This is a genomic window from Tabrizicola sp. (genome assembly GCF_016792905.1).
Classification (GTDB): Bacteria; Pseudomonadota; Alphaproteobacteria; order Rhodobacterales; family Rhodobacteraceae; genus Tabrizicola.
Genome location: NZ_JAEULP010000057.1, coordinates 1 through 56,312 on the forward strand (window position 1 = coordinate 1; position 56,312 = coordinate 56,312).

Annotated in this window: 53 protein-coding genes and 1 tRNA gene (1 of these 54 running past the window's edge); 30 read left to right on the forward strand and 24 right to left on the reverse strand. The window is 67.2% G+C overall.

The features are described from left to right. Positions 1-62 precede the first annotated feature (62 nt). The 7 genes from sufC (at position 63) to JNL31_RS12005 (ending at position 5,634) form a co-directional block, all read left to right on the forward strand. Positions 63-818, forward strand: coding sequence for a Fe-S cluster assembly ATPase SufC (gene sufC, locus JNL31_RS11975; protein WP_294973527.1), 756 nt, complete (start codon positions 63-65; stop codon positions 816-818). Continuing rightward, positions 818-2,119, forward strand: coding sequence for a Fe-S cluster assembly protein SufD (sufD, locus tag JNL31_RS11980; protein WP_294973528.1), 1,302 nt, complete (start codon positions 818-820; stop codon positions 2,117-2,119). Before sufC ends, sufD begins: the two co-directional genes overlap by 1 nt. Beyond that, positions 2,116-2,595: a YIP1 family protein gene (locus JNL31_RS11985; RefSeq protein WP_294973530.1), complete on the forward strand. Its 480-nt coding sequence runs from the start codon at positions 2,116-2,118 to the stop codon at positions 2,593-2,595. Before sufD ends, JNL31_RS11985 begins: the two co-directional genes overlap by 4 nt. Further along, positions 2,592-3,197: a YIP1 family protein gene (locus JNL31_RS11990; protein WP_294973532.1), complete on the forward strand. Its 606-nt coding sequence runs from the start codon at positions 2,592-2,594 to the stop codon at positions 3,195-3,197. Before JNL31_RS11985 ends, JNL31_RS11990 begins: the two co-directional genes overlap by 4 nt. Further along, complete coding sequence (locus tag JNL31_RS11995) at positions 3,190-4,410, forward strand: cysteine desulfurase (protein ID WP_294973533.1); 1,221 nt, start codon at positions 3,190-3,192, stop codon at positions 4,408-4,410. Before JNL31_RS11990 ends, JNL31_RS11995 begins: the two co-directional genes overlap by 8 nt. 51 nt (positions 4,411-4,461) lie before the next feature. Beyond that, a tRNA-Arg gene (locus tag JNL31_RS12000) sits at positions 4,462-4,538 on the forward strand. Positions 4,539-4,605: 67 nt separating this feature from the next. Continuing rightward, positions 4,606-5,634 carry an AbrB family transcriptional regulator gene (locus tag JNL31_RS12005; protein WP_294973535.1) on the forward strand — a complete coding sequence of 343 codons (1,029 nt, stop codon included), beginning with the start codon at positions 4,606-4,608 and terminating at the stop codon, positions 5,632-5,634. Positions 5,635-5,636: 2 nt separating this feature from the next. Here the strand turns inward: JNL31_RS12005 and JNL31_RS12010 are convergent, their stop codons facing one another. After that, a complete protein-coding gene (locus tag JNL31_RS12010) occupies positions 5,637-6,290 on the reverse strand; it encodes a DUF1629 domain-containing protein (protein WP_294973536.1) in 654 nt (217 codons plus the stop codon). A 136-nt stretch (positions 6,291-6,426) separates the two neighbouring features. On the opposite strand from JNL31_RS12010, the gene JNL31_RS12015 reads away from it, so the two are divergent. The 7 genes from JNL31_RS12015 (at position 6,427) to JNL31_RS12045 (ending at position 13,266) form a co-directional block, all read left to right on the forward strand. Beyond that, the gene (locus JNL31_RS12015; RefSeq protein WP_294973538.1) at positions 6,427-7,320 is read left to right on the forward strand and encodes a metal ABC transporter substrate-binding protein; all 894 of its coding nucleotides are present in this window, start codon (positions 6,427-6,429) and stop codon (positions 7,318-7,320) included. A 7-nt stretch (positions 7,321-7,327) separates the two neighbouring features. Continuing rightward, the gene (locus JNL31_RS12020; protein WP_294973539.1) at positions 7,328-8,191 is read left to right on the forward strand and encodes a manganese/iron ABC transporter ATP-binding protein; all 864 of its coding nucleotides are present in this window, start codon (positions 7,328-7,330) and stop codon (positions 8,189-8,191) included. A 144-nt stretch (positions 8,192-8,335) separates the two neighbouring features. After that, positions 8,336-9,169 (forward strand): metal ABC transporter permease, encoded by an 834-nt coding sequence (locus JNL31_RS12025; RefSeq protein WP_294973540.1) that lies wholly within the window; start codon positions 8,336-8,338, stop codon positions 9,167-9,169. Then, positions 9,166-9,987 carry a metal ABC transporter permease gene (locus tag JNL31_RS12030; protein WP_294973542.1) on the forward strand — a complete coding sequence of 274 codons (822 nt, stop codon included), beginning with the start codon at positions 9,166-9,168 and terminating at the stop codon, positions 9,985-9,987. The genes JNL31_RS12025 and JNL31_RS12030 overlap by 4 nt, the downstream gene beginning before the upstream one ends. 41 nt (positions 9,988-10,028) lie before the next feature. Further along, positions 10,029-10,835 carry a class I SAM-dependent methyltransferase gene (locus JNL31_RS12035; RefSeq protein ID WP_294973544.1) on the forward strand — a complete coding sequence of 269 codons (807 nt, stop codon included), beginning with the start codon at positions 10,029-10,031 and terminating at the stop codon, positions 10,833-10,835. Next, complete coding sequence (locus tag JNL31_RS12040) at positions 10,787-12,547, forward strand: glycosyltransferase family 4 protein (protein WP_294973545.1); 1,761 nt, start codon at positions 10,787-10,789, stop codon at positions 12,545-12,547. Before JNL31_RS12035 ends, JNL31_RS12040 begins: the two co-directional genes overlap by 49 nt. Then, positions 12,544-13,266 (forward strand): SDR family oxidoreductase, encoded by a 723-nt coding sequence (locus JNL31_RS12045; protein ID WP_294973546.1) that lies wholly within the window; start codon positions 12,544-12,546, stop codon positions 13,264-13,266. The genes JNL31_RS12040 and JNL31_RS12045 overlap by 4 nt, the downstream gene beginning before the upstream one ends. A 67-nt stretch (positions 13,267-13,333) precedes the next feature. On the opposite strand, the gene JNL31_RS12050 is transcribed toward JNL31_RS12045, so the two are convergent. After that, the gene (locus tag JNL31_RS12050) at positions 13,334-13,696 is read right to left on the reverse strand and encodes a metalloregulator ArsR/SmtB family transcription factor (protein ID WP_294973547.1); all 363 of its coding nucleotides are present in this window, start codon (positions 13,694-13,696) and stop codon (positions 13,334-13,336) included. Between the two features lie 164 nt (positions 13,697-13,860). Here JNL31_RS12050 and JNL31_RS12055 point away from each other — a divergent pair, with 164 nt between their 5' ends. Then, positions 13,861-14,808, forward strand: a complete 948-nt coding sequence (locus tag JNL31_RS12055; protein ID WP_294973548.1) for a PHP domain-containing protein — start codon at positions 13,861-13,863, stop codon at positions 14,806-14,808. Between the two features lie 124 nt (positions 14,809-14,932). Here the strand turns inward: JNL31_RS12055 and JNL31_RS12060 are convergent, their stop codons facing one another. Next, a complete protein-coding gene (locus JNL31_RS12060) occupies positions 14,933-15,088 on the reverse strand; it encodes a hypothetical protein (protein WP_294973549.1) in 156 nt (51 codons plus the stop codon). A 331-nt stretch (positions 15,089-15,419) separates the two neighbouring features. Here JNL31_RS12060 and JNL31_RS12065 point away from each other — a divergent pair, with 331 nt between their 5' ends. After that, complete coding sequence (locus tag JNL31_RS12065; RefSeq protein ID WP_294973550.1) at positions 15,420-16,055, forward strand: YdeI family protein; 636 nt, start codon at positions 15,420-15,422, stop codon at positions 16,053-16,055. A gap of 145 nt (positions 16,056-16,200) precedes the next feature. Here the strand turns inward: JNL31_RS12065 and hutU are convergent, their stop codons facing one another. The 3 genes from hutU to hutI form a co-directional block, all read right to left on the reverse strand. After that, positions 16,201-17,886, reverse strand: coding sequence for a urocanate hydratase (hutU, locus tag JNL31_RS12070; protein WP_294973551.1), 1,686 nt, complete (start codon positions 17,884-17,886; stop codon positions 16,201-16,203). An 80-nt stretch (positions 17,887-17,966) separates the two neighbouring features. Continuing rightward, positions 17,967-19,499: a histidine ammonia-lyase gene (hutH, locus tag JNL31_RS12075; protein WP_294973552.1), complete on the reverse strand. Its 1,533-nt coding sequence runs from the start codon at positions 19,497-19,499 to the stop codon at positions 17,967-17,969. Continuing rightward, the gene (hutI, locus tag JNL31_RS12080; RefSeq protein WP_294973553.1) at positions 19,489-20,682 is read right to left on the reverse strand and encodes an imidazolonepropionase; all 1,194 of its coding nucleotides are present in this window, start codon (positions 20,680-20,682) and stop codon (positions 19,489-19,491) included. Before hutI ends, hutH begins: the two co-directional genes overlap by 11 nt. A gap of 66 nt (positions 20,683-20,748) precedes the next feature. Here hutI and JNL31_RS12085 point away from each other — a divergent pair, with 66 nt between their 5' ends. Next, entirely contained in the window at positions 20,749-22,098 is a 1,350-nt protein-coding gene (locus JNL31_RS12085) for a formimidoylglutamate deiminase (RefSeq protein ID WP_294973554.1), read from the forward strand. After that, positions 22,095-22,781, forward strand: coding sequence for a GntR family transcriptional regulator (locus tag JNL31_RS12090; RefSeq protein WP_294973555.1), 687 nt, complete (start codon positions 22,095-22,097; stop codon positions 22,779-22,781). The genes JNL31_RS12085 and JNL31_RS12090 overlap by 4 nt, the downstream gene beginning before the upstream one ends. 8 nt (positions 22,782-22,789) lie before the next feature. Here JNL31_RS12090 and JNL31_RS12095 read toward each other — a convergent pair whose 3' ends face one another. Next, entirely contained in the window at positions 22,790-23,635 is an 846-nt protein-coding gene (locus JNL31_RS12095) for a LysR family transcriptional regulator (protein ID WP_294973557.1), read from the reverse strand. Positions 23,636-23,814: 179 nt separating this feature from the next. Here JNL31_RS12095 and JNL31_RS12100 point away from each other — a divergent pair, with 179 nt between their 5' ends. The 6 genes from JNL31_RS12100 (at position 23,815) to JNL31_RS12125 (ending at position 33,298) form a co-directional block, all read left to right on the forward strand. Then, complete coding sequence (locus JNL31_RS12100) at positions 23,815-26,241, forward strand: FAD-dependent oxidoreductase (protein WP_294973559.1); 2,427 nt, start codon at positions 23,815-23,817, stop codon at positions 26,239-26,241. Between the two features lie 68 nt (positions 26,242-26,309). After that, positions 26,310-28,751 (forward strand): FAD-dependent oxidoreductase, encoded by a 2,442-nt coding sequence (locus JNL31_RS12105; RefSeq protein ID WP_294973560.1) that lies wholly within the window; start codon positions 26,310-26,312, stop codon positions 28,749-28,751. Beyond that, entirely contained in the window at positions 28,748-29,578 is an 831-nt protein-coding gene (locus JNL31_RS12110) for an isocitrate lyase/phosphoenolpyruvate mutase family protein (protein ID WP_294973562.1), read from the forward strand. Before JNL31_RS12105 ends, JNL31_RS12110 begins: the two co-directional genes overlap by 4 nt. A gap of 5 nt (positions 29,579-29,583) precedes the next feature. Further along, the gene (locus JNL31_RS12115; RefSeq protein ID WP_294973608.1) at positions 29,584-31,137 is read left to right on the forward strand and encodes a trimethylamine methyltransferase family protein; all 1,554 of its coding nucleotides are present in this window, start codon (positions 29,584-29,586) and stop codon (positions 31,135-31,137) included. A gap of 41 nt (positions 31,138-31,178) precedes the next feature. Further along, the gene (locus tag JNL31_RS12120; RefSeq protein WP_294973563.1) at positions 31,179-32,078 is read left to right on the forward strand and encodes an NAD(P)-dependent oxidoreductase; all 900 of its coding nucleotides are present in this window, start codon (positions 31,179-31,181) and stop codon (positions 32,076-32,078) included. Positions 32,079-32,191: 113 nt separating this feature from the next. Then, a complete protein-coding gene (locus JNL31_RS12125; protein WP_294973565.1) occupies positions 32,192-33,298 on the forward strand; it encodes a cystathionine gamma-lyase in 1,107 nt (368 codons plus the stop codon). A 61-nt stretch (positions 33,299-33,359) separates the two neighbouring features. Here the strand turns inward: JNL31_RS12125 and JNL31_RS12130 are convergent, their stop codons facing one another. From JNL31_RS12130 to alr, 10 genes are all read right to left on the reverse strand, one after another. After that, positions 33,360-34,016 carry an SDR family oxidoreductase gene (locus tag JNL31_RS12130; protein WP_294973567.1) on the reverse strand — a complete coding sequence of 219 codons (657 nt, stop codon included), beginning with the start codon at positions 34,014-34,016 and terminating at the stop codon, positions 33,360-33,362. A gap of 78 nt (positions 34,017-34,094) precedes the next feature. Then, positions 34,095-34,463, reverse strand: coding sequence for a hypothetical protein (locus JNL31_RS12135; RefSeq protein WP_294973569.1), 369 nt, complete (start codon positions 34,461-34,463; stop codon positions 34,095-34,097). Continuing rightward, entirely contained in the window at positions 34,460-35,935 is a 1,476-nt protein-coding gene (gene purF / locus JNL31_RS12140; protein ID WP_294973570.1) for an amidophosphoribosyltransferase, read from the reverse strand. The genes JNL31_RS12135 and purF overlap by 4 nt, the downstream gene beginning before the upstream one ends. An 83-nt stretch (positions 35,936-36,018) precedes the next feature. Next, a complete protein-coding gene (locus JNL31_RS12145; protein WP_294973572.1) occupies positions 36,019-36,639 on the reverse strand; it encodes a CvpA family protein in 621 nt (206 codons plus the stop codon). Between the two features lie 34 nt (positions 36,640-36,673). After that, entirely contained in the window at positions 36,674-38,029 is a 1,356-nt protein-coding gene (radA, locus tag JNL31_RS12150; protein ID WP_294973573.1) for a DNA repair protein RadA, read from the reverse strand. A gap of 75 nt (positions 38,030-38,104) precedes the next feature. Beyond that, positions 38,105-39,109: an LLM class flavin-dependent oxidoreductase gene (locus tag JNL31_RS12155; protein WP_294973575.1), complete on the reverse strand. Its 1,005-nt coding sequence runs from the start codon at positions 39,107-39,109 to the stop codon at positions 38,105-38,107. 18 nt (positions 39,110-39,127) lie between these two features. Beyond that, entirely contained in the window at positions 39,128-39,577 is a 450-nt protein-coding gene (locus tag JNL31_RS12160; RefSeq protein ID WP_294973577.1) for a paraquat-inducible protein A, read from the reverse strand. Positions 39,578-39,667: 90 nt separating this feature from the next. Then, a complete protein-coding gene (locus JNL31_RS12165; protein WP_294973578.1) occupies positions 39,668-40,414 on the reverse strand; it encodes an ATP-binding cassette domain-containing protein in 747 nt (248 codons plus the stop codon). Next, a complete protein-coding gene (locus JNL31_RS12170; protein ID WP_294973580.1) occupies positions 40,411-41,190 on the reverse strand; it encodes an ABC transporter permease in 780 nt (259 codons plus the stop codon). The genes JNL31_RS12165 and JNL31_RS12170 overlap by 4 nt, the downstream gene beginning before the upstream one ends. After that, positions 41,187-42,236, reverse strand: coding sequence for an alanine racemase (gene alr, locus JNL31_RS12175; RefSeq protein ID WP_294973582.1), 1,050 nt, complete (start codon positions 42,234-42,236; stop codon positions 41,187-41,189). Before alr ends, JNL31_RS12170 begins: the two co-directional genes overlap by 4 nt. Before the next feature lie 120 nt (positions 42,237-42,356). Between alr and JNL31_RS12180 the strand changes: the two genes are divergently transcribed. After that, entirely contained in the window at positions 42,357-44,258 is a 1,902-nt protein-coding gene (locus tag JNL31_RS12180) for a cation-translocating P-type ATPase (protein ID WP_294973584.1), read from the forward strand. Positions 44,259-44,267: 9 nt separating this feature from the next. Here JNL31_RS12180 and JNL31_RS12185 read toward each other — a convergent pair whose 3' ends face one another. The 3 genes from JNL31_RS12185 to pyrC all read right to left on the reverse strand — a co-directional run bounded on the left by JNL31_RS12185 (position 44,268) and on the right by pyrC (position 47,761). After that, positions 44,268-45,770, reverse strand: a complete 1,503-nt coding sequence (locus tag JNL31_RS12185; protein WP_294973587.1) for a replicative DNA helicase — start codon at positions 45,768-45,770, stop codon at positions 44,268-44,270. A 217-nt stretch (positions 45,771-45,987) separates the two neighbouring features. Continuing rightward, positions 45,988-46,668 (reverse strand): orotate phosphoribosyltransferase, encoded by a 681-nt coding sequence (locus JNL31_RS12190; protein ID WP_294973589.1) that lies wholly within the window; start codon positions 46,666-46,668, stop codon positions 45,988-45,990. Positions 46,669-46,720: 52 nt separating this feature from the next. Next, on the reverse strand, positions 46,721-47,761 hold the full coding sequence (gene pyrC, locus JNL31_RS12195) for a dihydroorotase (RefSeq protein WP_294973590.1): 1,041 nt from the start codon (positions 47,759-47,761) through the stop codon (positions 46,721-46,723). Positions 47,762-47,850: 89 nt separating this feature from the next. Between pyrC and JNL31_RS12200 the strand changes: the two genes are divergently transcribed. Beyond that, positions 47,851-48,249 (forward strand): lysozyme inhibitor LprI family protein, encoded by a 399-nt coding sequence (locus JNL31_RS12200; RefSeq protein ID WP_294973592.1) that lies wholly within the window; start codon positions 47,851-47,853, stop codon positions 48,247-48,249. Here JNL31_RS12200 and JNL31_RS12205 read toward each other — a convergent pair. The 4 genes from JNL31_RS12205 to JNL31_RS12220 form a co-directional block, all read right to left on the reverse strand. Next, a complete protein-coding gene (locus JNL31_RS12205; protein WP_294973594.1) occupies positions 48,246-49,139 on the reverse strand; it encodes a phosphoadenosine phosphosulfate reductase in 894 nt (297 codons plus the stop codon). The two genes, JNL31_RS12200 and JNL31_RS12205, sit on opposite strands and share 4 nt — an antisense overlap. 184 nt (positions 49,140-49,323) lie before the next feature. Beyond that, on the reverse strand, positions 49,324-50,349 hold the full coding sequence (locus JNL31_RS12210; protein WP_294973596.1) for a glycosyltransferase family 2 protein: 1,026 nt from the start codon (positions 50,347-50,349) through the stop codon (positions 49,324-49,326). A gap of 119 nt (positions 50,350-50,468) precedes the next feature. After that, on the reverse strand, positions 50,469-51,473 hold the full coding sequence (locus JNL31_RS12215; RefSeq protein WP_294973597.1) for a sterol desaturase family protein: 1,005 nt from the start codon (positions 51,471-51,473) through the stop codon (positions 50,469-50,471). 113 nt (positions 51,474-51,586) lie between these two features. Continuing rightward, the gene (locus tag JNL31_RS12220) at positions 51,587-52,807 is read right to left on the reverse strand and encodes an acyl-CoA dehydrogenase (RefSeq protein ID WP_294973599.1); all 1,221 of its coding nucleotides are present in this window, start codon (positions 52,805-52,807) and stop codon (positions 51,587-51,589) included. 90 nt (positions 52,808-52,897) lie between these two features. On the opposite strand from JNL31_RS12220, the gene JNL31_RS12225 reads away from it, so the two are divergent. From JNL31_RS12225 to JNL31_RS12240, 4 genes are all read left to right on the forward strand, one after another. After that, the gene (locus JNL31_RS12225; RefSeq protein ID WP_366928942.1) at positions 52,898-53,848 is read left to right on the forward strand and encodes a LysR substrate-binding domain-containing protein; all 951 of its coding nucleotides are present in this window, start codon (positions 52,898-52,900) and stop codon (positions 53,846-53,848) included. Further along, a complete protein-coding gene (locus JNL31_RS12230; RefSeq protein WP_294973601.1) occupies positions 53,845-54,750 on the forward strand; it encodes a MoxR family ATPase in 906 nt (301 codons plus the stop codon). The genes JNL31_RS12225 and JNL31_RS12230 overlap by 4 nt, the downstream gene beginning before the upstream one ends. A gap of 64 nt (positions 54,751-54,814) precedes the next feature. After that, positions 54,815-56,065, forward strand: a complete 1,251-nt coding sequence (locus tag JNL31_RS12235) for a VWA domain-containing protein (protein WP_294973612.1) — start codon at positions 54,815-54,817, stop codon at positions 56,063-56,065. A 148-nt stretch (positions 56,066-56,213) separates the two neighbouring features. Continuing rightward, positions 56,214-56,312 carry the beginning of an OmpA family protein gene (locus JNL31_RS12240; protein ID WP_294973603.1) on the forward strand. 2,283 nt of this gene lie beyond the right edge of the window, so only the first 99 of its 2,382 coding nucleotides appear in the window; its start codon is at positions 56,214-56,216; its stop codon lies off the right edge, out of view.

Below are 56,312 nucleotides of genomic sequence, written 5' to 3' on the forward strand. Positions count from 1 at the left end.
ATGCTTACCCAGGTCATCGGCTGGTTCCACGACCCGCGCTGACCGACCAAAGGAAATGAAAGATGCTTGAAATCAACAACCTGCACGTCAAACTTGAAGATGAGGACAAGGTGATCCTCCGTGGTGTCGACCTGAAGGTCGGCGCGGGAGAGGTCCATGCGATCATGGGGCCGAACGGGTCGGGCAAGTCGACGCTCAGCTATGTGCTGTCGGGCCGCGAGGGCTATGAGGTGACGGAAGGCTCGGCCACGCTCGACGGGCAGGACCTTCTGGAGATGGAGCCCGAGGCGCGGGCGGCGGCGGGCCTGTTCCTTGCCTTCCAGTATCCGGTCGAGATCCCCGGCGTCGGCAACATGACCTTCCTGCGCACTGCGCTGAACGCACAGCGCAAGGCGCGCGGCGAACCAGAGGTCAGCGCGGGCGATTTCCTGAAGCTGGTGCGCGAGAAGGCCAAGACCCTGAAGATCGACGCCGAGATGCTGAAGCGCCCGGTCAACGTGGGCTTTTCCGGCGGCGAGAAGAAGCGCAACGAAATCCTGCAGATGGCGATCCTGGAGCCCCGGATGTGCATCCTCGACGAAACCGACTCGGGTCTGGACGTCGATGCGATGAAGCTTGTCTCCGACGGGGTCAACGCGCTGCGCAGCGCGGGGCGCTCGTTCCTGGTCATCACCCACTACCAGCGGCTTCTGGACCATATCCGCCCGGACGTGGTTCACATCATGGCGGCGGGGCGGATCGTCAAGACCGGCGGGCCGGACCTGGCGCTGGAGGTCGAGACCAACGGCTATGCCGACATCCTGAACGAGGTGGGCTGATGGCACTGCCCAAGGCGAAGGAAGACGCCCTGGCGGCGCGTCTTGCGGCCCTGTCGCTGCCCGCCGCAAAGGGCTGGCTTGCGGCCGCACGCAGCGATGCGCTGGCCCGGCTGACCGCGATGGGCCTGCCCGCGCGGCGCGACGAATACTGGCGTTACACCGATCCGGCCAGCCTGAACGCGACCGAGGTGCCCGTCGCCCACCGCTTCGATGCAAGCGACGAGGCCGCGCCCTTCGATGGCATGGACCGGCTGAAGATCGTCTTCGTCGACGGCATCTTCGATCCCGCGGCCTCGGACGACCTGAGCCTTGCGGGCGTGACCATCGAGCGGCTGGCGCAGGTCGGCGGCACGGACATCCACTGGGCGCAAGGCACCTATGGCGTCCTGGAAGCGCGCGGTCAGACCCCGGTCGCGCGGCCCTTTGCCGCGTTGAATTCGGCCTTTGCGACCGACGGCGTGCTGATCCATGTCACCGGCAAGGCGGCCAGGCCGGTTTCGCTGGTTTATGTCCACGAGTCAGAGACTTCCGATGCGATCCTGCATCATTGCGTGAAGCTGGAGGCGGGGGCGGAGCTGACGCTTCTGGAAAACGGTCCCGCCGCGGCGCGCTTTTCCAAGGTGCTGGAGGTCGAGATCGCCGATGGCGCGAGCTTCCATCACATCCGCCTGCAGGGCCGCGACCACGAACGCCGCGCGGTGACGCATGTCTTCGCCCGGCTCGGGGCGAAATCGCAGATGCGCTCCTTCACGCTGACTGCCAACGGCCGCCTGACCCGCAACGAGGCGGTGATCGAGCTGACCGGCGACGAGGGCCGCGCCCATGTGGCCGGGGCCACCGTCGGCGATGGCGAGTTCCACCACGACGACACCGTCTTCATCACCCATGCGGCCGTGGCCTGCGAAAGCCGCCAGGTGTTCAAGAAGGTGCTGATGAACGGGGCCACCGGGGTCTTCCAGGGCAAGATCCTCGTGAAGCCCGGTGCGCAGAAGACCGACGGCTACCAGATCAGCCAGAGCCTGCTTCTGGACGAGGACAGCCAGTTCCTGGCGAAGCCCGAGCTGGAAATCTATGCCGACGACGTGAAGTGCAGCCACGGCTCGACCTCGGGCGCCATCGACGAGACGGCGCTCTTCTACCTGCAATCGCGCGGGGTGCCGCGGCGGACGGCGCAGGCGCTTCTGGTGCTGGCCTTCCTCGCCGAAGCCATCCAGGAGATCGCCGACGAGGACATCGCCGAAGACATCCGCGCGCGGCTGGAAGGCTGGCTGGAACGGCACGGAAAGAAAGGCACGGCATGACGGTCACGACCGACCTCGTCGCCACCTGGCGGCGCCCGCGCGCCGTGCTGCGCCAGCACCTGGCGCGGGGCCGGTCCGAGGCCTTTGCCTTCACCTTCCTGCTGGTGTTCCTGATCCTCGCCTTCATCGCGCAATGGCCCGTCGCCGCGCGCGAGGCCTATCTGGCCGGTGAGCCTACGGCGCTGCCGCGCATCCTGCCGCGCGCCTATGCGGTACTGGCAACGATACCGCTCTGGTATGGGCTGGCCGCCCTTGGCCATCTGGTCGCGCGGGCGTTCGGCGGGCAGGGGTCCTGGTATGCCGCGCGGCTTGCGCTCTTCTGGGCGCTGGCGACGGTCGGCCCGCTGATGCTGCTCTATGGCCTCGTCGGGGGCATGATCGGCCCCGGCCCGGCGCTGACGCTGGTGACATTGGCGCTTGGCGCAGCCTTCCTGTGGCTCTGGGCCACGCTCCTGCACGAGGCGGAACGCGGATGACCGGCGAGTTGACCCTGTCGCACCGCATCGGTGCCCTGGCGCAACTGACGCTGCAGGACCCCCGGCAGGCGGCCCAGGTCCTGCTGGCCGAGCCGGTGCCGATGCGGGCGCGGTCGGCGGGGCTCCTGCTTGTCGCGGTCGTCTCGGCGGTGCTGGCCAACCTGCAGGCCGGGCTGAACCCGCAGCCGATGGACCCGCTCAGCGCCTTCATGCTGGCAAGCCCCTTCCGCACGGCGCTGTTCCAGTGGTTCTTCCTGGCCCTGTCGATCGTCCTGATCGACCGGGTCGGCCGGGCATTCGGCGGGCAGGGCAACTTTGCCGATGCGCTTCTGGTCGTCGTCTGGTTGCAGCTCCTGACGCTTGCGCTTCAGTTTCTGCAACTGGTCGCCACGCTGGTCGCGCCGCCCCTGGCCGGGATCATCGGGATCGGCGGCTTTGTCGTTTTCCTCTGGCTGATGACCGCCTTCATCGCCGAACTGCATGGGTTCCGCTCGCGCGGGCGCGTCTTCGTCGGCATGGTGCTGACCGCGCTTGGCACCGGGGTGATCCTTGGCACCCTGCTGATCCTGATCCTGGGGCCGGAGGCCTTCGCCGATGTATGACGTCCGGAAGATTCGCGCCGATTTCCCGATCCTTGGCCGCGAGGTGAACGGCAAGCCGCTCGTCTACCTTGACAACGGCGCCAGCGCGCAGAAGCCGCAGGTGGTGATCGACGCCATCACCCGGGGCTATGCCGAGGAATATGCCAACGTCCACCGCGGGTTGCATTTCCTGTCGAACCTCGCGACCGAGAAATACGAATCCACCCGCGGCAAGCTGGCCCGCTTCCTGAACGCCGGGTCGGAGGAGGAGATCGTCTTTACCACCGGCACGACCGAAGGCATCAACCTCGTCTCCTACGCCTGGGCCACCCCGCGCCTGCAAGCCGGGGACGAGATCGTCCTCTCGATCATGGAACACCACGCCAACATCGTGCCCTGGCACTTCCTGCGCGAACGCCAGGGGGTGGTGCTGAAATGGGTGGAGGTGGACGCCAACGGCGACCTTGACCCGCAGGCCGTGATCGACGCCATCGGGCCGAAGACGCGGCTTGTCGCCGTGACCCACATGTCGAACGTCCTTGGCACCGTGGTCGACGTGGCCGCCATCTGCCGGGGCGCGCGCGAGAAGGGCGTTCCGGTGCTGGTCGACGGCTCGCAGGCCGCCGTCCACATGCCGGTCGACGTCCAGGCCATCGGCTGCGATTTCTACGCCATCACCGGGCACAAGCTTTACGGGCCGTCAGGCTCGGGCGGTATCTACATCCGTCGCGAACGCCAGGCCGAGATGCGCCCCTTCCTGGGCGGCGGCGACATGATCCGCGAGGTCACGCGCGAGGCCATCACCTGGGCCGACCCGCCGATGAAGTTCGAGGCCGGGACGCCCGGCATCGTGCAGCAGATCGGCCTTGGCGTCGCGCTCGACTATCTGGTGCACCTCGGCATGGCCGATGTCGCCGCGCATGAGCGCAGCTTGCGCGACTATGCCCGCGACCGGCTGAACGGGCTCAACTGGCTGAACGTGCAGGGCAATTCGGCGGGGAAGGGGGCGATCTTCTCGTTCACCCTGCAGGGCGCGGCCCATGCCCACGATATCTCGACCATCCTCGACAAGCGCGGCATCGCCGTCCGCGCCGGCACCCATTGCGCCATGCCGCTGATGGAGCACTACGGCATCACCGCCTCGTGCCGCGCGTCCTTCGGGCTTTACAACACGGTCGAGGAGGTCGACGCGCTCGTCAGCGCGCTGGATCTGGCGCACGAGCTGTTCGCCTGACGCGCATCGGCCATTGAAACCCCCGCGGCCTTCCGCTAAGGACGGGCGCAGGCACCCATAGCTCAGCTGGATAGAGCGTTGCCCTCCGAAGGCAAAGGTCGCACGTTCGAATCGTGCTGGGTGCGCCAGCCCCATCCTCCCGCTCCGGCCCCGATGTCCGGCCCGTGACGGGCCCGCCCGACCTTGGACCGACCCTTGCCCATTCTGGCCCGTATTGCTGCCGGTCTTGCCCTGGGAACCCTGGGCGGCCTTGTGTTCTACACTCTGGCGCTGCCCTTGCCATGGATGCTCGGCGCGCTGTTCGTGACCATGGTGGCGGCGATTGCCGGGGTGCCGGTGCTGGGTCCGACGCGCCTGCGTCCGGCCATCGTCGCGGTGATCGGCGTGCTGCTCGGATCGCGCTTCACGCCTGCGGTGATCGGCCAGGCGGGCGAAGCGCTGGTGACGATCTCGATCCTGCTGGCCTACCTTGCCGCGGTCGCCGCCCTGGTCGTGCCCTGGTATCGCATCGTTGGGCGGCAGGACTGGACCACCGCCTATTTCGCCGGCATGCCCGGCGGGCTGTCCGAAATGGTCGAACTGGGCGAGGCGAAGGGGGCCGACGTTCCGGCCATCGTGCTGGCGCATTCGCTGCGGATCGTGCTGACCATCGGGCTGATGGCCGTGTTGTTCCGGTTGGTGCTGGGCTATGACGTTGGCAGCGCGGGCGGCGCCATTGCGGGCAGGACGCTGGACTGGCCGGACGCTGCCATCCTGACCGCCTGTGCCGTTCTGGGGGCGCTGCTCGGCCCGAGACTGCGACTTCCGGCCCCGACGTTCCTTGGCCCGCTGATCCTGTCTGCCGCCATCCACATGGCCGGGATCACTGAAAGCGCACCCCCGGGGCTGCTGATCAACGTGGCGCAGGTGGCGCTTGGCACCATCCTCGGCTGTCGCTTCCTTGGCATCGACACGCGCATGCTGTTCCGCGCCGGGCTCCTCAGCCTCGGGGCGACGGTGCTGACCCTTCTGCTCGCGGTGGCGGCGGCCTTCGCGATGCGGGCGGGCGCGGGGGTCGCGCTGGACCAGGCCATGCTGGCGCTTGCCCCCGGCGGGCTGACCGAGATGGGGCTGATCGCGCTCGCCATCCACGCCGACGTGGCCTTTGTCGCGCTGCACCATGTGGTGCGCATCCTTGTGGTCATCGTCCTGGCGCCGGTGCTGGTCCGGCTGGTGCAGCGCTAGGTTCAGAGGTCGGTCGCATCCTGCAAGCGCACCCCCTTCAGCCCGGCCCGCACCACGGCATCCCGCATCACCCGGTCGCAGAACACATCCATCGAATAAGGCGAGGCGAAGACATGCGCCCCGCCCACCGCTTCGGGCCGGAACATCAGCGCGGCCCCGCCCGCCCGATGATAGTATTTGCCGTTCACATACTCTCCTGTCTTGATCTTCACCCGGGACGCGCCCTCGTCCAGCGCGTCCAGTTCCCGCAGGACAGAGCAGAGGTGCAACTGCGGCCCCGGGCGCCCATCCCACAGGGTGAAATCGCAGGCCGCAAAGGCGAAGGCCGTGGGGTCCACCGCCAGGAACACCTGTTTCAGCGGCTCCGACACGATCCATTTCGACGCCAGCATCTCGAAATCGCGCGGCAGGCCGTTGGTCTTGCCCCCCTTCGGCGCATGGAGCAGATGCGGGCGCTCGGGATACTGGTCGGGGTCGCCGTTCGGCGGTTCGATCGTGAAGCTGCCGGGACGGCGAAGGCGGTCTTCGTTGGCAAAGTCGATCTTCGGAAAGCCACCGGCAGGCCAGAAGCTCGGCTCGATCAGGAAGTAGCGGCCCTTGGCGCGGCGCTCGGCCTCGGTCAGGGGCGGGGTGAAGGGGTGGCGGTCATCGGTCACGGCGTGGTTTCCTCCGGGTTGCAGGTCTGGCGCGGTCAGGGCAGGGCGACAAGGCAGGAATTCCCGCCACCGCATCTTGCCTACTTGCAAATGCTTCTCATTTACATTCTATTCGCCACAACCCGAGGTCCGCCCCATGCATCTGTCCCGCCGTGCCCTGCTTGTCGCCAGTCTTCTCGCCCTGCCGCTGTCGGCACAGGCGCAGGACCGGCTGAAGATCGTGACCACCTTCACGGTGATCGCCGACATGGCGCGCAACGTGGCGGGTGAGGCGGCGGATGTCGTCTCCGTCACCAAGCCCGGGGCGGAAATCCACGGCTATGAACCCACCCCGCAGGACATTGTCGCCGCGTCGGATGCCGACCTGATCCTCTGGAACGGACTTGGCCTCGAACGCTGGTTCGAGCAGTTCCTGTCGAACCTGGGCGAGGTGCCCTCGGCCACCCTGACCGACGGCATCCAGCCGATTTCGATCACTGGCGGCGATTATGACGGCAAGCCGAACCCCCACGCCTGGATGAGCCTGTCGAACGCGGGCATCTACGTCGACAACATCGCAGGTGCGCTCTCCGCCGCCGATCCGGCCAATGCCGCGACCTATGCGGCCAATGCCGAAGCCTACAAGGCCACCCTCGCCGCCGCGCTCGACCCGCTGAAAGCAGAGATCGCCGCCTTGCCCGAAGGCCATCGTTGGCTGGCGACCTGCGAAGGAGCGTTCAGCTATCTCGCCCGCGACCTTGACCTGCACGAGCTTTACCTCTGGCCGATCAACGCCGACCAGCAGGGCAGCCCGCGCCAGGTGCAGGCGGTGATCGACGGGGTGCGCGAACACGCGATTCCGGCGGTCTTCTGCGAAAGCACGGTCTCCTCCGACCCTGCCGAACAGGTCGCCCGCGAGACCGGGGCTGCCTTCGGCGGCATCCTCTACGTCGACAGCCTGTCCGAACCCGATGGCCCGGTGCCGACCTATCTCGACCTTCTGAAGGTCACCACCGAGACCATCGCCAAGGGCCTTGCGCCGACGAACTGAGGGCTTCATGCGCGACGCGACCGCAGACACCGGCAGCACCGAAGGCATCTTCGCCGAAGGCGTGACCGTCACCTACCGTAACGGCCTGACCGCGCTGACCGACGCGAGCTTCCGGATTCCGCAAGGCACGATCACCGCGCTGGTCGGCGTGAACGGGGCGGGGAAGTCCACGCTCTTCAAGGCGATCATGGGCTTCGTCCCCGTCGCCCGCGGCACGATCCGCCTGCTCGGGATGCCCGTCCGCGACGCGCTGCGCCGGAACCTCGTAGCTTACGTCCCCCAGGCCGAGGAGGTCGACTGGTCCTTCCCGGTGCTGGTCGAGGACGTGGTGATGATGGGCCGCTATGGCCACATGGGGATGCTACGCCGCCCCGCTGCCACCGACCGGGCCAAGGTCGACGAAGCACTGGCCCGCGTCGGCCTTGCCGACCTGCGCCACCGCCAGATCGGAGAACTGTCCGGCGGCCAGAAGAAGCGGGTGTTCCTGGCAAGGGCATTGGCGCAGGAGGGGCGGATCATCCTTCTGGACGAACCCTTCACCGGCGTCGACGTGAAGACCGAGGAGCAGATCATCGCCCTCTTGCGCAGCTTGCGCGACGAGGGCCATGTCATGCTGGTTTCCACCCACAACCTCGGCTCGGTCCCCGATTTCTGCGACCGGACCGTGCTGGTGAAGGGCACCGTCCTCGCCTACGGCCCGACCGAGACGACCTTCACCCGCGAGAATCTGGAACATGCCTTCGGCGGCGTCCTGCGGCATTTCACCCTCAGCGGCACCGACCTGCACGAAGACGACGACACTCGCGAGATCAGTATCCTGACCGACGACGAACGCCCCTTCGTGCAATACGGAAAGAAGGGCGACAAATGACCCGTCCCGCCTTTCACATTTGCCCAAATATCCCCGCCGGAGGCCGCCCGAGGTCTTCCGCGTTCTTCACGCGGAGGGCCGAGACAAAAGACTTGCGCGTCAGCGCTCAATTCGAAAACCGCCCCGACCCGCGCGGGGTCGGCCATGCTTGAACCCTTCGCCTACCAGTACATGACCAACGCCATGTGGGTCTCGGCGCTGGTCGGCGGCGTCTGCGGCTTTCTCTCGGCCTATCTGATGCTGAAAGGCTGGTCGCTGATCGGCGACGCCCTGTCCCACTCCGTCGTCCCCGGCGTGGCGGGGGCCTATATCCTCGGCCTGCCCTTCGCACTCGGCGCTTTCCTCTCGGGCGGCCTTGCCGCCGCCGCGATGCTGTTCCTGACCAACCGCACCGGCCTCAAGACCGATACGGTGATCGGCCTGATCTTCACCTCGTTCTTCGGCCTCGGCCTGTTCCTGATCTCGATCTACCCGACCTCCGTCTCGATCCAGACCATCACCATGGGCAACATCCTTGCCATTTCCCCCGGCGACACGGCTCAACTGGTGATCATCGGGGGCGTTTCCGCTGCCGTCCTCCTGATCCTCTGGAAGGACCTGATGGTCACCTTCTTCGACGAGGCGCACGCCCGCACCATCGGATTGCGGCCGGACGTGCTGAAGATCATCTTCTTCACCCTCCTTTCGGCCTCGACCGTCGCGGCGATGCAGACCGTGGGGGCGTTCCTCGTCGTCGCAATGGTCGTGACCCCCGGCGCCACCGCCTATCTCCTGACCGACCGCTTTCCCCGCCTTCTGGCGCTGGCTGCAACGATCGGTGCCGCGACCGGGGCCGTCGGGGCCTACATCAGCTATTTTCTCGACGGCGCGACCGGAGGCGTCATCGTCCTGCTCCAGACCGCGCTCTTCGCCCTGGCCTTCGTCTTCGCCCCGAAACACGGCCTTCTCGCCGCGAAAGCCCGGGCGAGGCAGGCATGACCGACAGCCTCCTCCTCCCGTTCCAGTTCCCGTTCATGCAGAACGCCTTCTGGATCGCGCTGATCGTGGCACCCCCTTGCGCGCTTCTCTCCTGCTTCCTCGTGCTGAAGGGCTGGGCGCTGATGGGCGATGCCGTCAGCCATGCCATCCTTCCCGGGATCGTGCTGGCCTACATGGCGGGAGTGCCCCTGCTGATCGGCGCCTTTGTCGCAGGGCTCGGCTCCGCGCTCCTGACCGGCTGGATTGCCGACAACAGCCGGATCAAGCGCGACACGGTGATGGGCGTGGTCTTCTCATCCATGTTCGCCTCGGGCGTGGTGCTGATCACGGCTTTCCCGACCGACATCCACCTGGACCACATTCTCTTCGGCAACATGCTGGGGGTGGGGCAGGGCGACCTGATCACTGCCGCCGCCATTGCCGGTCCCGTGACCCTGATCCTGGCGCTGAAATGGCGCGACCTGATGCTCCATGCCTTCGACCCCGCCCAGGCCCAGGTCTCGGGCCTGCGGACGAGGCTTCTGCACTACGGGCTCCTCGCCGTGCTTGCCCTCACCATCGTCGCCACGCTGTCCTCGGTCGGCCTGGTGCTGGCCATCGGCCTCCTGATCGCGCCGGGGGCCATTGCTTTCCTCGTGACCCGCAGTTTCGGTGCCATGCTCGTCACGGCGACCGCGGTTTGCCTGCTGGCCATGCTTACGGGCATCTACTTAAGCTTCTTCCTCGACAGCGCCCCGGGGCCGACGATCATCCTGATCCTGACCACGATCTTCCTTGTGACCTTCCTGCGGCGGGTGCTTCAGGCCCGCAACGCCTGATCCGGCTTTACGACACGGGTCCAAGCCCTTACCCATGACGCATGACACAGCCGCCCACCGCCCTGACCCGCGCTGTCGACGCAGGCCTTGCCCGCGTCGCGGCCGAACCACCCGGACCGGACCGGCTTGCCGCCCAGTTGCGGCACCTGGCGAAATGGCGATCCATCGTGTTGGCCAACACGCTCGCGGCCCGCGAGGGTACCCGCGTCGCCAGCGGACCCTTCGCCGGGATGGACTATCCGGTCGCCGCGTCCGAAGGCGCCCGCGCGCCCAGGCTCCTGGGCATCTACGAATCCGCACTCCACCCGGTGATCGAAAGCGTCATCGCCCGCGCCCCGGCCCAGGTGCTGGATGTGGGCTGTGCCGAGGGGTATTATGCCGTCGGTCTTGCCCGGCGCCTGCCCTCCGCACTGGTGCATGCCCGCGACACCGACGCCAGGGCACGCGCCCTGTGTGCCAGCCTCGCGCAGGCGAACGGGGTCGGGGACCGGCTTCGCATCGGCGGCGAAGTGGCGCACGCCGATTTTGCCCTGTGCGAGGCGGCACCGACCTTCCTGCTCTGTGACATCGAAGGCGCCGAGGCGGACCTGCTTGATCCCCGCCTTGCCCCGGCCCTGACCTGCGCCGACATTCTGGTCGAGGTTCACGAAGGCATGCGGCCCGGCCTTGTCGCCGCCCTGACCGGGCGTTTCACTGCCAGCCACCGCGTCACCAGGATCGACCGGCTGCTTCGTCCCGACCTCTTGCCCGACTGGTCCGAAACCCTGTCCGACCTCGACCGCCTGCTGCTGCTGTGGGAATGGCGCGCCACGCCGACGCCCTGGCTCTGGATGGAATGCCGCCAATGACCGCCCCCGCCAATCCCGCCCCGTCCGGCCGCACCAATGCCGCAGTCTGGTTTTCGTCCGATGGCTACGATCCGGCCAAGAAGGGCATCAACGGCCGTCGCGTCGCCGGGGCAAGCTTCCTGCGCGGGTTCTTCGCCCATGGCGAGGTGGACGAATTCGTCGCCCTGGCCCATTCCCGGGCCGACCATACCGCCTTTGCCGATCTGGCGCGCGCCTCCGGCGTGACCCGGCCCTTGCGGCAGGTCCGGCTGGACGCGCCTCAGGGGCTCGCGCCGGTCGAGGTCGTCCAGTATCCCGCTCCGACCCCGCCGACCGAGTTCTGGCGCCGCGCGCCGCATGGCGCGGCGGCCTGGGCGCTGTGCGGGATCACCCATACCACCGCGACGCGCAACGTGATGGAGACCGTCTTCCAGATGCGCTCGGCCCCGCAGATGCCCTGGGATGCGGTGATCTGCACCTCGGTTGCCGTGCAGGCTTCGATCCGCCGCCTGATGGAACTGGCCGAGGCGCATCTGGCGCAGCGCTATCGCGGCGCGGTCCTGCCCGCGCGACCGCTTCTTCCTGTGGTTCCGCTCGGTATCCACTGCGATGATTTCCGGCCCGATCCCGCGCTGGGACAGGCGCTGCGCGACCGGATCGGCGCCGACCCCGGTGATCTGGTCGTGGTCAGCATCGCTCGCCTGACGCCCGATGAAAAATTCGACCCGTTGCCGCTCTTCCTCGCCATGGAGCTTGCCGCGCAGGACTGGCGGGCACAGGGCGGGGGCAGGCTGCATCTGGTCTTGTGCGGCAAGTTCTCCGAAGCGCAGTGGGCCGACAGCTTTGCCAAGGCCGCCGCCCGGCTGATGCCCTCCTGCGGCTATCATGTGCTCGACGGCGCCGATGCCGCCGAACGCAAGGCCACGCTTTCGGGCGGAGATGTCTTTGTCTTCCCGATCGACAACCTGCAGGAAACCTTCGGCCTCGCCCCGATCGAGGCGATGGCGGCGGGCCTGCCGGTGATCGTCTCCGACTGGGACGGGATGAAGGACACCGTGACCCCGGACGTGGGCTTCCGCATCCCGACCGAACTGCCGCGCGCGGGGCTTTCGAGCTATGTCAGCCATCGCCACATGGGCGGAACCGACAGCTACATCCAGTATCTGAGCCAGGTCTCGGCGATGACGCCGCTTGATGTCGCGGCCATGGCGCGCGCGCTGGTCACGCTCGCCCGCGATCCGGACCTGCGGGCGCGGATGGGGGCCAGGGCGCGCGACCGGGCGCGGCGGCTTTACGACTGGTCGGTGGTGATCCCGCAGATGCAGGCGCTCTGGGGCGAGCAGGCGGCGATGCTGGCCCATGCAAGAAGGGTCGGCGGCCCGGCCATATCCCCGCACAGCGCCGATCTCATCCCGGTCGGTCCGGCGGTGCAAGAGATGTTTGCCGCCTACCCGACCTCGTTTTCCGACCCGGACCGTCGCCTGTCCGCAACCGGCCACCCGGACCAGCCTGCGCCACGCGAAACCTTCACGCTGCGCAACTACGCCGTTCGCGGCCGCCTCCTGGAAGATACATCCCGGATCGAGACCGTCCTTGCCGCCTATGCGTCAGCGGGCCCCCGGGGCGCGACCGAGGCCGAGATCGCAGCGACCACGCGCCTTCCCCGCCTGATGGTCGCCCGGGTGTCGCTCTGGCTCCTGAAATACAACTACCTGCAAGAGGCCCGCACATGACCCGTTCCATCCTGATCACCGGCGCCGGGGCAGGGATCGGCCGCGCCACCGCCCGCCTCTTCCTTGCCGAAGGCTGGGAGGTCACGCTCCTCGGCCGCCGCCGCGCGGCGCTTGAGGAAACCGCGAACGGCGCCCCGGCCCGCATCCTGATCGCCGACGTGGGCGACCCGGCCGACGTCGAAGCCGCTTTCGCGCAGCTTCCCCGCCTCGACGTCCTGTTCAACAACGCGGGCATCTCCGCCCCCGCCGCGCCGATCGACGAGATCCCGGTGGAAACCTGGCTTGATGTCATCCGCACCAACATCACCGGCATGTTCCTCTGCGCCCGCGCCGCCTTCGGCCTGATGCGACGCCAGTCCCCGCGGGGCGGGCGCATCATCAACAACGGCTCGATCTCGGCGCATGTCCCGCGCCCCGGCTCGACGCCCTATACCATGTCCAAGCATGCTGTGACCGGCCTGACCCGGACGCTCGGCCTTGACGGGCGCGCCTTCGACATCGCCTGCGCGCAGATCGACATCGGCAATGCCCTGACCGACATGGCTGCAAGCTTCACCACGGGCGTTCCCCAGGCCAATGGCGACACCCGTGTCGAGCCGGTGATGGATGTGGACCACGTCGCAAGCATGGTCCTGCACATGGCCAGCCTGCCCCTGGAGGTGAACACGCCCTTCGTGACCATCATGGCGCGCGACATGCCCTATATCGGGCGCGGCTAGCCAAGGTCCGGCAGCGGTTCGCCATTCCCCGCGTACCGACCAAGGGCCGTGCCTCTCCGGATGCGGTTCAGACTGCGCGGGCGAACAGGTCGGGCAGGCGACGCAACAGCTGCAGAACCCGTGCGTCCTGGATCGAGTAGTAGATCGCCTTGCCCTCGCGGCGGGTGGCGACCATCCCCTCCAGCCGAAGCCGCGCGAGCTGCTGGCTGACCGCCGCCTGCCGCTGGCCCAGAAGCGCTTCCAGCTCGGTGACCGACCTCTCGCCGCCCGCAAGATGGCACAGGATCATCAGCCGCCCTTCATGGCTCAGGGCCTTCAGGAAATCAGCCACTTCCACCGACCGGTCCACGACCCGCCGCGCAATGTCACGGTCGTCAACCCGCTCGACGCCGACGGGAATGGCTCCGGGATTGAAACGCTCAAGCGACATGGCACGACCTCACACAACTTCACATTGCAAGACGATAGCATGACCGCGATCCGGCCTCGACAGGCTCTTGTCGTTGCTTTCGCCGCCGGGCAAGGTTCCGCCGAACCTCGGGCTGCGACTCTGCCGCCGCCGCGCCGGGCCGCTTGCACGAAGGAACCCGATCCATGCGCCCCTCTGCCTTCACCGCCCCCGGCCGTTTCTGGCGCGGCAACCTGCACACCCATTCCACCAATTCCGACGGGGTGCTTTCGCCCGAGGAGGTCTGTCGCCGCTACAGGGCCGAGGGCTATGATTTCCTCGCGCTGACCGATCATTTCATCGGCATCTACGGCTATCCGATGACCGACACGCGCGCCTTCCGCGGCGACGGTTTCACCACGCTGATCGGCGCCGAACTGCATTCCGGCGCCCAGACGAACGGCGAGTTGTGGCACATCCTCGCCGTGGGCCTGCCGCATGATTTCGCGCCGCCCGTCACCACCAGTTTCATCGCCGAACCGGGGCAGGAAAGCGGCCCGGCCATTGCCGCCCGCGCCGTCGCCGCCGGGGCCTTCGTCGCCGTCGCCCATCCGCAGTGGTCGGGCCTGACCCTGGCCGATGCGCGTTCCATAGACTCCGCCCATGCGGTCGAAATCTACAACCACGGCTGCGCGGCGGGCTGCGACCGGCCGGACGGCGCCGGGATTGCCGATCTCCTCCTGACCGAGGGGCGCAGGCTGTCGCTCATCGCCACCGATGACGCGCATTTCTCCGAGCCCGACCATTTCGGCGGCTGGGTCATGGTGAAGGCAACCGAGAACACCCCCGAAGCGCTGCTGGCGGCGCTGAAACGCGGCGATTTCTATTCCAGCCAGGGCCCGCAGATCCACGATGTGCATCTCGACAGCGACAAGGTCGTGGTCGAATGCTCTGCCGCCGTCTCGGTCGTGGCGATGGGCTGGGGGACGGGGGCGAAGGGCGTCCACGGCCATTCGATGACCCGCTGCGAGGTGCCGCTTGACCGTTTGCTCGGCAGCCCCTGGGTCCGCGTCTCGGTCATCGACGCGGCCGGGAAACGCGCCTGGTCGAACCCGATCTGGCGTGAGGCAGGCAAGAACCCGCGCGTGCTCTGATCCGCGGGCAACGGCAGCGCTGCAGGGTGTTCCGCAGGTCCGGGCGTTGACAGGCCCGGTCAATCGCCGGGGGGAAGCATCATCGCGGCTGCTGACGTTTGCAGCGCGCCGCCGGTCGGGCAGATCAGGCCAGCCTTGCCTTGCGCCTGAAGAAGACCGGAATGCCGGACTGCGACTCCTGGTTCCGGCAGGTTTTCAGACTGCTGATCCGCCGCAGCGCCGGGTCTTCGCTCCACATCGCGCGGAAGCACCAGGTCAGTACGGATTTCGAACGGGCCATTTTCATCTCCCTCGGATGGTGCCGATTAACCAACTATTCCCGCATAGGTTGTGCTTGGCGTGACCGTTCTGGGGAAATCCCGGGAAAGATCGTGGCGGGATCGTGAAAAGGCGCAAAGGATCGAACGATGGCCCGAAATCGGGTCGGTTGTTGCGCACTCTGGCGCGGCGCAACGCTGAAATCAGCTCCGGGGGACAGGGCAAGGGCAGCCTGCCGGGCCACACGCATCGGCTGAGTCGCCTGCCTCCGACCGCCGAAAGAACGGTATCTGGCAGATCCGGTCTTGCACCAATGCGCGCCTGCGCCGACACTCTCTCTCAGGAGGATGGCGATGACCGACCGCGCCATGATCACCGATGTCGAGGACTTCTTCGCCAGGGGCTGCGGCCGCTGCGACCGCTTCGCGACGCCTGACTGCTCGACCCGGCTCTGGTTGAAGGGCCTCCTGACCCTCCGCCGCATCTGCCGCGATGCGGGCCTGACCGAGACCGCGAAATGGGGCCATCCCTGCTACATGCACGCGGGCCGCAACATCGCCATCATCGGCGCCTTCCGAGATGATTTCCGCCTGACCTTCTTCAACGCCGCCCTGATGCAGGACCCGGAGCGCGCGTTGCAGAAGCAGGGCCCCAACACCAAGCACCCCGACTGCATCCGCTTCACCGACAACGACGCGCCCGCTGCAATGGAACCCGTGATCCGCGCTTATCTCGCCGAAAGTATGGGCTACGCCGAAAGGGGCATCCTGCCGACGAAGGAGCCGTCCGAGGTCGACATGCCCCCGGAACTCATCGAGGCGCTGGATGCCGACCCCGATCTGGCCGAGGCCTTCGCCGCCCTGACGCCGGGGCGGCAGAAAAGCTGGGCCTTCCACCTGAGCACGGCCAAGACCAGCACCACGCGGCTGTCGCGCATCGAGAAAGGTCGGGCCAAGATCATGGCAGGCAAGGGCGCCACGGAATACTGATCGGAGGCCGACCCTCAGCCCGACTCCTCATGGCTAACACAACCTGAAAGCCCGCAAGCAAGCCATTGATCCGTAAAGGATCCCGCGCTCTGCCCAGCGTGGACAGGGAGGGTGGGCATTTCTGCCCACGCCCCGGCAAGCCCCCTCAGTTCCCCAATATCCCCGGCAGCCGCAGCCCGTGGTCCTTGGCACACTGGATCGCGATCTCATAGCCCGCATCCGCGTGCCGCCAGACGCCCGAGGCCGGGTCGTTCCACAACACCCTTTCCAGCCGCTTCGCCGCCTCCGGCGTCCCGTCGGCCAGGATCACCACCCCCGCGTGCTGGCTGAACCCCATGCCCACGCCGCCCCCGTGATGCAGCGACACCCAGGTCGCCCCCGAAGCGGTGTTCACCAGCGCGTTCAGCAGCGGCCAGTCGCTGACCGCGTCCGAGCCGTCCCGCATCGCCTCGGTCTCCCGGTTGGGCGAGGCGACCGACCCGGAATCCAGATGGTCCCGTCCGATCACGATGGGGGCCTTCAACTCGCCGGAGGCCACCATCTCGTTGAACATCAGCCCGGCCCGGTGCCGGTCGCCAAGCCCGATCCAGCAGATGCGGGCCGGAAGCCCCTGGAAGGCGATCCGTTCCTGCGCCATGTCGAGCCAGCGGTGCAGGTGGGCATTGTCCGGGAAGAGCTTCTTCATCGCCGCGTCGGTCTTGCGGATATCCTCCGGGTCGCCCGAGAGGGCACACCAGCGGAACGGGCCGATCCCCTTGCAGAACAGCGGGCGGATATAGGCGGGCACGAAGCCCGGGAAAGCGAAGGCGTTCTCGAACCCCTCGTCCTTCGCCACCTGCCGGATGTTGTTGCCGTAGTCGAGCGTCGGCACGCCCGCGTTCCAGAAACCCACCATGGCCTCGACATGGTCGCGCATGGAATGCCGCGCTGCCGTTTCCACCGCCTTCGGATCGGTTTCCTGCTTCGCGCGCCACTCCGCGACGGTCCAGCCCGACGGGCAATAGCCATGCAGCGGGTCATGCGCCGAGGTCTGGTCGGTCACGATGTCGGGGCGCGGGCCGCCTGCCTGCATCCGCTTCAGCAGTTCGGGGAACACCTCCGCCGCATTGCCCAGAAGACCGACCGACTTGGCCTCGCCCTTCGCCGTCCAGTCGGCGATCATCGCCAGCGCTTCGTCCAGCGTCTTGGCCTTGGCATCGACATAGCGGGTGCGCAGGCGGAAATCGATCCGGGTCTCGTCAACCTCCACCGCCAGACAGCAGGCGCCCGCCATGACAGCGGCCAAGGGCTGCGCCCCGCCCATGCCGCCAAGGCCGCCGGTCAGGATCCACTTGCCCTTCAGGTCGCCATTGTAGTGCTGGCGACCGGCTTCCGCGAAGGTCTCGTAGGTGCCCTGCACGATGCCTTGCGTGCCGATGTAGATCCAGGACCCGGCGGTCATCTGGCCGTACATCATCAGGCCCTTCCTGTCCAACTCGTTGAAATGCGCCCAGGTCGCCCAATGGGGAACAAGGTTCGAGTTCGCGATCAGCACCCGCGGCGCATCAGCATGGGTCCGCACGATGGCGATGGGCTTGCCGGATTGCACGACCAGCGTCTCGTCGGCTTCCAGGTCCTTCAGCCCCGCGACGATCCGGTCGAAATCCTCCCAGGTCCGCGCCGCCCGGCCGATGCCGCCGTAGACCACCAGCTCATGCGGGTTTTCGGCCACGTCGGGATGCAGGTTGTTCATCAGCATCCGCATCGCGGCCTCTCCGGCCCAGGTCTTGGCGGTCTTCTCCGGGCCGGTCGGGGGATAGATGTCGCGCAGGTTGTGGCGGGGGTTGGTCATGTCGGGCTCCTTCGGCTTTCGGAGACCCCGGGGGCGCTTCGCCGCCCGGACCCCCGGAGGATATTTGGGCAAAGATGAAATCAGGCGAGATGAGGCATCGGGATGCCGGTGGCTTTGGAGAGCGCGCCTTCCGCCACCAGTGCGGCGGCGCGGGCGAGGTCGGGGGCAAGGTAGCGGTCGTCCTCCAGCGCGCGGACCTGCGTGCGGAGCGCACGGACGGCGGCTTGCAGCGGGGTGGAGGTCTTCAAGGGCGCGCGGAATTCCACGCCTTGCGCGGCGCACATCGCCTCGACCCCCAGGATGACGTTCAGGTTCTTCACCATCCGGCGCAGGCGGCGCGCACCATGGGCGGCCATGCTCACATGGTCCTCCTGGTTGGCAGAGGTCGGCGTGGAATCGATCACCGTCGGATGCGCCAGGTGCTTGTTTTCGCTCATCAAGGCCGCCGTGGTGACTTCGGCGATCATCAGGCCGGAGTTGAGGCCGGGCTTCGGCGTCAGGAATGCGGGAAGATCGAAAGAAAGCGTCGGGTCGACCATCAGCGCCACCCGCCTTTGCGCGATCGCCCCGATCTCGGCCAGAGCCATCGCGATCATGTCGGCGGCGAAACCCACCGGCTCGGCGTGGAAGTTGCCGCCCGAGACGATCTGCCCGCCCGACAGGACCAGCGGATTGTCGGTGGCGGCATTGGCCTCGGTCTGCAGGGTGCGCGCGGCCATGCGGAGCACGTCCATCGCCGCCCCCGTCACCTGCGGCTGGCAGCGGATGCAATAGGGATCCTGCACCCTTGTATCGCCGTCGCGGTGGCTCTCGCGGATTTCGCTTCCCGCCAGCAGCGCCCGCATCGTCGCCGCCGCGTCGATCTGGCCCGGCTGGCCGCGAAGCGCGTGGATTTCGGCTTCCAAGGGCGCGGTTGAGCCCATGATCGCATCGGTCGACAGCGCCGAGATGACCAGCGCCTCGCGCGCGGCCTGCCAGCCCTGGAACAGGCCTGCCAGTGCATAGGCGGTGGAGAACTGCGTGCCGTTGATCAGCGCCAGCCCTTCCTTGGCACCAAGCTGGATCGGCGAAATCCCTTTCGAAGCAAGTGCTTCCACGCCGGTTCTCACCTTGCCGTCCACCAGCGCCTCGCCATGGCCGATCATCACGGCGGTCATGTGGGCCAAGGGTGCCAGGTCGCCAGATGCCCCGACCGACCCCTGATCCGGGATCAGCGGTGTCACGCGGTGTTCAAGCATCACCTCGATGCAGGCCACCACTTCCGGCCGCACGCCCGAGGCCCCGCGGCCCAGCGACAGCAGCTTCAGCACCATCATCAACCGAGCCACGTCTTCCGGCATCGGCTCGCCCACGCCGCAGCAGTGGCTGAGGATCAGGTTTTTCTGAAGCGTTGCCGTATCTTCCGGGGCGATCTTGATGCTCGCCAGCTTCCCGAACCCGGTGTTGACGCCATAGACCGCAACGGTCCCGTTCGCCGCCGCCGCGATATGGCTCGCCGCGCGTTCAATGCCGGGACGCGCGCTGTCGTGCAACCGGGCGGGCAGGCCCTCGCGGAAGATGCGCTCAAGCTGCGCCAGCGTGACCTGGCCGGGGACAAGGATTTCAGGCGTCAAGACGGCCTCCGAAAATGCGTTTGTGAAGGGTGGTGGCCCCGATGCGGTAGGCAAGCTCGGCCGGGTGGTCGGCGTCCCAGATGCAAAGGTCGGACCGGAGCCCCGGAGCGATGCGGCCCCGGTCGGCAAGGCCAAGCGCGCGGGCGGCATGGGCGGTGGTGCCGAGAAGCGCCTCCTCCGGCGTCATGCGGAACAGGGTGCAGGCCATGTTCATGGCCAGCGTCAGCGAGGCCAGGGGCGAGGAACCGGGGTTGAGGTCGGTCGCCACCGCCATCGGCACGCCTGCGGCGCGCAGGGCGGCAATCGGCGGCATCTGCGTTTCGCGCAGAGTGTAGAAGGCGCCGGGCAGGATGACGGCGACCGTGCCCGCGGCCTGCATCGCGGCGATGCCCTCCGCGGACAGATATTCCAGATGATCCGCCGACAACGCCCCGTGTCGGGCGGCAAAGGCGGCGCCCTGCTGGTCGGTCAGCTGCTCGGCATGCAGCTTGACCGGCAGACCCAGCGCGCGGGCCTCGGCGAAGAGGGGCGTCAGCTCCTCGACCGAGAAGGCGATGTTTTCGCAGAAGGCATCGACGGCGTCGACCAGCCCCTCGGCCTGCGCCGCCCGCAGCGAGGGGATTGCGACATGCGCAATGTAACCCGTTGCGTTGCCTTTGTATTCCGGCGGAATGGCATGGGCGGCAAGATGCGTGGTCCTGACCGTCACCGGGCGCGCTTGCCCGATCCGCCGCGCCACCCGCAGCATCTTCAGCTCGTCCTCGATCGTCAGCCCGTAGCCCGATTTCACCTCGATGGTGGTCGCGCCCGAGGCGATCAGCTGGTCCACACGGGGCAGGGCCTTGGCCAGAAGCGCCTCCTCGCCCGCCGCCCGTGTCGCGGTGACGGTGGACAGGATCCCGCCCCCCGCCCGCGCGACCTCCTCATAGCTCGCGCCCTTCAGCCGCAGTTCGAACTCCACCGCCCGATGGCCGCCGAAGACCGCATGGGTGTGGCAGTCGATCAGGCCGGGGGTGAGAAGGCGGCCCCCGGCATCCTGCGCGGGAAGTGACCGGAAGGCCGATGGCAGGTCGTGCATCGGCCCGGACCAGGCGATCCTATCCCCCTCCAGCGCCACGGCGGCATCGCGGACCAGGCCGTAGCCATTTGTCATCGTTGCAAGGGTTGCGTGGGTCAGGAGCATTGGCTTGCCTTATGGCTGGTGTATTGGCTAATATGTCTAGACATAATGCAAGTCAAGTGAGTCGCCATGATCCTGCACGCCGAAACTGCGCTTCTGCCCGACGGCTGGGCGAAGGATGTCCGCATCGTGGTCGAGGACGGCCGCATCGCCTCGGTCAGTCCCAGCCACGCGCCAGAGGGGCTGGCCTTCGGCTGCCTGCTGCCAGCGCCGGTCAACCTGCATTCCCATACCTTCCAGCGCGCCATGGCGGGGATGACCGAGGCGCGCACGGCGGGGCAGGACAGTTTCTGGACCTGGCGGGCGCTGATGTACCGATTCCTCGAACGGCTCTCGCCCGAGGATGTGCAGGCGATCGCCGCGCAGGCCATGGTCGAGATGGCGGAATCGGGTTTCGCCTCGGTCTGTGAGTTCCACTACCTGCACCACCCGGTCGGCGGCGGCACCTATGCCGATCCCGCCGAGATGACGGCGCGGATCGCGGCGGCGGCGGGGGAGACCGGGTTGGGCCTGACCCATCTGCCGGTGATCTACGAACAGGGCGGCGTGGATGGCCGTCCGCTTCAGGGCGGGCAGTTGCGCTTTGGCTCCTCGCCCGACACCTATGCCGCGATCCTTGAAGGGGCGCGGGTGGCGCTGTCGCACCTACCCGATTCCAGACTTGGCGTCGCGCCACATTCCCTGCGCGCCGTCAGCCGCGAGACGCTGGCCCGCGCCGCCGGGATGGTTCCCGAAGGCCCGGTCCACATCCACATCGCCGAACAGGTCGCCGAAGTGACCGAAGTGCAGGCCGCCTGGGGCATGCGGCCCGTGGACTGGGCTTTGGCGAATCTTCCCCTCGACCAACGCTGGTGCATGATCCACGCCACGCAGATGACCCCATCCGAAACGACCGCGCTGGCCAGGACCGGGGCCGTCGCGGGTCTCTGCGCGATCACCGAGGCGAACCTTGGCGACGGCATCTTCGACAGCCCCGGCTGGCTGGCTGCGGGGGGTGCCTTCGGGGTGGGGACGGACAGCAATGTCCGCATCTCGGCTCCCGAGGAACTGCGGCTCCTGGAATATTCCCAGCGTCTGGACCACAAGGCCCGGGCGGTCATGGCCGACGCGCGCTCGACCGGGCGGTTCCTGTGGGAGGGCGCCCTGAAGGGCGGAGCGCAGGCGGCGGGCCGGGCCTCGGGCCGGATCGAGGCCGGGCAATGGGCCGATCTTCTGGCGCTCGACACCGGCGACCTGCGGCTGGAAGGCTTCGAGGGCGATGCACTCCTCGATTCCTTCCTGTTCGCCGGGCGCGACGGCCTTGTGACCGACCTCTGGTCCGCCGGTCGCCACATCGTCCGCGAGGGCCGCCACATCGCCCGCGAGGCCACGGCAACGCGGTTCCGCAGCACGATGCGCCGCCTGCGCGAGGCGCTGTGACCCTCGGCTGGGAAGACATCCGCGCCGAGGTCCTGCGCCGCATCCGCGCGCGCGACTGGCCCCCCGGCGCGCTGATCCCGGGCGAGGAGGCCCTTTCGGCAGAGTTCGGCGTCGCCCGCGCCACGGTGAACCGCGCCCTGCGCGAGCTTGCCGAGGCGGGGGTGATCGAGCGGAAGAAGCGCGCCGGAACCCGGGTGGCCGAATTGCCGGTGCGCCGGGCGAGGCTGGAGATCCCGGTGATCCGGCTGGATGTGCTGAGCCGGGGCCTGACTTATGACTTCGACCTGCTGGCTGATCGGCTGACCGCAGCGCCGGTGCCGGTGACCGCGCGGCTGGGTCTGCCGGAAGCCACGCGGATGCGCTATCTGGAAACGCTGCATCTGGCGGGCGGGCGACCTTACGTGCTGGAGAGCCGCTGGCTGAACCCCGCCGCGCTGTCGGGTCCGCCGCCCGATTTTGCCACGGTGAGCGCGAACGAATGGCTGGTGACGCATATCAGCCTCGTCTCCGGTGACATCGCCTTCACCGCCGAACCGGCCAGCGCCCGCGAGGCGGATGTGCTGGGCGCGGCCCCCGGAACAGCACTTCTGGTGGCCGAACGCACGACCCACGGCACCGCCGGTCCGGTGACGCTGGTGCGCCTTGCCCATGCACCGGGGCATCGGGTGCAGATGGTGTTCTGACCGCGGCCCTACCCGAAGTTCCGCGCGACAAGCTGGGTCAGCTTGCGATGCAGGGGCAGGGTCCGGTGCCGGATGTGGATCGCGGCGAAGACCGGCTGGCGCAGGTCGGGGGCGTCTTCCACCATCAGGAACCGGCCCCCGGCCACAAGATCGGCGGCGGTCTTCTCCAGCACATAGCCCGAGCCCCCCATCGCGGTCAGCAGCGACACCACCGATCCCGACTGTCCGACCGACACCGCCGCCGTCGCAAGGTCGGGCGTCAACTGGCGGTGCATCTCCTCGAAGGCGGGGGAGAAATGCGCGAAGACGAAGCGGGCGGGCGTGATTTCGGCCAGCCGCGGGGTCTCGGTCGAGATCATCCGGTAGGTCACGTCGCCCACGCTTTCGAAATGCAGGTCGGGGTGGGGTTTCGGGGAAAACATCACCGCGAAGTCGAGAATGCCGGTGAGGAGATCGGCGCACATCTGGTTGGAATAGTCCGGCTCGATGTAGAAGGCGGTCTCCGGCAGCACCGCCCGGAAGCGTGCCACCCAGTCACCCAGATAGACCGCCGCCAGGTCGTTCTGGATGCCCAGCCGCATCAGTTGCGAAGCCCCCTGCGGGATCTGGATGCGCCGCTTGGCCTCGTTCCACTCATGCCGGAGCGCACGGGCATGCGGCTCGAAGCGCTTGCCTTCGGGGGTGAGGTCGGTCCCGGCACGGCTGCGGTCGAAAAGCCGTGACCCCACCGCCTGCTCCAGCGCCGTCACCCGGGCCGAGACGGTGGATTGGGTGATCCTGAGCCGCTCCGCCGTGCGGTGGAAGCTGCGGGTTTCGGCAAGGTCGAGGAAGGTGTCGAGGAGGTCGATCTGCATGGTTGGGCCGTGGCGCTTTCTGGCAAGCCCCGGGGGCGCTTCGCCCCCCGGACCCCCAGAGGATATTTTCAGACAGATGAAAGCCGTGATCGGGTTTTCCGATCAATACCCCGGCCCGGCCCGAATTGAAAGCGGGCGCGTGGCGGCAGATAGTGGCGCCAGGGTTCGGGAGGGCGGTCATGGCGGAATTTGCGCAAGCGCGGGTGGTGATCATCGGGGGCGGGGCCGTTGGCACCTCGGCGCTCTACCATCTGGCCAAGGCGGGCTGGACCGATTGCCTGCTCTTGGAAAAGAACGAACTGACCGCCGGGTCGACCTGGCATGCGGCGGGGAACGTGCCGACCTTCTCCTCCTCCTGGTCGATCATGAACGTGCAGCGCTATTCGGCGAACCTCTACCGGGGCCTCGGGCAGGCGGTGGATTACCCGATGAACTACCACGTCACCGGCTCGGTGCGGCTGGGCCATTCCAAGGAACGCCTTCAGGAATTCAAGCGCGTCAGGGGCATGGGGCGCTATCAGGGCATGGATCTGGACATCCTCACACCCGAGGAAATCCGCTCGAAATATCCCTTCGTCGAGACCCATGACCTGACCGGAGCCCTCTACGACCCCTATGACGGCGACATCGACCCGGCGCAGCTGACCCAGGCTCTGGCCGCTGGGGCGCGGAAACTCGGCGCGCGGATCGAACGCTTCTGCCCGGTGACGGCGGCGAAATGGACGGGCAGCGAATGGGTGCTGACGACGCCGAAGGGCGAGGTCCGCGCCGAATATGTGGTGAACGCGGGAGGCTATTACGCGGCGCAGGTGGGCGCGCTGTTCGGCCGCGGGGTGCCGATGATGGTGATGAGCCACCAGTACATGCTGTTCGACACCATCCCCGAGCTGGAGGCCTGGTCGAAGGAAGTGGGCCACAAGCTTCCTCTCCTCCGCGACGTGGATTCGTCCTACTACCTCCGGCAGGAGAAGATGGGCTTCAACCTCGGCCCCTACGAGAACCCCTGCCGCGCGCATTGGGCGACGCCGGACGACCCGATGCCCGAGGATTTCAGCTTCCAGCTGTTCCCCGACGATCTGGAGCGGCTGGAATGGCACATCAACGACGCGATGGCGCGGGTGCCGCTCTTGCAACAGGCCGCGCTGACCAAGGTGATCAACGGCCCGATCCCCTATACCCCCGACGGCAATCCCCTGATCGGCCCGATGCCCGGCGTTCCGAACGCCTTCGAGGCCTGCGTCTTCACCTTCGGCATCTGCCAGGCCGGTGGCGCGGGCAAGGTGCTGGCGGAATGGGTGACGGAGGGTGGCACCGAATGGGACATGTGGTCCTGCGATCCCCGCCGCTTCACCGGCTGGGAGGATCACGACTACCTCGTCGACAAGGGCAAGGAAGTCTACGGCCACGAATATGGCATGCATTTCCCGATGGCCCGCTGGCCTGCCGCCCCCGACCGCAAGCTCTCCCCCATCCACGACAAGCTGAAAGCCCTCGGCGCCCAGTTCGCGCCCTACAACGGTTGGGAGCGGGCGGAATGGTATGCCGCGCCGGGTGACGACACCAGCTGGGAGGCGACGCAGACTTGGGACCGAACCGGCCCGTGGGAGAAGCGTATTCGCGCCGAAGCCGAGGCGGTGCGGGACGGGGTGGGGGTTCTCGACCTCCCCGGTTTCACCCGCCTGCGCCTTGTCGGTCCCGGCGCGCGGGCGCACCTCGCCTCGCTCACCGCCTCGAAATTGCCGCAGCCGGGGCGCACGGGCCTCCTCTATTTCGCCGACGACCGTGGCCGGATCGTCACCGAAATGACCTGCCTGCCGTTCAGCGACGAGGACGTGGGCGTGATCACCGCCGCGGTGGCACAGTCCCATGACGCAGACATCCTGCGAAAAGGGCTGCCGGAGGGCGTGGTGCTGGAGGACTGGACCGACAAGATCCACTGCTTCATCGTCACCGGCCCCAAAGCGCGCGACCTGCTGGCGCTGATCACCGAGGGCGACCTGACGCTGCCCTGGCTCTCCGTCCAGTATTTCGCCAAGGTTGCGGGCAAGGATGTGGCCCTGCTGCGGGTGTCCTTCGCCGGGGAACTGGGTTGGGAAATCCACTGCGACCGCGAGGATGCCTCCCATATCTACGACGCGCTCCTCGCGGGCGGCGCGAAACCCTTCGGTATGAAGGCGCTGAACTCCTTGCGGATCGAGAAGGGCTACCGTGCCTGGAAGGGCGACCTCTCGACCGATTACTCCCTGCTGGAAGGCGGGCTTGAGCGCTTCATCGACTGGACGCATGACTTCCCCGGCAAGGCGGCGCTGGCGACCGAAAAGCAGCGCGGGGTGAAGAAGCGCTTCGTCTCGCTGAAGGTCGAGGCAGGCGAGGCCGACGCACCCTACATGTCGACGCTCTGGCACGATGGCCAGGTTGCGGGTGAAACCACATCCGGCGCCTGGGGCTACCGGGTGGGCGGCTCGCTGGCGCTGGGCATGCTCAGGGCGGACCTCGCGGTGCCGGGAACGCAGGTGGAGGTGGAAATCTTCGGCGACCGCATGAAGGCAACCGTCCTGCCGGATGGCCCGGCCTGGGACGCGAAGAACGAGCGCATCCGCGCGTGACATCTGGCGGACCGGGGGCCAGCCCCCGGACCCCCGGGATATTTGAACCAGTATGAAAGACCGAAGTGATGGCTGAGATTCCGACGAAAGCGCGTGCAGTGGTGATCGGGGGCGGGGTTTCGGGCTGTTCGGTGGCCTATCACCTCGCGAAAGCGGGCTGGACCGATGTGGTCCTCCTGGAGCGTCGCAAGCTGACCTCCGGCACCACCTGGCACGCGGCGGGGCTGATCGGGCAGTTGCGGGGCAGTGCGAACATGACGCGGCTCGCCAAGTATTCGGCCGACCTCTACCGGGGGCTGGAGGCCGAGACGGGCGTCGCGACGGGCATGAAGCAGGTGGGCAGTATCTCGGTCGCGCTGACGAAGGAACGGCATGAGGAACTGCTGCGGCAAGCCACCGTGGCGCGGATTTTCAACGTCGAGGTGCACGAGATTTCACCGCAGGAGGCCAAGGCCAAATATCCGCACCTGAACATCGACGGCGTCGTCGGCGCGGTGGCGCTGCCGCTCGACGGCCAGTGCGACCCGGCCAACATCGCCATGGCGCTGGCAAAGGGCGCCCGGATGCGGGGCGCGAAGATCTTCGAGGGCGCTCTGGTGACGAAAGTCACGACCGCCGGGGGCCGCGTGACCGGAGTGGACTACGAGACCGCCGAGGGGCCGGGACATATCGCGGCCGATGTCATCGTAAACTGCGGCGGCATGTGGGGCAGGGACCTTGCGCTTCAGAACGGCGTCACACTGCCACTTCATGCCTGCGAGCATTTCTATCTGATCACCGAACCCGTCGCCGGGATCGATCTGAACCTGCCGGTGCTCCGCGTCCCCGACGAATGCGCCTACTACAAGCAGGACGCAGGGAAAATGATGCTCGGCGCCTTCGAGCCGAAGGCGAAGCCTTGGGGCATGGAGGGCATCCGCAAGGACTTTGAATTCGACACGCTGCCCGAGGACTGGGACCATTTCATGCCCATCCTCGAACATGCGATGAACCGGCTGCCGCTGTTCCAGACGGCGGGCATCCACACTTTCTTCAACGGGCCGGAAAGCTTCACCCCCGACGACCGCTACTACCTGGGCGAAGCGCCCGAGGTGAAGGGCTACTGGATCGCCGCTGGCTACAATTCCATCGGCATCGTGTCCTCGGGCGGGGCCGGGCAGGCGCTGGCGCACTGGATCACGGAAGGAGAGCCACCCTTCGATCTCTGGGAAGTCGACATTCGCCGCGCGCAACCGTTCCAGAAGAACCGCAAGTATCTGAAAGAGCGCGTGTCCGAGACTCTGGGCCTCCTCTATGCCGATCATTTCCCCTACCGGCAGGTCGTGACCGCAAGGGGTGTCCGCCGCTCGCCGATCCACGACCATCTTGCCGCGCGCGGGGCGGTCTTCGGCGAGGTTGCGGGCTGGGAACGCGCCAACTGGTTCGCCAATCCGGGGCAGGAGCGGGAGTATCGCTATTCGTGGAAGCGGCAGAACTGGTTCGACAACCAGCGTGCCGAGCATATGGCGGTGCGGGAAAGCGCGGGCCTCTTTGACATGACGAGCTTCGGCAAGATCAGGGTCGAGGGCCGCGACGCCTGCGCATACCTCAACCGCATCTCCTCGGCGCAGATGGACGTGGCGCCGGGGCGGATCGTCTACACCATGTTCCTGAATGAAAACGGCGGGATAGAGGCTGATCTTACGGTGACACGCCTCAGCGAGACCGCCTTCCTCGCCGTCGTCCCCGGCGCGACCCTGCAACGCAACCTCGCCTGGATGCGCCAGCATGTCGGTGACGATTTCGCCGTGATCACCGATGTGACCGCCGCCGAATCCGTCCTCTGCCTGATGGGTCCGCAGTCGCGCGAAGTGCTCGCCAAGGTTTCGCCAAACGACTTCAGCAACACCGTCCATCCCTTTGGCCAGGCAAAGGAAATCGAGATTGGCTACGGGATCGCCCGCGCCCATCGCGTCACTTACGTCGGCGAACTTGGATGGGAGCTTTACGTCAGCGCCGACCAGACCGCCCATGTCTTCGAGGCGATCATGGAGGCGGCCCCCGACCTGAAACTCTGCGGCCTCCACACTCTCGACTCCTGCCGGATCGAGAAGGCCTACCGCCATTGGGGCCATGACATCACCGACGAGGATCATGTGCTGGAAGCGGGCCTCGGCTTCACCGTCAGCCGCAAGAAGACCGCCTTCCTCGGGCGCGATGCCGTGCTGCGCAAGGAACAGGCGGGCCTCGACCGCAAGCTCCTCCAGTTCCGCCTGAAGGACCCGGACCCGCTGCTCTTCCACAACGAAGCCATTGTCCGCGATGGAAAAATCGTCGGCCCCGTCACCAGCGGCGCCTACGGCCACCACCTCGGCGGCGCGATCGGCCTGGGCTATGTCCCGGCGAAAGGCGAAACCGACGACGACACCCTCGGCGCGCGCTACGAAATCGAGGTCGCGGGGCAACGGCACGAGGCCATCGCCAGCCTTGCGCCCATGTACGACCCGAAATCCGAAAGGATCCGCGCATGACCCTGGCCGCGCGCCATCAGGCGTTCCACGACCTGCACCAGTCGGGCTGCTTCGTCATCCCGAACCCCTGGGACCGGGGTTCTGCGCGGATGATGGCCGCCCTCGGCGCGAAAGCCCTCGCGACAAGCTCCGCCGCCCATGCCTTCACCCTCGGCCGCCCCGACCTTGGCGGCGTGACCCGCGACGAGGCGCTGGCCCATGCGCAGGACCTGATCGCCGCCACGCCGCTGCCGGTTTCCGGCGATTTCGAGAACGGCTTCGGTGACAGCCCCGACGATGTGGCCGAAACCGTCCGCCTGTCGGGCGAGGCAGGCCTGTCGGGGATCAGCGTCGAGGATACGCAGATGATCCCCGGCAACGCGCCCTATGATTTCGCGCTTGCCGTCGAACGCATCAAGGCCGGGGCCGCCGCCGCCCGCGCCCTGGGTCGCCCCTTCATCTTCTGCGCCCGCGCCGATGGCGTCATGCATGGCACCTACGCGCTGGCAGAAGCCATCCGCCGCCTGCAGGCCTTCGAGGCCGCCGGGGCTGACCTTCTCTACATCCCGGTGCCCCCCGGCCCCAGCGAGCTGAAGCAAATCCTCGCCGCCGTTAGTAAACCCGTGAACGCCCTCGCCGCAGGCCCGCTGAAACAGCTCACCGTTGCCGAAATGGCGACAATCGGTGTCCGCCGCGTCTCCACCGGCAGCCAGATCGCCCGCCTTACCCACGCCGCGATCCGCGACGCCACGAAAGCCATGCTCGACCACGGCTCCTTCGCCCCGCTCGCGGGCACCGCCAACGGCGACGAGATCGACGCCCTCCTCCTCAAGGGATCAGCCCAATGACCGACATGCCCGACATCGGCGAAACCTGCGAACCCGCCCGCGCCCGCCGCTCCGGTGGCCGCCAGGCCCGCGTCGCCCTCCGCGCCGCCCCTCTGGCCGACGACGTGAAACCCGTCCGCGCAGGGCTCCCCGGCGGCCAGTACAAGCCCCTGACCGAGGCAGGCGTGCAGCAGATTCACGCCGCTGCCCTCGACGCGCTGGAACAGATCGGCCTCTCCCAGGCCCCGCCCTCGGGCGTCAAGCTCCTGACCGATGCGGGCGCGATCCAAGGAGCGGACGGCCGCATCCGCTTTCCCCGCGCGCTGGTCGAGGACATGCTGACCGTGGCCGCCCGCAACATCACGCTCCACGCCCGCGACCCGAAGCAGGACCTGCACCTGACCGGCACCAACGTCCATTACGGCACCGCGGGCGCGGCGGTCCATATCGTCGACCCCGTCACCCTCGACTACCGCGAGTCGACCGCGCAGGACCTCTATGACGCGGCCCGCCTCGTCGACAACCTCGACAACATCCACTTCTACCAGCGCACGATGGTCTGCCGGGACGTCACCGACAACAAGGAGATGGACCTCAACACGCTGTACGGCAGCCTTGCGGGCACCACCAAGCACGTCGGCACCAGCTTCTCCGACCCCTCCCATGTCGCCGATTGTTTCGAAATGCTGCACATAGTTGCGGGGGGCGAGGAGAAATGGCTGGAACGCCCCTTCGTCTCCAACTCCAACTGTTTCGTCGTCCCGCCGATGAAATTCGCGGAGGAAAGCTGCATCACCATGGAGGATTGCATCCGGCGCGGCATGCCGATGCTCCTCCTCTCTGCCGGTCAGGCCGGGGCCACCGCGCCCGCGCCGATCGCGCTGACCATCGTGCAGGCCGTCGCCGAATGCCTGGCGGGCGTGGTCTATGTCAACGCGATCAAGCCCGGGGCGCCCGCGATCTTCGGAACCTGGCCCTTCGTCTCCGACCTGCGTACCGGCGCCATGTCCGGGGGCAGTGCCGAACAGGCGCTCCTCACCGCAGGCTGCGCCCAGATGCACCGTTTCTACGACCTGCCCGGCGGCGCGGCCTCGGGGATCAGCGATTCGAAGCTTCCCGACATGCAGGCCGGATGGGAGCAGGGCATCACCAACGCGCTTGCCGGTCTCGCGGGCCTCAACATGTGCTACGAGGCGGTGGGGATGCACGCCTCGCTCCTCGGCTTCTGCCTCGAAAGCCTGGTCCTCGGCGACGACCTCCTCGGCCAGACCATGCGACTGGTGCGCGGCATCGACGTCACGCCCGACTCGACCAGCCTTGATGCGATGAAAGAAGTCTGCCTTGGCGGACCCGGCCATTACCTTGGGTCGGACCAGACGCTGAAGCTGATGCAGACCGAATACATCTACCCGAACGTGGGCAACCGCATGTCGCCGAAGGAATGGAACGAGGCCGGCAAGCCGATCCTGCTCGACACCGCCATCGCCCGGAAGAACGCGATCCTGGCCAAGGCGGGTTGCCGGGTCGAGCCGGAGATTGACGCGGCGATCCGCAAGCGGTTCAATATCTACTTCCGGTAGGACTTGAGCGTCGGGCGATAACGCACGGAAAAGAGGGAAGAATGCACTACGGCTATATCGGCCTTGGCAACCTTGGCGGCCATCTTGCGTCGAACCTGCTGCAAGCCGGGCACCGCGTCACGGTCTACGACCGCAATCCCGCGCTGGCCGAACGTCACGCCGCGCTGGGGGCGACGGTCGCGCCTTCGGTTTCCGATCTGGCCGGGCAGGTGGACCATGTCTTCACCTGCCTGCCAAATCCTGCCGTCTCCGAGGCCGTGCTGGCCGAGCTGATGACCGGCCTGAAACCCGGCGCAACCTGGATCGAGAACTCGACGCTCGGTCGCGACGACGTGCTGCGCCTCGCGGGTCTCGCCCGGATCGGGCAGGTGCGCCTCTTGGAAGCGCCGGTGACGGGCGGTGTCCATCTCGCCGCTCGGGGTGAAATCACCGTGCTTCTGGGCGGCGATCAGGATCTCGTCGACCTCCACCGTCCGGCGCTGACGGTCATCGGCAACCGCATCTTCCACATGGGGCCGCTCGGGTCGGCGGCGGTGATCAAGGTCATCACCAACATGCTGGCCTTCATCCATCTGAAAGCGACGTCCGAAGCGCTGATGCTGGCCAAACGCGGGGGCCTCGACCTCGGGCAGGCCTGGCATGCAATCCAGGCGTCGTCGGGCAACAGTTTCGTCCATGAAACCGAAGGCGCGCTGATTCTGAACGGGTCCTACGACATTGCCTTCAACATCGACCTTGCGCTGAAGGACCTGGGCTTCGCACTCGGCTTCGGCAAGGAATTCGGCGTGCCGCTGGACCTGGCCTCTATCACCAACCAGACCTACATCGCTGCGAAGGCCGCCTTCGGAGGAGAGGCGCAATCGCCGATGATCGCCAAGCTTCTGGAGGATCTTCTCGGCACCGACCTGCGGGCCGAAGGCTTCCCTGCGCGGCTGGAGTGACGGCTTGAGGGCGCAGGCGACGCGGGTTAAGGTTCGGTAAACGCCCGCGGCCAAGCCATTGATTTCGCTGCGATCCCCAATCCTGTCCACTGTGGACACCGAAGGAGCCCGCCATGACCGCCGAGACCGACGCCCGCGTCGCCCGCCTTCTCCACCACCGCAAGGCGGGCCTTGCCCTGGGCGAGCCGATCACTCCGGCGATCTCGGTCGCGACCACCTTCCACCTGCCCGAGGCGCAGGGGGCGGCCTACTATTACGGCCGCTCCGGCCAGCCGACCTGGGACGCGGTCGAGGCCCAGCTTTCGATCCTTGAGGCCGCCGAGACCGTCTCCTTCCCCTCCGGCATGGCCGCCATCACCGCGGCCCTCGTCTGCTGCCTGAGGGCGGGGGCAAAGGTGATGCTCCCCTCCGACGGCTACTACGTGACCCGCCTGATCGGCCGCGACCTGTTGCAGGTCTACGGGGTCGAGGTCGTGCAGGTGCCCACCGCCCAGATGGCGGCGGAGGACTTCACCGGCTTCGATGCGATCTACATCGAGACGCCCTCGAACCCCGGTCTCGATACCCTCGACATTGCCGCGTTGGCCCGGAAGGCCAGGGCTGCCGGGGCGCTGCTCATTGCCGACAACACGACGATGACCCCGCTCCTCCAGCGCCCGCTCGACCTTGGGGCCGACCTGGTGGTCGCCGCCGACACCAAGGCCCCGGCCGGCCATTCCGACGCGCTCTTCGGCCATGTCGCGGGGCGGGACGCGAACCTGATGGCCCGCATCCGCGAATGGCGGCGGCAGTCGGGATCGGTGCCCGGCCCGTTCGAGGCCTTCCTCGTCCACCGGGGCCTGGAGACGCTCGAGGTACGCCTGACCCGGATGTGCGCCTCCGCCGCCGCGATCGCCGAACGGCTGGCCGCCCACCGATCCGTGCGAGGCCTGCGCTATCCCGGCCTGCCCGGGGATGCCTCCCACAAGTCGATCGGCAGCCAGATGGCGAACGGCGGTTTCCTGATCGGCTTCGAGCTGGCGGGTGAGGCAGAGGCGGAAGCCTTCCTCTCCCGCTGCCCGCTCATCGAGCAGGCGACGAGCTTCGGCGGGGTCCACACCGCCGCCGAACGCCGCTCACGGTGGGGGGATGCGGTGGCGGACGGGTTCATCCGGCTCTCGGTCGGCGTGGAGCCGGTGGAGACCCTGTGGTCTGCCATCGACACGGCGCTGGCGGGTTAGAGCGGCCAAATCTTTTCGAAAAGATTTGCAAATTCCTTCGAAGGAATTTCGGACTCCCGGCTCACAGGGCGTCGAGAATCCGCGCCGCCTCACCCTGCACATCGGCGAGCTTCGTCCGGTCCTCGCCCGGAAAGAACCGTGCCCGGGTGGCGGTGGGCAGGGCTGCGGGCTCGGCGATCACCACCCTTGGCCCGTGCTTCGCAGTCTCGACCTGCCAACTGCGCGCCAGCGCCATCTGGGCGGCTTTCGTGGCACCATAGGAGCCGAAGAATGGCTGTCCCGTCCGCGGATCGTCGAGAAACAGCGCAGTGCCCTCATGCGCCCGCAGAAGCGGCTCGACCATCGGGATCAGCATTCCCGTCGCCCGGGCATTGGTGGCCAGCGACTTCTCCCAGTCCTTCTGATCGATATGCCCGGCGGGGGCCAGCGGGGCAGCGTGGATCGCCGCATGGACCCAGAGACCGAGCCCGCCCCAGCGGTCGTGGACCTGTCGGCAAAGGTGCCGCATCGCGTCGTCGTTGGTCACATCCATCGGCGCGAGCGTCAGGCCACCGGCGCCCGGCAGGCCCGCGCGTTTGACCCGGTCGTCGAGGTCTTCAAGCCCCCCCACGGTGCGGGCGACGGCCACCACCTGCCAGCCGCGCAGCGCCAGTTGTTCGGCCATGGCAGCCCCCAGCCCGCGCGAGGCTCCGGTGACGAGTGCGATCTTCTGGGTCATGGGTCGGTCCTTCTGGTGGCCGTTGGAGCCTCCGGCGGGGATATTTGGCCCAGTATGAAAGGGCAAGGGGAGGGTGGGTCAGGCCGTGCGACCATATCCCGCAGCGATCTCGGCCTGGCGGGCGCGGATGATCTGTTCGAGGAGTTGGTCGGGCAAGGGATGGCTGGGCGTGAAGAGGACGCCGGATTTCGAGGTCTTGAACGGGGTGCAGTCGATCTGCGGGATCACGCTACCGGAATGCGGGTAGAGGGCGAGGTGTTTCGCGAAGGCCGCATAGCCCGCGACCATCCTGCCCTTCGGCCCCGGCTGGCGAAAGCCGGGCATGGCGTAGGACATGACTTCGATGTGGTCGGGGAGGAGGGCCTTCAGGCGCAGACGGAAATCGGCCAGGGCCTGCCGCTTGTCCGGGGGCAGGGCGGTGATGTAGGCGTCGACCTCGCTGGTCACTCTGCCGCCTTCATCTGGAAGCCTTCCTCGATCTTGTCCGAAGGCGCGACCGGGTAATCACCCGAGAAGCAGGCGTCGCAGAATTTCGGGTTGGCGTTATCGCGGCCCGCGGCCTCGCCGGCGGCGCGGTAAAGGCCGTCAAGCGAGATGAACTTGAGGCTGTCGACCCCGATCCAGTCGCGCATCTCGTCCTCGGACATCGTCGCGGCGAGGAGCTTCGAGCGTTCCGGCGTGTCCACTCCGTAGAAGCAGGGCCAGGCGGTGGGGGGCGAGGCGATGCGGAAGTGGACCTCGGCGGCCCCGGCCTCCAGGATCATGTCCTTGATCTTGCGGCTGGTGGTGCCGCGCACGACCGAGTCATCCACCAGGATCACGCGCTTGCCCTTGATCAGCGCGCGGTTGACGTTCAGCTTCAACCGGACGCCCATGTTGCGGATGTGGTCGGTCGGTTCGATGAAGGTCCGGCCCATGTACTGGTTGCGGATGATCCCCATCGCATAGGGAATGCCCGATTCCTGGCTGTAGCCGATGGCCGCCGGGGTGCCGCTGTCCGGCACGGGGCAGACGAGGTCGGCGTCCACCGGCGCCTCGCGCGCGAGTTCGACGCCGATCTGGCGGCGGGTCTCATAGACCGAGCGGCCGCCGATGATGCTGTCGGGGCGGGAGAAGTAGACGTTCTCGAAGATGCAGAACCGCGATTTCGCCGGGGTGAAGGGGCGGGTCGACTCGACCCGGTTGCCCTCGATCACCACCATCTCGCCCGGTTCGATCTCGCGGATGAACTCGGCGCCGATGATATCCAGCCCGCAGGTTTCCGAGCTGAGCGCCCATCCGGAATCGCCGATCCGCCCCAGCACCAGCGGGCGGACACCAAGCGGGTCGCGGACGCCGATCAGCTTGGTCCGGGTCATCGCGACGACGCTGAAGGCACCCTCCACCCGGCGCAGCGCGTCCTTGATCCGCTCCGACAGGGTCTTCTGGATCGAGCGCGCCATCAGGTGGATGATGCATTCGCTGTCCGACGAGGACTGGAAGATCGAGCCGCGCTCGATCAGTTCGCGGCGCAGGGCGGAGGCATTGGTCAGGTTGCCATTGTGGGCAATCGCGCAGCCGCCCATCGAGAACTCGCCGAAGAAGGGCTGCACGTCGCGGATCGCGGTCGCCCCTTTCGATCCGGCGGTGGAATAGCGCACATGGCCGATGGCAAGCGACCCCGGCAGCGTGTCCATCACGTCGGCCTTGGTGAAATTGTCGCGGACATAGCCGAAGCGGCGGGCCGAGTTGAAGCCGTGGTCGGGATGGTAGCAGACGATGCCGCCGGCCTCTTGCCCCCGGTGTTGCAGGGCATGCAGGCCAAGGGCCACGAAGTTCGACGCATCGGCCACGCCAACCACGCCGAAAATCCCGCATTCCTCCTTCAGCTTGTCCCCGTCACTCAGGGCTTCGAAGGGGTGAGAGCGGAAGGGGGCCATGCGTCCGAATCCTGTCCATTGCCTTGGCCCGCTGTTTACGGCAGCGCTTCGGGGCTGTCACGCCCCGAAACGCTGGGCAGGGGTCACGGATTGGTGGCCGGGGCCGCGGGTGCTTCGGTCGACGGGGCCGTCTCGGTCGTGGGGGCAGCACCCGTGGCGCAGACATTGGTCAGGTCGTTGTAGCGATCGACGATCCAGCCCGGCGCGTCCGAGGGGATGTTGTCGTCGATCTGCCGCTGGAAGTTGGCGAAGACCAGTGCCGTGCGGCTGTTGTCGATCATCTCGATCCGCTGGTCGCTCAGCACGCGGTCGTAGACGATGAAAGCGATGGCGATCAGAAGAACCCCGCGCGCCGCCCCGAACAGGAAGCCTAGCGCCTGGTCGATCCCGCCAAGCGCCGAACGCTGCACCGCGCCCGAGAAGAGCGGCGTGAAAAGCGCGGCGACGATCAGGCCGACGACGAAGACCCCGGCAAAGGCCGCGACCACCGAAAGCTCGCAGCTGTCCGAAAGGAATTCGCCGACCACCGGCAGTTCCTTCACCAGGGGCTGCACGCCGGGCGCAAAGTAGTAGGCGGCGATGGCCGCGCCGATCCAGCCGATGATCGCCATAAGCTCGCGCACCAGACCGCGCGAGAAGGCGAGAATGGCCGAGATGATGATGATGAGCGCCGCGCCCCCATCAACTGCGGTCAGGTTTTCCATCGCTTACGTCCCCATTCCGTTCTTTTCCAAGGGCTTATCCTGCCCCGAACATGTCGCCCACAAACGCCGTCAGGTCCGGCATCTGCCGCACCGTCAGACCTGCCGCCCCTTCGATTTTCGAATGGGACGGCACAGTTGCCTGTGAGAAACCAAGTTTCGAGGCTTCTTTCAACCTGTTTTCGGTTTGCCCGACCGGACGCAAGGCCCCGGAAAGGCTGATTTCTCCGAAAAGTACCATGTCGGGCGGAATCGCCACATCCTCGCGCGCCGAAAGCAGCGCCCCGGCGACGGCAAGGTCGGCAGCGGGTTCACTGACCCGAAGGCCGCCTGCGACATTGAGGAACACGTCCAGCCCCGCGAAGGGAATGCCGCAACGGGCCTCCAGCACGGCGAGGATGGTCGAGACACGACCAGAGTCGAGGCCGACCACTGTTCTGCGGGGGCTGGCGAGGGTGGAAGGGGCGACAAGCGCCTGGATTTCGGTCAGGACCGGCCTTGTGCCCTCGATCCCCGCGAAGACGGCGGAGCCCGGCGCGGGCTGGTCGCGGTTGGCCAGGAACAGGGCCGAGGGGTTCGGGACCTCCGCCAGTCCGCCCCCGGTCATCTCGAACACGCCGATCTCGTCCGCTGGTCCGAAGCGGTTCTTCACCGCGCGCAGGATGCGGAACTGGTGGCCACGCTCGCCTTCGAAGTAAAGGACGGTGTCGACCATGTGTTCCACCACCCGGGGTCCGGCGATCTGGCCTTCCTTCGTCACATGGCCGACCAGCACCACCGCCACGCCCCGCCGCTTGGCGAAGGTGACAAGCTCATGCGCCGCGGCGCGGACCTGGGAGACCGAGCCGGGCGCGGCCTCGACCTGGTCCAGCCACATGGTCTGGATGGAATCGATGATCGCAAGCGCCGGACGTTCGGCGTCGAGCGTGGTCAGGATGTCGCGCAGGTTGGTCTCGGCGCCCAGTTGCACGGCGGCATCGGTCAGCCCGAGGCGCTGCGCCCGCATCCGCACCTGCGCTGAAGCCTCTTCGCCAGAAATATACAGGCATTTCAGCCCCTTGCGGGCGAAACTTGCGGCGGCTTGCAGAAGGAGCGTGGATTTCCCGATCCCCGGATCGCCGCCCACCAGAATGGCCGAAGCGGGGACGAGGCCCCCCCCCAGCACCCGGTCCAGCTCGTCAATGCCTGACGACGCACGGGGCGGCGGGGCTTCCTCGGTCGCCAGATCGCTCAGCGGGATTGCCCGGCCCTTGGCCCCCAGTGCCTTCGGCCCGGTGGACAGGGGCGCCTCTTCGACGATCGTGTTCCACCCGCCGCAGGCATCGCATTTCCCGGCCCATTTGCGATAGGCCGCGCCACAGACGGTACAGGTGAAAGAGGCAATCTGTTTCATCAGGCGCGACAGTGCCGGGACTTTTGGGCGTTATCAAGGCATCGGCAAGACAACCCTTCGCCGCTGCCTTTCCCCTCACTCCACCTGCAAGCCCCAGGCTTCGGCGGTCAGGGCAAGCGAGCGGCGTCGCGCGGCGGGGTCCCAGATGTCGGTGACGATGATGAACTCATCCGCCCCGGTTCGTTCCTGCAACGCCGACAATCCCGCCTTCACCTCGGCGGGCGTGCCCACCACCGCGCAGCCCAGCATGCGCGAGACCTGCGCCTCTTCGCGCGGGGTCCAGTAGGTGCCGATATCGTCGATCGGCGGCTGCGACAGCCCGCGCACGCCCCGGAAGATGCCGCAGAAGCTCATCTGCGCGGTGGTGAACAGCCGCCGCGCCTCAACCGACGTATCGGCGCAAACCACATTCACCCCGATCATGGTGCGCGGCGCCTGCAACTGCGCCGAGGGCTTGAAGCGGCTGCGGTAGAGGTGCAGCGCCTCGTCCAGGTAGTCCGGCGCGAAATGCGAGGCGAAGCCGTAGGGCAGGCCCAGCTCCGCCGCCAGCATGGCGCCGAACTGCGAGGAGCCGAGGATCCAGAAGTCCACTTCCGCCCCGCAAGCCGGCCAGGCGCGGACATAGCCCGGCTCGTCCGCAGGGGCGAACCAGTGCATCAGCTCCATCACCTCCTGCGGGAAGCGTTCGGCGGCACCTGCCGGGGTGCGGATGGCCTGCAACGTCGCCTGATCGGTTCCGGGCGCGCGGCCAAGGCCAAGGTCGACCCGGCCCGGGTAAAGCGCGGCCAGCGTGCCGAACTGTTCGGCGATGATATAGGGCGCATGGTTGGGCAGCATGATCCCGCCCGAGCCGATGCGGATGCGCCTTGTGTGCTGACCGGCATGGGCCAGCACCACCGATGTCGCCGCCGAGGCGATGCTTTGCATGTTGTGGTGTTCGGCCACCCAGTAGCGGTTGAACCCCAGCCGGTCGACATGGGCGGCGATGGCCTGCGCCTCGGCCAGCGCGTTCGCCGCATCAAACCCCTCGCGGACGCGGACAAGGTCAAGCAGGGACAGCGGGATCGGGTCGGCGGTCATGGAGGCAGGCTTTGCGGCTCAGGGGTTATCCGCGCGGTCCGCACGGAGGCTGCGCGCAGTGGCCCAGCCGATCACGATGGAGCTAAGCACGCAGAGGCTGAAAAGCCAGAGCCCCCAGGCGGTTTCCACCGTGACATGCCCCGCGCCCTTCACGATCACGATGTAGAGCGCGATCAGGAAGACGTCGGCCATCGCGAGTTTTCCCAGGATTTCCAGCGCAGGCAGGGTCTTGGGGCTGAGGAGGTTCCAGTGCAGGAGCGCCAGGCCAATGGTCTTGGCATAGGGCGCGAAGATCGCAAGGAAGGTGACGAGGAGGGCCAGTGCCACGTCGGACTCCCAGAGCGATTGCAGCCCGGTGATCACGCTGATCTCGTCCATCCCGAAGATCGGCAGGATCGCCGCACGCAGGAGGGGGGCGAACCAGGCGACGGGGAAGAGGATGAGGAGGGCGAGGTTGAGATACTTCATCTGTTCCCCTCTGGAGTGGCGTTGACCGGGGGTTTCACACCCCCGGATCCCCGCGGGATAATTGGACAAATGTGAAAGGCTGCATAAAGCTCATCTCACACTCTCGATCGGCCCGTCCGCCCGCCCGTGGATGAACTGCTGCACATAAGCATCTGGCGTCGCGTCCATTTCGCCCACCGGCCCGGTCCAGCGGATCACGCCCCCATGCAGCATCGCCACGTTGTCGGCAATCGCGCGGACCGAGGACATGTCGTGCGTGATGGTCATCGCCGTCGCCCCCATCTCCACCACGATCTCGCGGATCAGGTCGTTGATGACGCCCGCCATGATCGGGTCCAGCCCGGTCGTCGGCTCGTCGAAGAAGATGATCTCCGGTTCCGCCGCGATGGCGCGGGCGAGGCCGACCCGCTTCTGCATGCCCCCAGACAGCTCGGCAGGGAAAAGGTCGGCAACCTCCGGCTTCAGGCCGACGCGGCGCAGCTTCTCCACCGCCACCTCGCGCGCCTGCGCCTTGGGCAGGGCCTTGGCGCCCCGCACCAGCCGGAAGGCCACGTTCTCCCACACCCGCAGGCTGTCGAACAGCGCGCCGCCCTGGAACAGCATCCCGAACCGCGCCAGAAACGCATCGCGGTCGCCTGACGTCACGTCCTGCCCGTCCAGCGTGATGGTGCCGCTGTCAGGGCGCACCAGCCCAAGGATGCACTTCAACAGCACCGACTTGCCCGTGCCCGATCCGCCGATGATCACCATCGAGGTGCCCGAGGCAATCGACAGGTTCACCCCCTGCAACACCCGGTTCCCACCGAACCGCTTCTGGACATCGGTAAGCTCAATCATGACGAGAAGAACACTTCGGTCAGGACGTAGTTCGCGGCAAGGATCAGCACCGAGGCCGAAACCACCGCCGATTTCGTCGCCGCGCCCACGCCCTGCGCGCCACGGGCGGAGTTCATCCCGTGATAGCAGCCCATCAGTGCCACGATGAAGCCGAAGACCGCGCCTTTCACCAGCCCCGAGCCCACGTCCCAGCCTTGCAGGAAATCGACCGTGTTCTTCAGGTAGGCGGCGGAATTGAAGTCGAGCCGCGTCGTACCCACCAGCCAGCCGCCCATGATCCCGATGGCATCGCCCGTCGCGACCAGCACCGGCATCGCCAGCGTCGCGGCCACGACGCGCGGAACGGCGAGGTATTTCAGTGGGTTGGTGGACAAGGTTACAAGCGCGTCGATCTGCTCCGTCACCTTCATCGTGCCGATCTCGGCGGCGATGGACGACGCCACGCGCGCCGCGACCATCAGGCCCCCCAGCACCGGCCCCAGTTCGCGCGTCATGCCGATGGCGACGATGGAGGGCACCACCGATTCCGCGTTGAACCGCGAGCCGCCCGCATAGATCTGCAAGGCCAGGGCGCCGCCGGTGAAGATCGCGGTCAGGCCGACGACGGGCAGGGAGAACCAGCCGATCTGCAACAGCGATACGCCCAGTTCGCGCAGGTAGAACGGCGGGCGCAGGAGGTGCCCGAGGACCTGCGCGGCAAACAGGGCCACCCGACCCACCGCAGCAATCGCCTGAAGAACCGGGCGGCCAAGCGACCCGAGCGTCGTGGAAATCATGCGGGCCGTTCCTGATAGCGCCGGGTGTAGCGCGCGCCGAGGGCGGTCAGCAGCTCATAGCCGATGGTCCCGGCCACATCGGCCAGCGCGTCGACACCCTGGTTCGGGCCGATGATGTCCAGTTCACGCGGGGTCTCGGGCAGGTCGGTGATGTCGACGGTGATCATGTCCATCGAGACGCGGCCGACCAGAGGGCAGGGAATGTCGCCATCCCAGAGCCGTGCCTTGCCCGACAGGGTGCGGGGCAGGCCATCGGCATAGCCCGCCGCGACCGTGGCGATGACGCTCGGCCGCTCCGCCACCCAGGCGCAGCCATAGCCCACCGACTCGCCCGGCTCGACCTCGCGGGTCTGGATCACCGGCAGGCTCAGCGTGACCACCGGGATCGCCGCGTCATAGGGGCGCCCGCCGTACAGGCCGACGCCGGGCCGCGTCAGGTCGAAGTGGTAGCGGGACCCGAGAAGGATGCCCCCGGTCGCGGCCAGGCTGCGCGGCAGGCCGGTGCCGTCGGTCATCTCGTGGAACGCCCGAAGCTGCGCCTCGTTCAGCGGATGATCCGGCTCGTCGGCGCAGGCGAGGTGGCTCATGAGGAGTTCCGGCCCGGCCTCGACCAGGATCGGCGCGACCGCCTGCCATTCCAGCATCTCGACGCCCAGCCGGTTCATGCCGGTGTCAAGCTGCACGCCGAACGGATGGCCGGGCAGCGATTCCAGGTGCCGGGTGATCTGGTCCAGGCTGTTCAGCATCGGCGTCAGGTCGAGATCGTGGATCATCTCGGTATCGCCCGACATGTGCCCGGAGAGGACCGCGATCTGCGGCCCCGGACCCAGCGCTTGCCGGACCGCCGCGCCTTCCTCGGCAGCGGCGACGAAGAACCGTCGCGCCCCGGCACCCGCCAGGGCACGCGCCACCCGGGTCACGCCCAGCCCATAGGCATCGGCCTTGACCACGGCGGCGGTTTGCACGCCCGCGCCGGTCATCCGGTCCAGCGCGCGCCAGTTTGCCGCAATGGCGTCGAGGTCGATGGTCAGGGTTGCGGTAGCCATGCGGCTGTTTTCACCGGGGCGGCGCGCGGGTCAAGCGGAAACCGGCGCAGGCGCCAGCGCTTGGCCGTGCCTTGCCCTTTCCGGCCCCCTGGGCGACGGTGGGGCGACAGGAGTCCGTCCATGAGCACCCATGCCCACGATCACCCCGAAGACGAGGACGCCGATCTTTACCTGACCCTCCTGTGCTGGATGGGGCTGGGCCTTGCATCGCTTCACCCCTTCGTCCAGCCCTTGCCGACGGGTCTGGTCTGGGCTGCGCTCGGGGTTTCCTACCTGACCGGCGGCCTGCCGCCCCTGCGCACCGCGCTGCATGAACTTTGGCACGATCGGCGACTCGACATCGACCTTCTCATGGTGGTCGCGGCGGCAGCGGCGGCAGCGGTCGGCGCAGCGCTGGAAGGCGCGGTGCTGCTCGCGCTCTTCTCGCTCTCGCACACGCTGGAACACCGCTCGATGGGCAAGGCCCGCCGCGCGGTCGAGGCGCTGATGCAGCTTCGCCCGGAGACGGCGCTTCTGGATGGCCCGGACGGGGTGGTCGAGGTGCCGGTCGCCGATCTGGTCCCCGGCGACCGGGTGATCCTGCGCCCCGGCGCGCGGGTGCCGGTCGACGGCCGCATCGCGGTCGGCTCGGGGCATCTGGACGAAAGCACGGTCACCGGCGAATCGGCGCCCGTTCGAAAGGCCACGGGCGATCCGGTGCATGAGGCGACGGTGAACCTTGATGGCATCCTGACGGTCGAGGTGGTGCGCGGGCTTGCGACCAGCACCGTCGCGCAGATGATCAAGCTCGTCACCGAAGCGCAGGCGCAGAAAGCCCCCTCCGAGCGCTTCTCCGACTGGTTCGGCCAGCGCTACACCATCGCCGTCTTCGTCGGCTCGGTCCTGTCATTCTTCGTCTTCCGCCTCATCGGCCATGCCCCCGGCGAGGCCCTCTACCGCGCCGCCACCCTTCTGGTCGCGGCCAGCCCCTGCGCCGTGGTGATCTCGGTTCCGGCGGCGATCCTCTCGGCGCTGTCGGCGGCGGCGCGGGGCGGCGTCCTCTTCAAGGGGGGCGCCGCGCTGGAGGGGCTGGCGGAAGTCAGGACCTTCGCCTTTGACAAGACCGGCACGCTGACCACGGGGCTGGCCTCCGTCACCAACATCATTGCCCTGGAGGAGGACGAGGCGCAGTTCCTGGCCGTTGCCGCCGGGCTTGAGGCCCAGTCCGAGCACCCGATCGCCGCCGCCATCCGGCGCGAGGCGGCGGAGCGTGGCATCCCCCCGCTCCCGGTCCGGGACACCCGCGCCCACCCGAGCGAGGGGATCACCGGACGGGACGCGGCAGGGCCGGTCTGGGCGGGCAATGCCCGGATGCTGGCGGCAATGGGGGGCACCCTGCCGGATGCGCTGACACCGCTGGCAGACGGGTCCGAGACGCTGGTTCTCGTCGGTCGCGGCCCGCGGGTGCTGGGCGGGATCACCGTCGCCGACGAAGCCCGCGCGACCGCCGCCGAGGCGCTTGCCGCGCTGAAGGCCGGGGGGCGGACCGACATCCTGATGATGACCGGCGACCGCGCCCCCGTCGCCGCCCGGATCGGCGAGAGGCTGGGCCTTCAGCCCGGGGAAATCCACGCAGGGTTGCTTCCCGGCGACAAGGTGAAACTGGTCGACGCCGCCACCGCCAAGGGCAAGGTCGCCTTTATCGGCGACGGGGTGAACGACGCCGCCGCCCTGGCCCGGGCCGATGTCGGCGTGGCGATGGGGGTCGCGGGCAGCGAGGTCGCGCTTCAGGCTGCCGACGTGGCGCTGATGGCCGAGGACCTGCGCAAACTCGCCGCCGCGCGCCGCCTGGCCGCCCGGGCAGCCAGGGTGATCCGGCAGAACCTGGCGATCTCCATCGGGGCGATGGTCATTCTGGTCACGGGCAGCCTCTTCTTCGAGCTGCCCTTGCCCCTTGCGGTGCTGGGTCACGAAGGCGGCACGCTTCTGGTCGTCCTGAACGGGTTGCGCCTCTTGGCCGACCCGATCCGCGCGAAAGCCTAGAACCCCCGCCTAGAACCCGACATCCGGCCCGCCCGACCCCTGCCAGGGCCGCGCGAGGTTGCCGAAGCGGGTGAAGCGGCCCTCGAAGGACAGTTCCACCGTGCCGATGGGCCCGTGGCGCTGCTTGCCGATGATCACCTCGGCCTTGCCATGCACCGATTCCATCAGCGCCTGCCACTGCGCCATCTTTTCCAGTTCGTGATCGCCCGGCTTCTCGCGCTCGCGGTAATATTCCTCGCGGAAGACGAACATGACGACGTCGGCGTCCTGCTCGATCGACCCCGATTCCCGCAGGTCGGAAAGCTGCGGCCGCTTGTCGTCGCGGCTTTCCACCGCGCGGGAGAGCTGCGACAGCGCGATCACCGGGATGTTGAGCTCCTTGGCAATCGCCTTCAGGCCTTGTGTGATCTCGCTGACTTCCTGCACCCGGTTGTCTTTCGACGAGCCCTTGAGGAGTTGCAGGTAGTCGATGATCAGCACATCCAGCCCATGCGTCCGCTTCAGCCGCCGCGCCCGCGCCGCGACCTGCGAAATCGGCAGGGCAGGGGTGTCGTCGATGTAGAGGGGACAGGCCTCCAGCGCCTTCGCCGCCTCGACGAAGCGGCGGAACTCGTGCTCCGTCATGTCACCGCGGCGGATCTGTTCCGACGGCACTTCGGCCGCTTCCGACAGGATACGGGCGGCCAACTGCTCCGCTGACATTTCCAGCGAGAAGAACCCGACCACGCCCCCCTCGACCGAGCCCTCCATCCCGTCCGGCAACCGGCCCCGCTTGTGCGTCTTGGCGATGTTGAAGGCGATGTTCGTCGCGAGCGAGGTCTTGCCCATCGAGGGCCGCCCGGCCAGGATCAGCAGGTCCGAAGGGTGCAACCCGCCAAGCTTCTTGTCCATGTCGAGAAGGCCGGTCGAAATCCCCGCCAGTCCGCCGTCACGCTGATAGGCGGCATTCGCCACATTCACTGCGTCCGTTACCGCCTTGAGAAAGCTCTGGAAACCGCGCTCGGCGACGCCCTGTTCGCCGAGCTTGTAGAGCCGCTGCTCGGCCTCGATGATCTGGTCCTTGGGTTCCGAGGCCACCTCGACCTTGGCCGCCTGCGCCGCGATGTCGCGGCCAAGCTGGATCAGTTCGCGCCGCACCGCCAGGTCATAGACCATCTGCGCATAGTCCCGCGCCGCATAAGCCGAGATCGCCGCCCCGGCCAGCCGCACCAGATAGGCCGGGCCGCCCAGGTCCTTCAGTCCCTGATCGTCCTCCAGGAAGGCCTTCAGCGTGACGGGCGAGGCGAGCGCGTTCTTCTGGATGCGGGCCGCCGACACCTCGAAGATGCGCTGATGCACCGGGTCGAAGAAATGCTCGGCCTTCACCAGCGACGACACCCGGTCGAAGATGTCGTTGTTGGTCAGGATCGCGCCCAGAAGCTGTTGTTCGGCCTCGATATTATGCGGTAACACCTCGGACTCAGGGGTGGCCTGCGCCGGAATCATGGGGCGTAGCGCGGTGATCTCGGTCATGTCTGCCTCCTGCCGGTGCCTTCTCTGCCTGATCCGTCGGGCTCCGGCAATCCGGGGAAAACCCTGTGGACAAGGGGGGCCGAGTCGCGCTGGTTGCGCGCTTGAGCGTCGATCCTACCACATCTTGACCGCTCGCGTGCGATGTAACGATTCCTTGTCAGTTGTCCCCAAGGGAACCCACAGACATGCCCACCGAAATCCGGTGCTTGCCGCAGCGTCAGGCAGGTTTCCGCGCGTCCTGCCAGGCGCGCGGCGCCTTCAGGAAGCTTTCCACCTCGGCCAGCGTGCCTGCGTCGAACGACCCTTGCGTCCGCGCCTCGGCCAGAACGTCCCACCAGGTGCACAGGTGATGCAGCTTCACCCCATGCGCGCCAAGCTTGGCCTCGGTATCCGGGAAGATGCCGTAGTAGAAGATCACCGCCGTATGCCCGCAACTGGCCCCAGTCTCGCGGATCGCATCGACGAAGCTCAGCTTCGAGCCTCCGTCGGTCGTCAGATCCTCGACCAGCAGGACCCGCTGCCCCTCGCTCATCGCGCCCTCGATCCGGGCGTTGCGGCCATAGCCCTTGGGCTTCTTCCGGACATAGGTCATCGGCAAGGCCAGACGCTCGGCCACCAGCGCGGCAAAGGGAATGCCCGCCGTCTCGCCGCCCGCGATGTTGTCGAAGGCCTCGAACCCCGCCTCGCGCATCACGGTGACGGCGAGGAAGTCCATCAGCGTGGACCGGATGCGCGGATAGCTGATCAGCTTGCGGCAGTCGATGTAGGTGGGCGAGGGCAGGCCCGAGGCCAGGGTGAAGGGCGTCTCGGCGTTGAAATGCACCGCCTTGATTTCCAGCAGCGCGCGGGCCGTCAGCCGGGCGATTTCGTCCTTGGGCGGGAAGGCGGAGGGGATCATGCGCGGGGCCTTTCAAACGTCTAGGAATGCTCTGGATTTTTCCTGGACCTGGTCAGGGGACAACGTGCCAATGCACGGGAAAACCGGGGTCGAAAACAGTAACGGGGCCGGCCTCCGAGATGATCTTGCCGGGCCAGGTGCAGGCCTCGGCCCGCTTCTCCAGCGTGATCGTAGGCGCATTCACCGGCAGGCGATAGAAGGCCGGGCCATGGCGCGAGGCGAAGCCTTCCAGCTTGTCCAGTGCACCCTCTTGCTCGAACACATGGGCCAGAAGGCTCAGGGTATTCGTTGCCGTGAAGCAGCCTGCGCAGCCGCAGGCATGTTCCTTCAAAGCATCCACATGCGGCGCAGAATCGGTGCCAAGGAAATAGCGGGGCGAACCGGAGGTTGCGGCCTTCCGCAGCGCCAGCCGGTGTTTCTCGCGCTTGGCGACCGGCAGGCAGTAGTAATGCGGCTTGATCCCGCCCGCGAGGATGTGGTTGCGGTTGATGATCAGGTGATGCGTGGTGATCGTGGCGGCCAACCTGTCGCCGCCCTCGGCGGCATAGGCCACGCCTTCTTCGGTGGTGATGTGTTCCATCACCACCCGCAGGTCCGGCAAACGGCGGCGCAAGGGGTCGAGGACCGTGTCGATGAACACAGCCTCCCGATCGAAGATGTCGACCTCCGCCGCCGTCACCTCGCCATGCGTGCACAGGGGCAGACCGATCCGCGCCATGGTCTCCAGCACGGGCATGACCCTGTCCAGATCGCGCACCCCCGAGGCGGAATTGGTCGTCGCCCCCGCGGGATACAGCTTCACCGCCTTCACCAGTCCCGAGGCCGCTGCACGCTCTACATCCGCAGGATCGGTGCCCTCGGTCAGATACAGCGTCATCAAGGGCTCGAAGGCCATTCCCTCGGGCAGGGCGGCCAGGATCCGCTCGCGATAGGCCGCCGCATCGGCCAGCGTTACCACCGGCGGCACCAGGTTCGGCATGATGATCGCGCGCGCGAAATGCCGGGCGGTTTCCGGCAGCACCGCCTTCAGCATCGCGCCATCGCGCAGGTGCAGGTGCCAGTCGTCGGGGCGGGGCAGGGTGACCTGATGCATGGCCCGGCAGGTAACGCAAACCCGACCCCGTTTCCAGTGGCATCGCATGTCATCCTGCGACAGGATCGCCGCAGTTGAAGGAGACCCCGATGTTCCGCCCGCTACTCGTCCTCGCCTGCCTGACCCTCCCCGCCGCCGCGCAGGAGGTCGACTGTAAGAATGCCGTCACCCAGATGGATATGAACCAGTGCGCCTATGCCGACTGGGAGGCCGCCGATGCGGGCCTGAATGCCGCCTACAAACGCGCGATGACCCTCCTGAAACAATGGGATGCCGACCTGCCGAAGGGCGAACAGGGGGGCGCGGCCGCGCTGAAAGAGGTTCAGCGCGCCTGGATCACCTTCCGCGACAAGGCTTGCGAAGTGGAAGGCTATGCGATGAAGGGCGGCAGCGCCGAGCCGCTCCTCGTCTACGGCTGCATGCGCCAGCTGACCGAGGACCGAACCGGCCAACTGAACGGTTTCGTCGACAACTACGGCAGCTTCTAGACCGTCTCGCCCGTCAGTTCCGCGAGCCTGCGGGCAAAGCGCGGCGCATTCAGCCGCGCCGTGACCGACCGGCAGATCTTCACTTCGCGCTTCGGATGCCCGGAAAGCCGCGCCGCCGCGAGCACGGCACCCAGATAGCTCCCGTTCGACCGCCGCCCGCGCCAGAGCCAGGAAAACCGCTCTTCCGACAGGTTCCCCTCCATCGCCGCCTCAAGGATCCGGTCCAGCACCTTCATCTCGCGCAGGGTGTCCTCGGTCCCCTCGCCGGTATAGCGGGCGTGCAAGGGCGTCACCCAGGGTCGCTGGAACAGGGCTGCATGCATCGCGTCCGGCTGGTGCAGCGGATCATGGATCAGCCAGACCTTCGAAGCGCTTTCCGTCATGTCCGGGGCATAGCCGTAACGGCCGCGGAAGTTGATCCGCCGGGCGATCCGGTGCCGTTCGTCCCAGCCCGCAAGGGCGGGGTCCAGCGTGGCGCGGGGCGCGACCAGCACCAGTTCCGCCTGGGGCGCGGTGATCGAATAGGCCGCCGCCGCATAGCCCGCGGGCCCCGCGCCATAGAACACCACCCGGTCGAAATCCTCCAGGAACCCGTCGTCGGCCAGCCGGTCGAAATAGCGGAACACCGCCGGGTCGCGCCACCAGGTCTCGCCCTCGGCCAGGATCGTCAGGAGCGACCAGCCCCGGTTCTGCGCCAGGGTGAAATGCTCCGGCAGTTTGTCGTCGCGCTCGCGCAGGGTGGCCGCGTCCTCGAAGGTGACCAGCAGCACCGGGCGCTCTTCCGCGAAGAAGGCGTAGTGCTTGTCGCCGAGCGGCAGAAAGTCGCCATCGCCTTCGGCGATCCGCAGCATGCGGCGCTGCCAGTCAGGGGGCTGGATCGGATTTGTCACGGAAGGGGTGTCAGTCTTGGGCATGGCGGGGCTCGATGCCGCGACTCTGGCGAGAGAATGCGGCCTCTACAAGACCTTGCGGTGGAAACATTTGCGTCGGCTACACGCTTCAGGCGCGCAATCCTGCACCATTCCGGGATCGCGTCAACCAAAGGTTGCAATCCTGCCGTATTCGCCAATGAGGTCAGGTCCGTCTGACGAACGGCTTCCAGATCGACTCGGCCTGGGCCTGGTCCAGCACGCGCGTCGGCCCCGCCATCAGCAACTGGCCGTAAAGACTGCGCCAGGCGTCGCCGCGCATCAGAGCCTTGAAGCGGTCCTCGCGCCACGCGACCGCCGCGCGGTGGAGTGGCCCGAGCACCGGGTCGGCCTGCAGCGTCGCGCGCAGACCGCGACTGTCCAGTTTCAGGATCGAGCGGTCCTCCTCGGCGTCGAAGTTCCGCTCCACCCAATACCCGACATCCAGCCCCGTATCCTCATGCACCGCGCGCCCGCGATCGCGCTTCAGAAGGAAGCTCTGCGCCGCTCCCAGAGCATAGTGGTTCAGCTGAACCATCGCATGATTGTCCCGCCCGAGGTCGGAAAAGATCCGCCCCCGGTGAAATGCGGCGGGCAGGATCCGCCCGGACCCGTCATACCAGCGCTGGCCGGCCTGCTGCTCCGCCACCTGAGCGCGCGGCCGATGCACTCCAAGCTTGCGGAAGCTGCCGTCATTCTTCACCAGCGTCTTGAACAGCGCCGCGCGCCACGGCCAATGCAGCACTTTCGGGGCCGCCCGGGTGAAGGTCTCGGTCACGGGGACATCGCGGTAGTCCAGCACTCCGGCATTGCCGAACAGCCGCCAGGTCAGCGTCACCGCCGTCGCGCCCGGAAGGGCGGCCAGCAGGGCGGGCAGGGTTCGGTTGCCGACATGCACGTTGACAAACTCGTCGATGTCCAGCGGCAAAAGCCAGTCGGCCCCCGTCACCAACGGATGCCGGTCCGCTTGCTTCAGCGCCGACCATTGCGGCCCCTCGGGATGCGGCCCCGGATTGGGCAAATGCGTCAGCCAGCCCATCGCTTCCAGCCGACCGAGCATCGCATCGGTGCCATCGTCGCAGTCGTTGGAGAAGACCAGGAAATCCGTGATCCCGGCAGCCCGGTGATGCGCCAGCCATTCCAGCAGGAACGCGCCCTCGTTGCGCACACAAAGGACAGCCGTGATCTTCACCGCACTTGCGCTTTCATACTGGCCAAAATATCCCCGCCGGAGGCTCCGCCGCCCGCCAAGAGGCGCGCCGGTCAAGGGGTTAGCACGACCCGCGCCGCAGCCAAATCAGAAAACGCGCCTCACCCCGCCTTCCGGTTGACCCGCGCCCGCTTCGCCGCGAACCGCGCCTCCATCCGCGCCTGCGCCTCGGGCGAGCCGTCATGCCAGGTCCCGAACAGATAGTCGAAGGGCACCACGCCATCGGCATAGTTCACCTCGAAATACTTGTGGTGCAGGTAATGCGTGTAGGCCGGTGTATCGAGGGCACCTTCGCCCAGCTCGATCTTGTCAAACCCGATATGCCCGCCCGCCGCACCGAAGCCCGCGAAATGCAGCTGGTACAGCGCAAGGACAGGGTTCGACGGCAGGATCAGGTGCCAGAGCATCACGCCGAAATAGGCCAGCGCCTCGATGGGGTGCATCGACAGGGACGACCAGGGCGAGGGGTTGACCGAGTTGTGGTGGACCGAGTGGATCCATTTGTAGAGGACCGGAATATGGATCAGGCGGTGGATGAGGTAGAAATGCGCCTCGTGCAGCATCGGCACGAAGACGAAGACCAGCCCCACCAGCACCGGATGTTCGGCGAACCCCAGCCAGGGCGCATAGCCGTTGGCATAGGCCCAGAGCATCCCGACCTCGACTGCCGTCCAGGACCCGACGCCGATGCTCAGCGTGCGGACCGCGTTGTCGATGTTCTGGCTGCCGAACCAGAACACGTCCGATTTCTGGTCGCCGGGAAACTTGCCGTTGTACTTGAACCGGGTGCCTTGCGCCCGCTGCCAGTAAAGCCGCAGCTCGAAAGCCCCGTAGTACAGCGCAATCGCCACCGCATTGATCAGGTACAGCCGCAGCACCCAGCCCCAGGACAAAGTCTTCAGGGTTTCGGTGTCCGGAATGACAAAGCGCCACCACAGAAGTGCAGTCGCGAAGAAGAACAGGCTCCAGGGCCAGAAATAGCCCGGTACACATTTCAGGATCTTAACCGGATCGGGCTGCCGGGACCAGAATGGCGCGATGTCCAGCCTTTTGTCCGGCGCCCGGTCGCCCCGCTTGTTGCGCTTGCCGAATTGCAGATCGTCCATGGGCCCCCCCCGTTTGCTCAATATTTAGCGTTAAACTAATGAGTCGGGAAGCGAAAAACCGCGAAGCCGATCGTCGGCTCCGCGGCTCTTGGGAGGGGCAATCCAGCCTGTCGTCAGAAGAACGCCTGCAACCCGGTGATCGCGCGCCCAAGGATTAGCGCATGGATGTCATGCGTGCCCTCGTAGGTGTTCACCGTCTCCAGGTTCACCATGTGGCGCATGATCTGGAAATCCTCCTGGATGCCGTTGCCGCCATGCATGTCGCGCGCCCAGCGGGCCGCTTCCAGCGCCTTGCCGCAGTTGTTGCGCTTGATGAGGGAAATCATCTCCGGCGCGGCATTGGCCTCGTCCATCAGCCGCCCGACCCGCAGGCAGGCCTGAAGCCCGAGCGAAATCTCGGTCAGCATGTTGGCCAGCTTCAGCTGGAAGATCTGCGTCCCGGCGATGGGCTTGTTGAACTGCTTCCGATCCAGCCCGTACTGCCGCGCCGCCGCCATGCAGAACTCGGCCGAGCCCATCACGCCCCAGGCGATGCCATAGCGTGCCCGGTTCAGGCAGCCGAACGGGCCCTTCAGCCCCTCGACATGCGGCAGCAGCGCGTCCTCGCCGACTTCCACGTCCTTCAGCACGATCTCGCCGGTGATCGAGGCGCGCAGGGAAAGCTTGCCCCCCACCTTCGGCGCCGACAGGCCCTTGGTGCCCTTGTCCAGCACAAAGCCCTTGATCTTGCCGCCATGCGCCTCGGACTTGGCCCAGACCACGAAGACATCGGCGATGGGCGCGTTCGAAATCCACATCTTGGCGCCGTTCAGCACATAGCCGTTCGCGGTCTTCTTCGCCGTGGTCTTCATCCCCGCCGGGTCCGAGCCTGCATCCGGTTCGGTCAACCCGAAGCAGCCGATCCACTCGCCCGACGCCAGCTTCGGCAGGTATTTCCTGCGCTGTCCTTCCGTGCCATAGGCATAGATCGGGTACATCACCAGCGACGACTGTACCGACATCATGCTGCGGTAGCCCGAATCGACCCGCTCGACCTCGCGCGCCACCAGTCCGTAAGCCACATAGGAGGCGCCGAGCCCGCCGTATTCCTCCGGGATCGTCACGCCCAGAAGGCCCATCTCGCCCATCTCGCGGAAGATCGCCGGATCGGTCTTCTCTTCCCGGTAGGCGGCGATGACCCGGCTTTGCAGCTTCTCCTGCGCATAGGCCCGCGCCCCGTCGCGCAGCATCCGCTCTTCCTCGGTCAGCTGGTCGTTCAGCCGGAAGGGGTCTTCCCAGTCGAAGCGGCCCAGATCGGGGGCATCCTTGGCTTTCAGCTTGGGCTTGTCGGTCATGACATGTCTCCTTCTTTGCGCGGGATCATTGCAGAAAAGGGCAGGGCAGGCTATCGAAAGCCCTGCACGGGTTCATGAGGGAAACTCATAATGCTGCCCCGCCGCTACCTGCCGCCGATCCCCGCCCTGATGGCGCTGGAGGCGGTCGACCGCCTCGGCACGGCCTCTGCCGCCGCCGAAGAGCTGAACCTGACGCAAGGTGCCATCAGCCGCGCCCTGCAGGGGCTGGAGGCGCAGCTCGGCATCCGCCTGATCCGCCGCGAACGCCAGCGCCTGCACCTGACCCCCGCAGGCCAGGACTACGTCGCCGAGGTCCGCAAGGCGCTGAACCTCCTCGCCTCCGCGTCCATCACCCTCCGCGCCAACCCGACCGGCGGCTCCCTCAACCTCGCGATCCTGCCCGCCTTCGGCATGCACTGGCTCGCCCCCCGCCTCGCCCGCTTCGCGCAAAACCACCCGGAAGTCACCGTCAACCTCTCCACAAGGCTAAGACCCTTCGACTTCGCCGGCACCGCCTTCGACGCCGCCATCCACTATGGCAGACTTGATGGGGGCCGCCAGGACTGGCCCGGTGTCCACTACCTGAAACTCATGGAGGAAGAGGTCCTCGCCGTCGCCGCCCCCGGCTTCCCGGCGCTGACGCAAGCCACCGACATCCTGCGCCACCCCCTCCTGCAACTCGAATCCCGCACCGGCGACTGGGGCCGCTGGCTTGCCCACCATGGCCACGCGGGCCTCCGCCCTCCCGGCATGATGTTCGACCAGTTCGCCACGCTCACCCAGGGCGCGATCCACGGCATGGGCGCCGCCCTGATCCCCACCTTCCTGATCCAGCGCGAACTCTCCGAAGGCCGCCTGGTCCCGGTCTTCGGCCCCCCCGTCGCCGCCCTCGGCTCCTACTACCTCGTCTGGCCGCAGGCCCAACCGGAACGCGCCCCCCTCCGCTCCCTGCGACTTTGGTTGCAGGCCGAGGCCGCCGATCCCGCCTTGACCCCCGCCCCCCCGCCCGCCACTCTGCCGCCAAGACCGGAGGCCCCGTGACCGCACTCCCCGCCAGCATCGACGCCGTCGAGACCCTGCTCGCGTCGCAGGGCTACGTCGCCTCCCGCGCGCTCGCGACCGTGGTCTTCCTTTCCCTCAAACTCGGCCGTCCGCTCTTCCTCGAAGGCGAGGCCGGCACCGGCAAGACCGAGATCGCCAAGACCCTCGCCACCGCGCTCAACCGCCGCCTGATCCGCCTGCAATGCTACGAAGGCCTCGACGCCGCTTCCGCCGTCGCCGAATGGAATTTCGCCGCCCAGATGATCGCCATCCGCACCGCCGAGGCGACCGCAGACCGCGGCACGCTCCAGAGCGAGCTTTTCACCGAAGACTACCTGATCGAACGCCCGCTCCTCGCCGCCATGCGCCCGCAGCCGGGCGGCGCCCCCGTCCTTCTCATCGACGAGCTTGACCGCACCGACGAACCCTTCGAGGCCTTCCTCCTCGAAGCCCTCTCGGATTTCCAGGTCACCATCCCGGAACTCGGCACCATCCGCGCCCCCGAACCTCCCATCGTCATCCTGACCTCGAACCGCACGCGCGAGGTCCACGACGCCCTGAAACGCCGCTGCCTCTACCACTGGGTCGACTACCCCAGCTTCGACCGGGAACTGCAAATCCTCCACTCCCGCGCCCCCGAGGCGCGCGAAACCCTTTCCCGCGAAGTGGTCGCCTTCGTCCAGAAGCTTCGCCGCGAGGACCTGTTCAAGCGCCCCGGCGTCGCCGAAACCATCGACTGGGCCAAATGCCTGCTCGCCCTCGATGTCATCGCGCTGTCGCCCGAGGTCATCTCCGACACGCTCGGCGCGATCCTGAAATACCAGGACGACATCCAGAAACTGCAAGGCTCCGAGGCCAAACGCCTTCTCGACGAAGTCAAACGCGAACTGGCCCCCGCATGACCATTCATACTGGTCCAAATATCCCACGGGGAGCGCGAGGGGTGTGAAACCCCTCGCTTCGACGATGGCAACCTATGCCCCCCTCGACATCCCCGAAGACGGCAAGCTTGCGCACAACATCGCCCATTTCGCCCGCGCGCTGCGCAAGGCCGGGCTCCCCATCGGCCCCGGCCGCACCCTCGACGCGGTGAAAGCCGTCGCTGCCGCGGGCTTCGACCAGCGCGAGGATTTCTACTTCACCCTGCAGGCCATCTTCGTCTCCCGCCCCGAGGAACGCGCCCTTTTCGCCCAGGTCTTCCGGCTGTTCTGGCGCGATCCGCGCTATCTCGATCACATGATGTCGCTGATGCTGCCGCAGATCCAGGGCGTGCAGGAGGACCGCGTGGCGCAAGCTGCCGAGAAACGCGCAGCCGAGGCTCTCCTCGATGGCCAGCTTCCCCCCCGGCCGAAAGACGACCAAGAGGGCGACCAGATCGAGATCGACGCCAGTGCGACCATGTCGGCCGAGGAACGCCTCAAGACGCTCGATTTCGAACAGATGTCCGCCGCGGAAATCGCCGAAGCCAGGCGGATGCTGGCAAAGCTCTCGCTTCCCGTCCAACCGCTGAAAACCCGCCGCAGCGCCCCGAGCTCGCTCACCGCCAGGATCGACGCCCGCCGCACCCTGCGCGAGGCGATGCGGACGGGCGGCGAAATCGCGAACCTCGCCCACAAGGCCCCAGTCACCCGCTGGCCCAATCTCGTCGTCCTCTGCGATATCTCCGGGTCGATGGCCGACTATTCCCGCATGGTCCTGCATTTCGTCCATGCCGTCGCCAACCGGAAGGGTCAGGGCTGGGCCAGGGTCCACGCCTTCACCTTCGGCACCCGCCTCACCAACATCACCCGGCACCTGCGCGCCCGTGACGTCGATGCCGCCCTCAGGGCCGCCGGAAGCGAGGCGCAGGACTGGTCGGGCGGCACCCGCATCGGCCAGTCGCTCCACGCCTTCAACCGCGACTGGTCGCGGCGGGTGCTGGGGCAGGGGGCGGTCGTCCTTCTTATCACCGACGGGCTCGACCGTGACGACACGGCGCTTCTCGCGAAGGAAACAGAACGCCTCCACCTCTCCTGCCGCCGCCTGATCTGGCTCAATCCGCTTCTCCGCTGGACCGGCTTTGCCCCGAAGGCGGCGGGCATCCGCGCCATCCTGCCCCATGTCGACAGCTTCCGCGCCGGGCATTCCATCGCCTCGCTGGAAGCCCTGGGCCAGGCGATCTCGGAAAAGGGCGACCGGGGCGAGCGCGACCGCCTCCTTGCGCTTGTCCGGTCGTAAGCGGCTCTCCGCGCAAGGATATGTCTTGGCAAGTCAGTGATATCGCATATCAGCCGCATCCCCGCTTTGTTATGCCTGTCCGGGCAAACGGGAACCCAAACGACTCGTCGCGGTTGTCCCGCAAGCCCTTCAGAATGAGGACTGGTGAATGAGAAAGCTTCTGGTATCGACCACGGCCCTTTCGGTGGCCATCAGCCCCCTGGGCACCATGCCCGTCTTCGCGCAGGTCCTGAACGAGGACGGCTCG

Excerpts from the sequence above, each read along its gene's own strand:
- JNL31_RS12020 (WP_294973539.1), top strand. The coding sequence starts at position 7,328 with ATGCGCGACGCGACCGCAGACACCGGCAGCACCGAAGGCATCTTCGCC.
- JNL31_RS12200 (WP_294973592.1), top strand. The coding sequence starts at position 47,851 with ATGTTCCGCCCGCTACTCGTCCTCGCCTGCCTGACCCTCCCCGCCGCC.
- JNL31_RS12225 (WP_366928942.1), top strand. The coding sequence starts at position 52,898 with ATGCTGCCCCGCCGCTACCTGCCGCCGATCCCCGCCCTGATGGCGCTG.
- JNL31_RS12170 (WP_294973580.1), bottom strand. The coding sequence starts at position 41,190 with ATGATTTCCACGACGCTCGGGTCGCTTGGCCGCCCGGTTCTTCAGGCG.
- hutI (WP_294973553.1), bottom strand. The coding sequence starts at position 20,682 with ATGCTCCTGACCCACGCAACCCTTGCAACGATGACAAATGGCTACGGC.
- JNL31_RS12055 (WP_294973548.1), top strand. The coding sequence starts at position 13,861 with ATGCGCCCCTCTGCCTTCACCGCCCCCGGCCGTTTCTGGCGCGGCAAC.
- JNL31_RS12155 (WP_294973575.1), bottom strand. The coding sequence starts at position 39,109 with ATGACCGCCGACCCGATCCCGCTGTCCCTGCTTGACCTTGTCCGCGTC.
- JNL31_RS12040 (WP_294973545.1), top strand. The coding sequence starts at position 10,787 with ATGGCGCGCCACGCCGACGCCCTGGCTCTGGATGGAATGCCGCCAATG.
- pyrC (WP_294973590.1), bottom strand. The coding sequence starts at position 47,761 with ATGCATCAGGTCACCCTGCCCCGCCCCGACGACTGGCACCTGCACCTG.
- JNL31_RS12185 (WP_294973587.1), bottom strand. The coding sequence starts at position 45,770 with ATGACCGAGATCACCGCGCTACGCCCCATGATTCCGGCGCAGGCCACC.
- purF (WP_294973570.1), bottom strand. The coding sequence starts at position 35,935 with ATGGCCCCCTTCCGCTCTCACCCCTTCGAAGCCCTGAGTGACGGGGAC.
- JNL31_RS12105 (WP_294973560.1), top strand. The coding sequence starts at position 26,310 with ATGGCTGAGATTCCGACGAAAGCGCGTGCAGTGGTGATCGGGGGCGGG.
- hutU (WP_294973551.1), bottom strand. The coding sequence starts at position 17,886 with ATGACCAACCCCCGCCACAACCTGCGCGACATCTATCCCCCGACCGGC.
- JNL31_RS12030 (WP_294973542.1), top strand. The coding sequence starts at position 9,166 with ATGACCGACAGCCTCCTCCTCCCGTTCCAGTTCCCGTTCATGCAGAAC.
- JNL31_RS12220 (WP_294973599.1), bottom strand. The coding sequence starts at position 52,807 with ATGACCGACAAGCCCAAGCTGAAAGCCAAGGATGCCCCCGATCTGGGC.
- JNL31_RS12050 (WP_294973547.1), bottom strand. The coding sequence starts at position 13,696 with ATGTCGCTTGAGCGTTTCAATCCCGGAGCCATTCCCGTCGGCGTCGAG.
- JNL31_RS11985 (WP_294973530.1), top strand. The coding sequence starts at position 2,116 with ATGACGGTCACGACCGACCTCGTCGCCACCTGGCGGCGCCCGCGCGCC.
- JNL31_RS12015 (WP_294973538.1), top strand. The coding sequence starts at position 6,427 with ATGCATCTGTCCCGCCGTGCCCTGCTTGTCGCCAGTCTTCTCGCCCTG.
- alr (WP_294973582.1), bottom strand. The coding sequence starts at position 42,236 with ATGGCTACCGCAACCCTGACCATCGACCTCGACGCCATTGCGGCAAAC.
- sufD (WP_294973528.1), top strand. The coding sequence starts at position 818 with ATGGCACTGCCCAAGGCGAAGGAAGACGCCCTGGCGGCGCGTCTTGCG.
- radA (WP_294973573.1), bottom strand. The coding sequence starts at position 38,029 with ATGAAACAGATTGCCTCTTTCACCTGTACCGTCTGTGGCGCGGCCTAT.
- sufC (WP_294973527.1), top strand. The coding sequence starts at position 63 with ATGCTTGAAATCAACAACCTGCACGTCAAACTTGAAGATGAGGACAAG.
- JNL31_RS12145 (WP_294973572.1), bottom strand. The coding sequence starts at position 36,639 with ATGGAAAACCTGACCGCAGTTGATGGGGGCGCGGCGCTCATCATCATC.
- JNL31_RS12095 (WP_294973557.1), bottom strand. The coding sequence starts at position 23,635 with ATGCAGATCGACCTCCTCGACACCTTCCTCGACCTTGCCGAAACCCGC.
- JNL31_RS12180 (WP_294973584.1), top strand. The coding sequence starts at position 42,357 with ATGAGCACCCATGCCCACGATCACCCCGAAGACGAGGACGCCGATCTT.
- JNL31_RS12045 (WP_294973546.1), top strand. The coding sequence starts at position 12,544 with ATGACCCGTTCCATCCTGATCACCGGCGCCGGGGCAGGGATCGGCCGC.
- JNL31_RS12165 (WP_294973578.1), bottom strand. The coding sequence starts at position 40,414 with ATGATTGAGCTTACCGATGTCCAGAAGCGGTTCGGTGGGAACCGGGTG.
- JNL31_RS12215 (WP_294973597.1), bottom strand. The coding sequence starts at position 51,473 with ATGGACGATCTGCAATTCGGCAAGCGCAACAAGCGGGGCGACCGGGCG.
- JNL31_RS12110 (WP_294973562.1), top strand. The coding sequence starts at position 28,748 with ATGACCCTGGCCGCGCGCCATCAGGCGTTCCACGACCTGCACCAGTCG.
- JNL31_RS12130 (WP_294973567.1), bottom strand. The coding sequence starts at position 34,016 with ATGACCCAGAAGATCGCACTCGTCACCGGAGCCTCGCGCGGGCTGGGG.
- JNL31_RS11990 (WP_294973532.1), top strand. The coding sequence starts at position 2,592 with ATGACCGGCGAGTTGACCCTGTCGCACCGCATCGGTGCCCTGGCGCAA.
- JNL31_RS12190 (WP_294973589.1), bottom strand. The coding sequence starts at position 46,668 with ATGATCCCCTCCGCCTTCCCGCCCAAGGACGAAATCGCCCGGCTGACG.
- JNL31_RS12235 (WP_294973612.1), top strand. The coding sequence starts at position 54,815 with ATGGCAACCTATGCCCCCCTCGACATCCCCGAAGACGGCAAGCTTGCG.
- JNL31_RS12120 (WP_294973563.1), top strand. The coding sequence starts at position 31,179 with ATGCACTACGGCTATATCGGCCTTGGCAACCTTGGCGGCCATCTTGCG.
- JNL31_RS12085 (WP_294973554.1), top strand. The coding sequence starts at position 20,749 with ATGATCCTGCACGCCGAAACTGCGCTTCTGCCCGACGGCTGGGCGAAG.
- JNL31_RS12125 (WP_294973565.1), top strand. The coding sequence starts at position 32,192 with ATGACCGCCGAGACCGACGCCCGCGTCGCCCGCCTTCTCCACCACCGC.
- JNL31_RS12160 (WP_294973577.1), bottom strand. The coding sequence starts at position 39,577 with ATGAAGTATCTCAACCTCGCCCTCCTCATCCTCTTCCCCGTCGCCTGG.
- JNL31_RS12115 (WP_294973608.1), top strand. The coding sequence starts at position 29,584 with ATGCCCGACATCGGCGAAACCTGCGAACCCGCCCGCGCCCGCCGCTCC.
- JNL31_RS12035 (WP_294973544.1), top strand. The coding sequence starts at position 10,029 with ATGACACAGCCGCCCACCGCCCTGACCCGCGCTGTCGACGCAGGCCTT.
- JNL31_RS12060 (WP_294973549.1), bottom strand. The coding sequence starts at position 15,088 with ATGGCCCGTTCGAAATCCGTACTGACCTGGTGCTTCCGCGCGATGTGG.
- JNL31_RS12025 (WP_294973540.1), top strand. The coding sequence starts at position 8,336 with ATGCTTGAACCCTTCGCCTACCAGTACATGACCAACGCCATGTGGGTC.
- JNL31_RS12065 (WP_294973550.1), top strand. The coding sequence starts at position 15,420 with ATGACCGACCGCGCCATGATCACCGATGTCGAGGACTTCTTCGCCAGG.
- JNL31_RS11995 (WP_294973533.1), top strand. The coding sequence starts at position 3,190 with ATGTATGACGTCCGGAAGATTCGCGCCGATTTCCCGATCCTTGGCCGC.
- JNL31_RS12100 (WP_294973559.1), top strand. The coding sequence starts at position 23,815 with ATGGCGGAATTTGCGCAAGCGCGGGTGGTGATCATCGGGGGCGGGGCC.